Source organism: Collimonas sp., assembly GCF_035566375.1.
Lineage (GTDB): Bacteria > Pseudomonadota > Gammaproteobacteria > Burkholderiales > Burkholderiaceae_D > Collimonas.
Window position 1 is genome coordinate 1 of record NZ_DATMRK010000047.1, and the last position, 57,671, is coordinate 57,671.

Genomic DNA, 57,671 nt, shown 5'->3' on the forward strand with positions numbered 1-57,671 from the left:
GATCCACCACTTCTACCCGCGGCGCCGAATAATTGCTGGCGAAAGCATTGGCGCGCAACAGCATGGTGGCGCGGCTGACTTCTTCCGAAAACGGTTCGCCGATGCCGGCGCAATGGGCCTTGATCAGCTGGGTCTGGAACAGCTCGATATGTTCGACCTTGATGCGGGTGTCTTTCAACAAGCCGACGCCGGTGTTGAAGCTGTACATCATCGGCGCTTCGTCGTGCATCCAGGTTGCCTCGATGTAGTCGCGGCTTTCTTTCAAGGCGGCGCGTGAAGATGCGGCCAGGGCCACCGGCAGATGCGGGGCGCGGGCGACGTCGACTACTTGCTGGGCGGTCAGGTTGAAACCGTCGATGGTGATGGTTTGGGACATGAGAACTCCAAATATTTCTTAATTGAGGTCAAGCGCAGAAACCGATTGAGCGTGGCAACACGGCTCAATCAGCTTCCGGCTTTGAGAATGACGATGAGAGATCTGTTGCGCCTGACTTACTTGGCGCCAGCGGCGTACCAAGTGCCGATCAAGGCCCGTTCTTCATCAGTGATGTGGGTCATGTTCGCCAGCGGCATGGCCTTCAGTTGCACCGCTTGCTGATAGATCTTGTCGGCATGCTGACGGATCTGATCCGATGTCTGCAGTATCATGCCGGCCGGCGCCGTGGCAAATCCGGGCTGGGTCGGCTGCGCCGAGTGACAGCTGGCGCAACGCTGGCTGATGATTTCCTGGATATGCGCTATATCCGCCGTTGGCGCGGCTGCGGCTGTCGTACCTGCTGCGGCGTCAGCCTTGGCAACTGCTGCAACTGGTGCAACCGGCTGGATAGGACGCGGCGCAATCGCAATCGCCACGGCCAGCAGCAAGGCAACACCGGCAATCGGATAGCCAAGCGAAACACGGCCGGCATGGCGCAGATTGAAGAAGTGACGGATCAAAGCGCCGGCAGCAATAATCGCAGCCAGGATCAACCAGCTGTAAGCATGGTTATAAGTCATGCCGTAGTGATTGCTGATCATGATGAACAGCACCGGCAACGTGAAATAGTTGTTATGCACGCTGCGTTGCTTGGCCTTCTTGCCGTAGATAGGATCCGGCGATTTACCGGCCCGCATCGCTTCCACCAGTTTGCGTTGCCCCGGGATGATCACCATCAGCACGTTACCCACCATCATGGTGCCGATCATGGCGCCGACATGGATATAAGCAGCGCGGCCGCTCAGCAAATGCGTCAGCACATAGGCTGCGGCAACGATGAACAGATACATGATGATGCCGAGCAGGCCTTCACGTTTGCCCAGCGGCGAACGGCACAGCACGTCGTAGACAGTCCAGCCCACCACCAGCGTGCCAAGGCCGACGCCGATCGCTTGCCAGGTATTCAGATCGGCCACATCCTTGTTGATCATCATCGCCGAAGCGTTGAAATAATAGACGATGAACAACATGGCAAAGCCCGACAACCAGGTGGCGTACGCTTCCCATTTGAACCAATGCAGTTCCTCCGGCAATTCAGCCGGAGCCACCAGATATTTTTGCGGATTGTAGAAGCCGCCGCCATGCACCGCCCACAATTCTCCGGAGACACCGCGCTTAGCCAGATCGGAACCTGGCTTCGGCGGCCGGATCGAATTATCCAGCCAGACGAAATAGAAAGATGCGCCGATCCAGGCGATGCCCGTGATCAGATGCAACCAGCGGACCAGCAAATTGAGCCATTCGACCCCATACGAAACTAATAATGCATCCATGTCTTCCCCAACGATTGTCACTCGTTTGCCACTGCGGGCTCTGCAAACGATAGGGGTCATTGCCCCGGATACGGCCGCGAACTTTTTATAAACCCTGTTTTTAAACCTTGTTTTATATCAGCTCCGCTACGACCAACATGATCGGATAAAGCAAGATACTTGCCTGCCCATCCTTCATTTTCCTCTTCCTGCGTTCAAGCACACAAACGCCTCCAGATTCACGCAAGATATACGTATTGGGGAAGTAAAACATGGATATCCAGATATATTTGACATACTCATATCCATATAACAAAATGAACTTCACTATACCTATAAATAATTGTCGGAGACAACATGGCCAAGCTGCCTGACCACCTGGATATCCATCTGATACGTATCCTGTATCTGTTGCTATGCGAAAAGAATGTATCGCGCGTAGCCCTCAAACTCAACCAGCCGCAACCGTCGATCTCGGCCTCGCTGCGCAAGCTGCGCGAACTGACCGGCGATCCCTTGCTGGTGCGTGGCGCGCGCGGCATGGTGCCGACCCAGCACGGCGAGAGTCTGCTGAAACCGGCCAAGCGGATCCTGGAAGAAACCGAAAGGCTGTTCGTGCAAAAAACCGCTTTCGTGCCCCAAGCCGAAGCACGCACCTTTCATATCGCTGCGCCAGATTACATGAATACGCCGTTCTTCCTGGAAGTGGTGGCGCGCTTGCGCCGCGAATCGCCGAAGAGCCGTATCGTGATCCATGCGCTGGGGCCGGAAACCGACTATGTCCGCCTGCTGTCCGACGGCGATCTGGACCTGGTCATCGCCAACTGGGATGAACCGCCGCCGCATCTGCATCTATCGAAACTGTTCGACGATCCTATCGTCTGCCTGATGCGGGCCGACAGCGCCTATGCCAAACGTACCGGGCCGGACCAGATGACGGTGGAAGACTATCTGTCGCTGCCGCACGTGGCGCCGTGGCAAGTGCTGCCCGGCTATCACGGCATTATCGATTCCTTTCTCGACAGCCAGAACCTGAACCGCAACGTGGTGGTTGAATCCGCCTATTTCGGCATGCTGCCCTATATGGTGGCGCAGACCGACCTGGTGCTGACCACCGGCCGCCAGTTTGCCCGTTTTTACGAAAAAACCCTGGCGCTGAAAAGCTTCACCTTGCCGATCAAGTTTCCGCCCATGCGGTTTTACCAGCTATGGCATGAACGTGTGCACCAGGCGACTGAACATAAATGGCTGCGCGAGCAAATCGGGATAGCCGCAAAGGCAATGCTTGCCAAATAAAAAATAACGGCGAAAAAATAACAGCAAAAAAATAACAGTGTTTCTCCACGCCAAACAAATTTTGTCATATATCCAAATACATAAATCGACTATCAGTCGGTAAATATATTACGGAGAGCTGGGCAAAGTAGTATCGGACAGCACAAGCCCCGTCCGCACGGCGGGTGACTTGTGAGGCTGTAGCGCGCCGTCTGGCCGGCAGGAATAGCAAAACGCCGGATTGGTGTCGCTGCAAGCACTAAAATCATAATCCGCACTAGGAGACACACGATGACCAGCAGCACAGATCCGGTAGATGAAAAACTCCCCGTAGGCAAACTCGCTGCGCTCGGCATGCAGCACGTGCTGGTGATGTATGCCGGCGCAATTGCCGTACCGCTGATTATCGGCGGCGCCCTCAACCTGGCAAAAAGCGACATTGCCTTCCTGATCAGCGCCGACCTGTTTTGCTGCGGCCTGGTGACCTTGATCCAAAGCCTGGGCTTCTGGAAATTCGGTATCAAGATGCCGGTCATGATGGGCGTCACCTTTGCCGCCGTCGGCCCGATGGTGGCGATGGCCGGCAACCCGCAACTGACTATTGTCCATATCTACGGTGCGGTGATTGCCTCCGGCATATTCTGTGTCTTCGCAGCTCCTTACATGAGCCGTCTGATGCGCTTCTTCCCGCCGGTCGTGACCGGCACGGTGATCAGTGTCATCGGCATTTCACTGATGGGCGTCGGCATCAATTGGGCGGCCGGCGGCCAGCCGGTGATCGGCACCCTGGTCGACGGCGTCTTCAAAAAAATTCCTAATCCCGACTACGGCTCGCCGACCAGCCTCGGCATCGCGCTGGTGGTGCTGGTGTCTATCCTGTTGATCACCAAATACGTCAAAGGTTTTATCGCCAACATCTCGGTGTTGAGCGGCATGATCATTGGTTTCGTGATTGCCATGGCGATGGGAAAAATCAGTTTCTACGGCCTGGGCGATGCGGAATGGTTTGCCTTTATCCGGCCATTCCACTACGGCTGGCCGAAATTCGACGTGGGCTCGATTTTCAGTATGTGCCTGGTCATGATAGTGACCATGATCGAATCCACCGGGATGTTCATTGCCCTGGGTGAAATCGTCGGCAAAAAAATCGATGACAAGACCCTGGCGCGCGGTTTGCGCGTCGACGGCCTGGGCAGCGTGATCGGCGGCGTCTTCAATACCTTCCCCTACACCTCGTTCTCGCAGAACGTCGGCCTGGTGGGCGTCACCGGCGTCCGTAGCCGTTACGTCTGTGCCGCTGCCGGCGTGATCCTGATGATGTTCGGCCTGTTCCCCAAAATGGCGCACGTGGCCGCCTCGATCCCGCAATTCGTGCTGGGCGGCGCCGGCATCGTCATGTTCGGCATGGTGGCGGCAACCGGCATCAAGATCTTGTCGAATGTCGATTTCCAGCACAACCGCAATAACCTGTTCATCGTCGCCGTCAGCTTCGGCGCCGGCATGATCCCTATCGTGGCGCCGACCTTTTTCGACAAGATGCCGGTTTTCCTGTCGACCATCCTGCACAGCGGCATTTTGCTGGCTTCGACCATGGCGGTCCTGTTGAATCTGTTTTTCAATGGCAAGGGCTCCAGCGACGACAGCCGCTCGCATGCGTTGGCGGCGGCACAGAGCTCTGATCACTGAAACTGTTTTTGAAGTAAATTAAGGCATGTGGGTCCAACCCGTAATTAACAATAGAGCAGCAATAGCAGCGATTTAACCGAGGATAAAGCGGGCTGGACCCGCCGACGATACAAATGACAACTTTAGAACAATTGAATAACAGCGATGTAACCGCCTTCGTTGCAACGCTGCATGGCATTTACGAGCACTCGCCATGGATCCCCGAGCGAGCTGCCGCGCAACGGCCGTTTGCCAACATCACGGCCCTGAAACTGGCCATGCAGGCCGTCGTCAGCACGGCTACCCGGGAAGAGCAACTGGGTTTGATCCGTGCCCACCCGGAATTGGCCGGCAAGGCAGCCATCTCCGGCGAGTTGACTATCGAATCGACTGGTGAACAAGCCAAGGCCGGACTCAACAATTGCAGCCCGGAAGAATTCGCCACACTGCAAAAACTGAACGCCGATTACAACAAGAAATTCGGCTTCCCGTTTATTCTTGCGGTCAAGGGCGCCGATGGCCAGGGGTTATCGCGCCAAGCCATCATCGCTACCTTCAGCCGCCGCCTGAAGAACCAGTTCGACGACGAACTGGGCGAAGCCCTGCGCCAGATCGGCCGCATCGCAGAAATGCGCACTAACGACTTGCTCGGCTACACGCCGCAGTTGGGCAAAACCATCATGCAGTGGGCCGAACAGATCGGCGCCTGGAGCGATGACGAGAGCGGCCTCACCTGCGCCTACATGACCGATGCGCACCGCCGCACCGCGGCACAGATCGCCGGCTGGATGCGCGAAGCCGGCATGCAAGCCGAGATCGATGCGGTCGGCAACGTGGTTGGCCGCTACCTGTCCGACAATCCGGCCGCCAAAACACTCATGACCGGTTCGCATTACGACACCGTGCGCAACGGCGGCAAATACGATGGCCGCGAAGGCATCCTGCTACCGATCGCCATCGTCAAGCACTTGCATGAGCGTGGCGAAAAACTGCCCTTCCATTTCGAAATCGTCGGCTTTTCCGAAGAAGAAGGGGTGCGTTTCAAGAGCACTTTCCTCGGCAGCAATGCGATCATCGGCCAGTTCAACCTGGAGCTGCTGAACAATCTCGACCGCGACGGTATCAGCATGCGCGACGCCTTGCTGCAAGCGGGGCACGATCCGGCGGCGATTCCTGCCATCGCCCGCAATCCGGCTGATTTGCTGGGCTACGTCGAAGTGCATATCGAGCAAGGACCGGTGCTGCTGCAGCACGATCTGCCGGTCGGTATCGTCACCTCGATCGCCGGCAGCTGCCGCTATATGGTGCAGCTGAAAGGCGTTGCCAGCCACTCCGGCACCACGCCGATGTCGATGCGCAAGGACGCCGCCACCGCCGCTGCCGAAATCCTGCTGTATGTGGAACAGCGCTGCGCCCAGGACCAGCAAGCTTCGCTGGTCGGCACCGTCGGCCAGTTGCAAGTGCCTAACGGTTCAACCAATGTGATTCCCGGCGCCTGCATATTCTCGCTGGACATTCGCGCCGCCGACGACGCCATCCGCGACGCCGCGGTAGCTGATGTACTGGCCCATATCGACGCGGTTTGCGAACGCCGTTGCGTTGAAGCCAATGTCGAGAAAATGGTATCGGCGCCAGCCGCACCTTGCGCCTCGTGGCTGATGGAGCAGTTGTCCGCTGCCACCGAACGGGCTGGCGTCAAGCCGTTCAAACTCGCTTCCGGCGCTGGCCATGACGCCATGACCATCGCCAAAATAACTGACGTCGCCATGCTGTTTACGCGTTGCGGCAACGGTGGCATCAGCCACAATCCATTGGAAACAATGACTGCGGACGATGCCGAAGTATCGGCGCAAATCTTGCTGGATTTCCTACGCCGCTTTACGCCAAAGTCTTGAACCAGCGTCTTTGGATTTAACGCAATGTCTAAAACTTTATTAATAAAAAATGCGCGCGTGGTCGTCACCATGGATGACAGGCGCCGCGAAATTGCCGGCGGTGCAGTCTTCATCCGCGACAATGTGATCGAACAGGTCGGCAACAGCGCCGACCTGCCGCAAACTGCTGACGAAGTCATCGATGCCGCCAATCACGTCGTCATCCCAGGCCTGGTGAATACCCATCACCATATGTATCAAAGCCTGACGCGTGTGATTCCTGCAGCGCAAAACGGCGAGCTGTTCAACTGGCTGACCAATCTGTATCCAATCTGGGCCAACCTGACGCCTGAGATGATCCAGGTCTCGACCTTGACCGCGATGGCCGAATTGATCATGTCCGGCTGCACCACCAGCAGCGATCATCTGTACATCTATCCGAACGGCTGCAAGCTCGACCATAGCATCGAAGCGGCACAACAGATCGGCATGCGCTTCCATGCGGCGCGCGGCTCCATGAGCGTGGGCCAGTCGAAAGGCGGTTTGCCGCCGGATCGCGTGGTGGAAGATGAAAAGGCGATCCTGCAAGATACTCAACGCTTGATCGAGACCTTTCACGATAGCAGCCGCCATGCGATGCAACGCATCGTGGTCGCGCCCTGCTCACCGTTTTCGGTATCGCGCGACCTGATGCGCGAGTCGGCCAGCCTGGCGCGTCATCATGGCGTTTCCTTGCATACGCATCTGGCGGAAAACGTCAACGACATCGCCTACAGCCGCGAGAAATTCAACATGACGCCGGCCGAGTACGCTGAGGATTGCGGCTGGGTCGGGCATGACGTCTGGCACGCCCACTGCGTCCAGCTCGACGATGAGGGCATCTACATGTTCGCCCGCACCGGCACCGGCATCGCCCACTGCCCGTGCTCGAACATGCGGCTGGCTTCCGGCATCGCGCCGATCCGCAAAATGGTCGACGCCGGGGTTGCGGTGGGTATCGGTGTCGACGGTTCGGCGTCCAACGACGGCGCCCACATGCTGGGAGAAGTCCGGCAAGCGATGTTGTTGCAACGGGTCGGCTTCGGACCGGACGCCATGACAGCGCGGCAGGCGCTGGAACTGGCCACGCTGGGCGGCGCCAAGGTACTCAATCGCGACGACATCGGCGCCTTGAAACCGGGCATGTCGGCCGATCTGGTGCTGTTCGATCTGAATCAGGTCGGCTTCGCCGGTGCTTTGCACGATCCGGTATCAGCCTTGGTGTTTTGTACGCCGTCGGATGTCGCCTACAGCATCATCAACGGCCGCGTGGTGGTGCGCAACGGTCAGTTCACCACAGTCGATCTGGGCAACGTGCAGGAACGTCACAACCAGCTGGCATTGTCTCTGGCACAGGCGGCGCGCTAAGCTTTATTTGGCCATTCAGTTGCGTCATTCGGTTGCGCCATTCAGGTGCGCTCGGAAAATCAAAAACACCCCGCCCTGGTTTGACCAGACGGGGTGTTTTTTATCAGCTCGTCTTCAGCGCCTCCATCTGCTCGCGCTCCTGATCCAGATGCGCCAGCGCCTCCCTGGGGGAAATCGGGCAAGCCGGCGTAACCAGGCTGACGACGACGCCGGCCAGCAGCGCACTCGCCACTGCCGGAATGATGGGATTGCTCCAGTATTGCGTCCAGCCTTCGACCACCATCACGGTAATCGACATTAACGAACCGCCGGCCAACGCAGCCAATGCGCCCTGCCAGTTGAAACGCGGCCAGAAACGTCCCAGCAGGCCGCAGACGAACAGGCCCGACATGACCGTCGCAATCATCTTGGTGATATAGCTGATGATATCGTTGGACAGCAAAGCCAGCAGCAGCGCCAGCCCGATCACGGCGACCAGCGCCACGCGCGAATAGGTCAGCACCTTGTCGCGATCCGGCATGCGGCCGCTGCACATCAGATAAATATCGCGCAACAGGATCGAGACCCCGGCCACCGCATCCGAGCTGGCGCTGGACAGCGTAGCCGATAGGCCGGCAATCAGCACGATCATGCCAATCGCCATGGGCAACACTTCGGAAGCCAGATAAGGGAAGGCGAAACTGGCGTTCTCCAGGTTGGGATCCATGCTATGCGCGGCCATGCCGATCAGCGCCGGCAGCGCACTGAAAAACAGATACAGCACACCAGTCACCACGAACGAACGGCGCACTGAGGAGACGCTCTTCCCGGCATAAATGCGTTGCCGATAAGACGGCGTTGCCAACACTCCCACTGCAACCACTACGGCCAGCGATAGCGCGTGCACGCCGCCAAGTTTGCCGATGCCAAGCAGGGTCACGCTGGCCGGATCCATCGCATCGTAGATATGACTCAAGCCGCCGATCTGGTAAACCGAGATTGCCGCGATCAGAATGAAACCGATAAACAAGATGACAGCCTGCACGGTATCGGTCCACACCACGGCGGTATAGCCGCCGATCACCACATAAATCGCAAACCCAAGCGCCACTATCCATTTGGCAGTCGCCAGATCGATCTTCGCCATCCAGGCCAGATACATGCCGCCGCCCAGCATATGCGCTCCCAGCCAACCAATCGAGGCGATCAGCATCAGCACCCCGGAAATATTCTTGACCAGCCGGTTGGCGCCGACGTAATACGACAATTCCTCGCTCATGGTCATGAAGCGATGTTCGCGCATCGGCGCAAACCACCAGGCCAGCAGCAAAATACCGACCGCGCCGCCTAAACCGTACAAGGCGCCGGCCCAGCCATTGCTATAGGCAAAACCCACCGCGCCCATGCTGGAACCGGTGCCGACCATGGTTGCCACTGTGGTTCCCAGTGTCAAGAAAAAGGGAAACGAGCGCCCACCCAGTAAAAAATCCTCGCCACTCTTCTGCTTGCGGGAAACAAACCAGCCCAGCCAGATCATGGCCAGGATATAGACGAGAAATCCCGCCATGAACACTGTACTTTTCATCTCAATCCTCCGTTTTGAAAGGCAGCAATTGCCGCCGGACACGTTGATTGAGCATGGTGAAACCTGTCCACGCGCATCTTTCATTTAGTGAAATACGTGAGCGGATGCAGTGCTTTTGTATGCCTTGGGAACGAGAATTCTATTGCAAATAAATACACATATTTCATTGGCATCGTCTTTATGCTGAAAGACAAGACATCCCTTAAGAAATTGCGGATCTATTGGCCGGAATGGCTTTCGGCGCACTTGAAGCGTGAAATTTGCTCGCCGCCAACGCATGCTGTCGCAAAGAATGGCTAAGTTCCATCAGGCGCTGCAATGGGGAGTGGCGCCGGCCGATGCGGAGGGCAAACTGGAACTGGCGTGCAGGGAATTCACCGCTGCCATGCGGACCCTGAACAATGCGGCCGGCAACACGGCAAGAATCCGTCACGAGCTGCTGCTGGCGCAACAGCAATGGATGTTTTTTGACGGCGCACAGCACCAAAACGGGGGATCAGAGAAATCGTCAGCAAAACGCCAGCAATGTCGCCACCACCAGCGAACGCATACTTGAAGTGATGGACGACGTTACCGGCTTATACCAGCAACTTTCCTGATCCCGTTGCAAATGCGCAGATGCTCGCAGATGCTTTTTACTGCGGCCAGATTTCGGCCAGACGCAATAAATTGGTGCTGCCTGGCTGACCGAACGGCACGCCGGCGGTAATGGCGATCTGGTCGCCAACCTTGGCAAACCCTTCCTTGAAAGCGGTCTGGCAGGCCGCGGCCACCATCTCGCTTTCGTTGTGCACCTGATCGCTGATGGTCGAATGCACGCCCCACACCAGCGCCAGCCGGCGCGCCGTCGCCAGCTTGGGCGTGATGCTGAGAATCGGCGCCATCGGCCGTTCACGCGCTGCGCGCAAACTGGTGTGGCCGGAACTGGTATAGGTTACGGTGGCCTTGGCGCCGACGATGCGAGTGACATCGCGCAGGGCCGAGCAGATGGCGTCGCCGCGGGTCGGCAACGGCGACTCGTGTTGCGCATCCAGCAGGTTCTGGTACAAAGGGTCGCGCTCGACTTCGGTGATGATGCGTTCCATCATCGCCACTGCCGGAATCGGGTAAGCGCCGCTGGCCGATTCGGCCGACAGCATCACCGCATCGGCGCCGTCGTAGATGGCGCTGGCGACGTCGGATGCTTCGGCCCGGGTCGGCACCGGCGAGGTGATCATCGATTCCAGCATCTGGGTCGCAATCACGATCGGCTTGCCGTGCTGGCGGCAGACGCGCAAGATACGTTTTTGCACGCCAGGCACACGTTCAGGCGGCAACTCCACGCCAAGATCGCCGCGCGCTACCATGATGGCGTCGGACACCTGGACAATCGCATCCAGTTGGTCCAGCGCCGCCGGTTTTTCCAGTTTCGACAAGATGCTGGCGCGATCGCCGATCAAGGCGCGCGCTTCCAGTACATCCTCCGGCCGCTGCACAAACGACAGCGCAATCCAATCGACACCCAGCTCCAGCGCAAATTTCAAATCGCGCCGGTCTTTTTCCGTCAGCGCCGGAATCGGCAATACCGCATCCGGCACATTGACGCCCTTGCGATCCGACAGCGTGCCGCTGTTGACCACCCGCGTGTGGATAGCCTGGCCGTCGCATTTCAATACCTGCAAGCGCACCTTGCCGTCATCCAGCAGCAAAGCCTGGCCGCCGGCAATCACCTCGAACAATTCAGGATGCGGCAGGCACACGCGCTGATTGCTGCCCGGCGTGCTGTCGCGGTCAAGTATGAATTCCTGGCCGGCGAGCAGTTCGATCTTGCCGTCGGCGAACTGGCCGATGCGCAGTTTTGGTCCTTGCAGATCAGCCAGGATAGCGATCGGCCGGCCGACTGTTTTCTCGACTGCGCGCACGATCTCGTAGCGCTGCTGATGATCGGCGTGGCTGCCGTGGCTGAAGTTGAAACGGAAGACGTCGGCGCCGGCTTCGAACAAGGCCTGGATGGTTTTCTGGTCCGCGCTGGCGGGGCCGAGCGTGGCGACGATTTTTGCTTTACGTTGGCGGCGCATATTTAATTTTCTTTAAAAAAATCAGACGGTGGGTCAGACATGAAATGGCTTGTCAGACGTCATCCCCGCGTGCGCGAGGATGACGGCGTTTTTCCCCATTTCAAGAAAACGGCAAAAGCGGTTTTCTAGAGAATCAGGATGGCGCGGAAATCGTTGACGTTGGTACGCGTCGGCCCGCTGACGACAAGGTCGCCCAGCGCGCTGAAAAAACCGTAGCCGTCGTTGTTGTCGAGCATGGCGCGCGGCCGCAGCCCTAGTTCCGCTGCCCTACGCATCGAGTCCGGCTGGTAGATGGCGCCGGCGTTGTCTTCGGAACCGTCGATGCCGTCGGTGTCGCAGGCGATCGCATAGATATCAGGGAAACCATCCAACGCCGTCGCCAGGCTCAACAGGAATTCGGCATTGCGGCCGCCGCGCCCCTTGCCGCGCACGGTGACCGTGGTTTCGCCGCCGGAAATCACCACGCATGGCTTGCTGAACGGCTGGCCGCGCCGCGCAATCTGTCTGGCCAGCGCCGCATGCGCCAGGCCGATATCGCGCGCTTCGCCTTCCATTTCATCGGACAGGATATAGGGCGTCAAGCCGGCAGCGACAACCGTCGCTGCCGCCGCTTCCAAGGCGTCTTGCGCGGTGGCGATCACGTAATGCTGATTGCGCTCCAGGCGCGGATCACCGGGCTTGGCGGTTTCGCCAGCGCCGGATTCAAGATGCTTGCGGATCGCCTCCGGTGTTTCGATATTGTATTTGCGCAGCACTGCCAGAGCGTCGGCGCAGGTAGTCGGATCGACCAAGGTCGGGCCGCTGGCGATGATGCCGGGATCGTCGCCCGGGATATCGGAAATCATCAGCGTCACTACCCGCGCCGGGGCGCAGGCCAGCGCCAGCCGGCCACCCTTGATGGCGGACAGGTGCTTGCGCACGCAGTTCATTTCAAAAATAGTGGCGCCGCTTTTCAGCAGGGCTTTATTGATTGCTTGCTTCTGTTCGAGCGTAATGCCGTCGGCCGGCAACGCCAGCAAGGCCGAGCCGCCGCCGGAAATCAGGCACAGCACCAGGTCGTCGGCGGTCAAACCGTGGACCAGCTCCAGCATACGCGCCGCTGCCTTGCGCCCGGCTTCATCCGGCACCGGATGCGAGGCTTCCACCACTTCGATCCGTTTGCAGTCTGCGCCGTGGTCGTAACGCGTCACCACCAAACCAGAAATATCGCCCTGCCAGTGATCTTCCACTGCCTTGGCCATCGCCGCCGCGCCTTTGCCGGCGCCGATTACGAGGGTGCGGCCAGCGCCTGACGGTGCGGGAATCTTGGCCAGATATTCAGGCAGGCATTTGGCGGCGCTGACGGCGTCAACTGCAGCCTGGTACATATCGAGGAGAAGCTGGCGGGGTTTCAAGCTGGAATTGCTGTTCGCGGTAGTCATGCTGTTATACCTTGATCAATGAAGCGAAGTGTCTCGAAAATTATTCTGTCTTGTTCTTTTTATGATGCTGCCGCAGCAGCTTGAATCGGCTGCATTTATTTGTGTAAAACAATAACAGATATCGCGGGCCGGAGATTGCTGCATGCCGACCCGCGTGACCGGCTTAAGACGATATTTTACGCTTTGGCGATTTCATGGTTCGACATGATTTCAATCGCACGGCACAGCGCCGAGTGATCGAGCCCGCTCAAGCCGTTGGCGGCGCAGGAATTCATCAACTCTTGCGCTACTGCAGTGTTCGGCAACGAGACGCCGAGCGCCTTGGCGCCCTGCAAGGCCAGGTTCAAATCCTTTTGATGCAACTCGATACGGAAGCCTGGATTGAAAGTCCGTTTTACCATCCGTTCGCCATGCACTTCCAGAATCCGCGACGCGGCGAAACCGCCCATCAGCGCTTGCCGCACACGGGCTGGATCGGCGCCGGCCTTGGACGCAAACAGCAAGGCTTCAGCCACTGCCTGGATGTTCAGCGCAACGATGATCTGATTCGCTACTTTAGTAGTTTGGCCGTCGCCATTGCCACCGACCAAAGTGATGTTCTTGCCCATCAATTCGAACAAAGGTTTGGCGTCGTTGAAGGCTTCTTCCGAACCGCCCACCATGATGGTCAGCGACGCCGCCTTGGCGCCGACTTCGCCGCCGGACACCGGCGCATCCAGGTATTCGCAACCCAATGCGTTGATTTTCTTGGCGAAACCCTTGGTCGCGATGGGCGAGATCGAGCTCATGTCGATCACGATCTTGCCGGCTGTCAGGCCTTCGGCCACACCTTTTTCAGCGAACAAAACGGCTTCCACATGCGGCGTATCCGGCACCATGACGATGATGATGTCGGCACGTTTGGCAACTTCGGCGCCGGAAGTACACACGGTTGCACCGCCATCGATCAACGCTGCCGGTGGATTCTTCTGGTCATGCAGATACAGCTTGTGACCGCCGCGCTGCAGGTTTTCCGCCATAGGCGCGCCCATGATGCCGAGTCCGATAAAGCCTACTTTTGCCATGATAATTCTCCGTAATTTAATGAGTGCCTGATTCAACTACCAATCGTCAACTACAAATCCCCGATTTCAAATTGTCAGTTACAAACCGTGCGCAGCGCGCCAGCCCAGTCCCTCGACAGTGCCTGCCTTCGGCTTGTATTCACAGCCGATCCAGCCGTCGTAGCCGCATTCGTCGAGGAACTTGAACAGATAGTGATAATTGATTTCGCCGGTGCCCGGCTCGAAACGGCCCGGGTTGTCCGCCAGCTGCACATGCTTGATCTGCGACAGATTGGCTTTGATGGTGTTGGCCAGTTCGCCTTCCATGCGCTGCATGTGATAAATATCGTATTGCACAAACAGGTTGCTGGAACCAGTGGCCTTGATCAATTCCAGCGCCTGCTGCGTACCGGTCAGGAAGAAACCGGGAATATCGAAACTGTTGATCGGTTCGATCAGCAAGCGAATTCCCTCAGCCTGCAACTTGTCAGCAGCAAATTTCAGATTGCCGATCACCGTGGCACGCGCCAGTTCAGTGCTGACTCCCACAGGGACGATGCCGACCAGGCAATTCAGTTGCTTGACGCCGAGTGCTTTGGCGTAACGGATCGCATCATCGACGCCTTGCTGGAATTCGCTGACCCGGTCCGGATGGCAAGCGATACCGCGCTCACCGGCCTCCCAATTGCCCGCAGGCAGATTGTGCAAGACCAGTTCGAGACCGTTGGTCGCCAGCTTGTCGGCGATCTGTTCAGCGCGGAACGCATACGGGAACAGAAATTCGACTCCCTTGAACCCGGCCTTGGCTGCGGCGTCGAAGCGTTCCAGGAAGGGCAGCTCGGTGAACAGCATGGTCAGGTTGGCGGCTAGTTTTGTCATATCGTCTCCTCCTATAGATTTAATCGAGCAGGGAAATCGCGGTCGGCGCGTCCTTGCGGCCCTTGGCAAGTTCTTCGAACTCGTTGATGTTGTCGATCTCGGTGCCCATGGAAACATTGGTGACACGTTCCAGGATAATTTCCACCACTACCGGCACGCGGAATTCTTTCATCCAGCGTTTCGCTTGTGTGAAGGCGTCCTGGATAGCGTTCGGATCGGTGACGCGGATCGCCTTGCAACCCAGGCCCTCAACCACCGCGATGTGGTCAACGCCGTAGCCGTTGAGTTCTGGCGCGTTGATGTTTTCAAACGCCAGCTGCACGCAATAATCCATCTCGAAACCGCGTTGCGCCTGACGGATCAAACCGAGGTAGGAGTTGTTTACCACCACGTGCAGATAAGGCAGGTTGAACTGGGCGCCGACAGCCAATTCTTCGATCATGAACTGGAAATCGTAATCGCCCGAAATCGCTACCACTTCACGCTTCGGATCGGCAACGCACACGCCCAACGCCGCCGGAATGGTCCAGCCCAACGGGCCGGCCTGGCCGCAGTTGATCCAGTGGCGAGCGTGATACACGTGCAGGAATTGAGCTGCCGCGATCTGCGACAAGCCGATGGTGCTGACGTAGCAGGTATCGCGGCCGAAAGCGCGATTCATTTCTTCGTACACGCGCTGCGGCTTGACTGGCACGTTGTCGAAATGGGTGCGACGCTGCATGGTGCGCTTGCGCTCCTGGCACTCGCCCAGCCAGGCCGAGCGGTCAGGCAACTTGCCGGCTGCTTTCAATTCTTTCGCAACTTCGATGAACAAGGTCAATGCGGCCTTGGCGTCCGAGACGATGCCGTAGTCCGGACCGAACACGCGGCCGATCTGGGTCGGTTCGATGTCGACGTGGACAAACTTACGGCCCTTGGTAAACACTTCGACCGAGCCGGTATGACGATTGGCCCAACGATTGCCGATGCCGAGTACGAAGTCGGACGCCAGCATGGTGGCGTTGCCATAGCGATGGCTGGTTTGCAAACCGACCATGCCTGCCATTTGCGGATGATCGTCGGGAATCGCGCCCCAGGCCATCAAGGTCGGGATCACTGGCACGCCGGTCAATTCGGCAAATTCAACCGCCAGGTCTGCGGCGTCGGCATTGATCACGCCGCCGCCGATCGTCAGCAATGGACGTTCTGCTTCATTCAGCATGGTCAGCGCTTTTTCGATCTGCGCCCGCGATGCCGTCGGCTTATAGACTGACAACGGCTCATAGGTATCCGGATCGAATTCGATTTCAGCCATTTGCACGTCGAACGGCATGTCGATCAAGACCGGGCCTGGACGGCCGGAGCGCATGATGTGGAACGCCTGCTGGAATACGCGCGGCAGCAAGGCCGGCTCGCGTACCGTGACAGCCCATTTGGTGACTGGCTTGGCGATAGCTTCGATATCGACTGCCTGGAAATCTTCCTTGTACAAACGAGCGCGCGGCGCCTGGCCGGTAATGCACAAGATCGGGATCGAGTCGGCCTGGGCCGAATACAGGCCGGTGATCATGTCGGTGCCGGCCGGGCCGGAAGTGCCGATACAGATGCCGATATTGCCTGGATTGGCGCGGGTGTAACCCTCGGCCATGTGCGAAGCGCCTTCGACATGGCGCGCCAGCGTGTGTTGAATTCCGCCATGCCGTTTCATCGCAGAGTAGAACGGATTAATTGCCGCGCCCGGCACGCCAAAGGCTTGCGAACAACCCTCTTTCGCCAATACGTGCATTACTGCGTCTACTGCCTTCATCTTTGCCATGTTGCCTCCGGATTACTAGATATAAAGTGTTGCCAATGAGTGTTGCAAATGAGTTATTGCCAGCGGCCTGCCCTTGTCCAGCCTCGCTTTCCGTGTCATGCGCTACGAACGGGGAATGGGCTGAGGACTGCCGAGTGGATGAAGCACATCCTATAACTAAACATATTGTTTGATAAGACAACAAACAATCGCTTTATTCAATACACCAAGTATGGAATACTAGTAAAAATACGTAGAATGAATAGCTAAACAGGGGGGAGACATGGACAAACTCAAACAGATTGAAGCCTTCGTCAGCGTGGTGGAGAAAGGCAGCCTGGCTGCTGCGGCCTTAGAGCAAAACATCACTCCCGTGATGCTGGGACGACGCATAGACGCGCTGGAGAAACGGCTGGGCACCAAGCTGATGCACCGCACCACCCGCCACCTGACATTGACCGAACAAGGCACGGTATTCCTCGATCATTGCCGCAAGCTGCTGACTGAGCTGGATATTGCAGAAAAGATCATTTCGGAAGGCCGGCACAAGGCCACCGGCCATCTGGTGGTGTCGGCGCCGGCCGCGTTCGGCCGCAAACATGTGGCGCCGCATGCGCCGGCTTTCATCGCCAGCAATCCGGAAGTACAGATCTCCTTCAACCTGACCGATCGTGTGGTCGATCTGGTGCGCGAAGGCTACGACATCAGCATCCGCATCGGTGGCGCCATCGATCCGAATTTTGTTGCGGTCAAGCTGGCCAGCAACCGCCGCGTGGTATGCGCCACGCCGGAATATTTTCGTCGCCACGGCATCCCCAAGACGCTGGAAGATATCGCCAGTCACAACTGCCTGTCCTTCAACTTGCAAGGCGGCCAGCAACGCGGATGGTATTTCCAGCAAGGCGGCAAGCCGGTCATCATCAAGACCGCCGGCAACCTGGATTGCAATGACGGCGAATTGCTGCATCGCTGGGTCAGCGAAGGCCTGGGATTGGGCTGGCGCTCGACCTGGGAAATCGAATCGCAACTGGCCTCGGGTGAACTGCTGACGGTGCTGGATGAATTTGCGCTGCCGCATTACGACATCATGGCGGTCTACCCGCAACAGCGCCATCTGCCGGCCAAGGTCCGCTTCTTTATCGATCGCTTGAAATCGATTTATGCGCAGCCGGATTACTGGAGCAAGGGCTGACCAAGGGCTGACAAGTCAGGCTGGCAAACAGGACTGATTGCTGAAATGTAAGTTTCGTAACAATCCCGCTTTGCTCATGGGGCGCCGGTCAACCGGGCGGGAATGCAGACCGTTTTAGTGTGGTGAATCGCACATATGCAACAAGCGCGACGTACTACACTGAATACATCAACCAACACCATGAGGCTGCTATGACAATCCGTAAAACATCTCAACAAGCCATGCTGGCTGCAGTCATCGGCGGCACGCTGTTGCTCGGCGGCTGCGCAGTGCCGTATGGCGGACAGGGTTATGGCAACCAAGGTTACAGCAACCCACCGCCGCAAACTTACCAGCAAGGTTACCAACAGGGTTACCAACAAGACAATTACAGCAACTACGGCGTGGTTGACGCCATCGATGTCGTCAACACACCTAGCCAAGGCATAGGCGGCGCGATCGTCGGCGGCGTACTGGGCGGCGTGGTCGGCCATCAAATCGGCCACGGCACTGGCAATACCCTGGCCACTATCGCCGGTGCGGTTGGCGGTGCAGCGGTTGGTAATCAGCTTGAGGCACGCAACAGCCCCGGCTCCACCTCCTACAACGTGCGCGTGCGCATGAATAACAACAGCTACCAGACCATCAGTGTCAGCAATCCGGGCGATCTGCGGGTTGGCGATCGGGTACGCGTCGATAACGGCCAGATTTCCCGCTACTGATAAGCCGGCCCGATTATCGTGATGAAGCTTGGCGGCCGCCTTGATCTCGCAGCTGTTTCAGACCAGGCGAAGTTATGCACTTGAGCAATCCGTTTGCATCCGGCATCCCGCCGGATGCAAAAAAAACAAGGAGGCATCATGAACATAAAACTTAAACCGCTCTGGCTATCGCTGTTTATCGCCGCCAATGCTTTTGCGCTGCATACCAACGCGGCCGAAGAAAACGTAGAGCACAAGGATCCTCCGCGCTGGGGCATCGAAGACCGGACGCCGCAAGCGCGTTTCCAGAGCATGAAGAAGGAAAATACCAACGCCTATGCGCAAGCCATGAGTGATTGCCGCGCGATGCGCGGTCATGAGGCAGCCGACTGCCGCAAGGAAGCCCGCGCAAATTTTGAGCGCGACATGCAAGCTGCGCGTGAGATGACGGGTCGTCGATAGCAATCACTGAGCGCAATAAAAACTGCATCGCGAATGTAGAAAGTAGAAAGCCAAAAGGCCGCTCATGCGGCCTTTTGGCTTTCTGCGCAAATTGGCAGGCAACAATCTCCCCGGCCATCTTTACGGATGCATCATAGTATTTCATTGAAATTAACATTTTTACAATTTAATTGCGTTTTTTATAATTTAATACTTGCTATTTGGGCAATCTTAAAGCGATAATACGGCCGCAATAATTGTTTTTTAAGCATCATATACAAAGCTTAGAAATTGATGTTGTTGCACATGTACCCCACTGCAAGGCAGCAATGCCTCTGCTGGATCTTTCTCAATCTGAAGGAATAAATATGGCTATTCAGCAATTATCAACGAAAGAAATTAATGAAGTAAGCGGCGGCTGTCTCTTGTTCAAGGCCTGGGTGATCGGCAATATCATAAAAGCAATTTGTGATCATCATAAGACCCCTCCTACACCTACACCAGGCTAAAAACAGGTTTTGATACAAAACACGGCATATTCGTGTCGTGTTTTTTTGCGCCAAATAGCCTATGCCAACTCTGCTTATTAGTCGTGCGAAGTACAAATAACAGCGTTTTGATCACCCTGTTTTAATTTCACATACCGCGGCGGAGCGTCATCGCCAAGATCAAAACATATGTCTCTATTCCGCGAACAAGCGCTTGCCGCACAGCAGACCAAGTGGCTCAGCGATATCGTCCTGATCCGCCCGATTTCTTTCACACTCCTGACCACAATCGCCGTTTTGTTAGCCATGATTGTCTGCGCCTTCCTGGCCTGGGGCAGCTACACCAAGCACAGCACCGTCAGCGGCCAGCTGCTGCCCAATACCGGCCTGATCAAGGTCTATCCGCCGCAAACCGGCATCGTCATCGAGCAGCACGTCAAAGAAGGCCAGCAAGTCAAGGCTGGCGAGGTGTTGTATGTGCTGTCCAGCGAACGCCACAGCAGCACCTTGGGCGCGACCCAGGCCGCCATCAGCAGCCAGGTCGAGCAACGCCAGGTCAGCCTGCGCGACGAAATGCAAAAAACCCGGCAATTGCAGCAGGAAGAACGTGCCGGCCTGAATAATAAAATTGCCGCCCTCGGCAATGAACTGGCCAAGCTGGATAACCAGATCGCGGGCCAGCAGGACCGCGTCAAGCTGGCCCAGGAAACCTTGCAGCGTTACCAAGGCTTGCTGCAGCAAGACTACATCTCGAAAGAACAATTCCAGCAAAAGCAGGAAGACCTGCTCGATCAGAAGAATCGCCAGCAAGGCCTGGAACGCGACCGCATCAGCGTCGGCCGCGACTTGTCGGCGCAGCAGAGCGAACTGAACGGCCTGTCACTCAAACACCAGAACCAACTCGCGCAGATTGACCGCACCTTGACCAGCACCGGCCAGGAACTGACTGAAAGCGAAGCCAAGCGCCGCATCGTCATCACCGCGCCCGAAGCCGGTATCGCCACCGCGGTGATTGCCGACGTCGGCCAGTCGGTCGACGGCAACCGGCCTTTGGTGAGCATCGTGCCGGCCGGCGCCATGCTGCGCGCCGAACTGTATGCGCCGAGCCGCGCGATCGGCTTTATCCGCCCCGGTGACCAGGTCCTGATCCGCTATCAAGCCTATCCCTACCAGAAATTCGGCCATCAAAAGGGCGTAGTGGAATCGGTGGCGAAGACCGCCCTGCCCAACAATGAACTGAACACCATCGGTACTCCCGCAGGCAGCAACAACAGCGAACCCATGTATCGCATCAACGTCAGGCTGGCGTCGCAGCAAGTCACCGCCTACGGCAAGCCGCAGGCGCTGCAAGCCGGCATGCTGCTGGAAGCCGATGTCCAGCAAGAAAAACTCCATCTCTATGAATGGGTGCTGGAACCTCTCTATAGCCTGACCGGCAAGCTCTGACCATGCTCAATCGACTCTCCTTCGGCCTGCAGCCGACCCTGCCGCTGATGCTGCAAACCGAAGCAACGGAATGCGGCCTGGCCTGCCTCGGCATGCTGGCCGGCTATTACGGCTATCGCACCGATCTGGCGACGCTGCGGCGACGCTTTCCGGTGTCACTTAAGGGTTCCACCTTGCGCGACCTGATCGCGATTGCCCATCAACTGGAACTGGCGACGCGTCCGCTGAAACTGGATCTTGAGGATCTGGCACAGCTCAAGCTACCCTGCATCGTCCACTGGAATCTGAATCACTTCGTGGTACTGCAGGAAGTCGGCCCGCGCTCGGTGACCATCTACGATCCCGCCTTCGGCATCCGTAAACTGCCCATGGAGGAAGTGGCAAAAGCCTTCACCGGCGTGGCACTGGAAGTGTGGCCGAATCCTGGTTTCAAGAAAGTAGAAGAAAAGCAGACGGTGCGCCTGCGTGCTTTGTTGGGCCGCGTCACCGGCCTGTATCGCTCCTTCGGCCAGATCCTGCTGCTGTCGCTGGGGCTGGAAGTGTTTGCGGTGGTCAGCCCGTTCTTCCTGCAATGGGTGATCGACAACGTGCTGGTCTCCGCCGACCGTGACTTGCTGACTACCCTGGCGCTGGGCTTCGGCCTGCTGATGCTGATGCAGCAGGCAATTAACATCACCCGTAGCTGGGTCTTGATGTACATGAGCACGACCTTGAATGTGCAATGGCAAGCCAATGTATTTACCCATCTGCTGCGCTTGCCGGTGGCCTATTTCGAAAAACGCCATCTGGGCGATGTGGTGTCGCGCTTCGGCTCGGTCGGCACCATCCAGCACACGCTGACGACCTCCTTCCTGGAGGCGATCCTGGATGGCGTGATGACCGTCGTCACGCTGGTGCTGATGTTTATCTACAGCCCGTTGCTGGCATGGATTGCGATCGGCGCCATGACTCTCTATGGCCTGGGGCGCTGGGCCTGGTTTGCGCCCTTGCGCCACGCCACGGAAGAACAGATCATCCATGCCGCCAAGCAGCAAAGCCATTTCCTCGAAACCATCCGCGGCGTCAAGACCATCAAGCTGTTCCAGCGCCAGGACGAGCGCCGCGCCAGCTGGCTGAGCTTGCTGGTGGATCAGATCAACGCCGATCTGCGCACCCAGAAACTGAGCCTGCTCTACAAGTCGCTCAACGGCGTGCTGTTCGGCATTGAAAATATCCTGATCATCTGGCTCGGCGCTCGCATGGTCATGGACGGCAATTTCACGGTGGGCGTGCTGATGGCGTTCAATGCCTATAAAGGACAGTTCGACAGCCGCGTCAGCTCACTGATCGACAAGTTCGTCGAGGTCAAGATGCTGCAATTGCAAGGCGAACGGCTGGCCGATATCGTGCTGCAGCAGCCGGAAACCACGCATGGCCGTCTGCCCGGCGAGCAGGAGGCGCCGCTGACGCCGTCGCTGGAAGTGCGCGGCTTGCGCTTCCGCTACGCCGAACAGGAGCCATATGTGCTGGACGACGTTTCTTTCCAGATTGCCGCCGGCGAATCGGTCGCCATCGTCGGCCCCTCTGGCGGCGGCAAGACGACACTGATCAATATTTTGCTGGGGATTTTGCCGCCAACGGAGGGCGAGGTTCTGATCGGCGGCCAGAGCGTCAACCATGTCGGCCTGGATACCTTGCGCCAGATGGTCGGTACCGTGCTGCAGGACGACGTACTGTTTGCCGGATCGCTGGCGGACAACATCAGTTTCTTCGATCCGCAAGCCGATCATGCCTGGATCGCGGAATGCGCGCGGCTGGCGGCGATTCATCACGATATCGCCGCCATGCCGATGGGCTATAACACACTGGTCGGCGACATGGGCACCATTCTCTCGGGCGGCCAGAAACAACGGGTGTTGCTGGCGCGTGCGCTCTACAAGCGGCCGCAGATCCTGTTTCTCGATGAAGCCACCAGCCATCTCGATATCGAGCGCGAACACCTGGTCAACGCCGCCATCAAATCCATCGACATTACACGCGTGATCGTGGCCCATCGCCCCGAGACGATCAACAGCGCCGACCGCGCCATCGTCCTGGCGGACGGCAAAGTGATCGACGACCTGCGCTTGCCGGCGCAAGATGCCGAGGCACGGATGGAAGAAACACCGGCATGACGGAATCGGTAAAACACATCTTGCGTCTAACGATATGGGCGCTGCTGGCGCTGGCGTTTGCACCGGCATATGCCGAATCCATATGGTCCGATCCTTTGCGCAGCGCCAACGAGGTTTCCAACACACCGGCAAGCGCTGCCGTCACCGGTAACACCAGTTGTGGATTCAGCGCGCAGTTGCCCAGTCCGTTGACCCTGCTGGACGCGGTCGAGCGCGCACTATGCCGCAATCCGCAGACGCGCCAGGCCTGGGCCAATGTCAAAGTGCAAGCAGCAGCAGTGGGCGTGAACCGTGCCGCTTATTTGCCGAGCCTGACCGCCGGCGGCAGCTGGAGCAAAGCCGATAATCGCACCACCTACCCTGATTATCCGGCGGCTAATTCATCGCTCAAGACCCACAGTAGCAATCTCAACCTGAACCTGAGCTGGGTGCTGTACGACTTCGGGCTGCGCACCGCCAATCTGGAAAATGCACGGCAATTGCTGAACGCCGCCAATGCGACCCAGGACGATACCTTGCAAACAGTTTTTTTTAATGCCGTGCAAAGCTTTTACCAGGCGCAGGCGGCGCAAGCCATGCTGACGGCAACCGTGGACGCCGAACAAGCTGCACAACATAGCTTCAAGGCCAGCGAAGCCAAATATGTTGCTGGCGCCGGCACTCTGGCAGACAAATTGCAAGCCCAAACCTCCTACGCCCAGGCCAGCTTGAAACGGGCGCAAGCGGCCGGCGACCTGCAGAGCGCGCTCGGCAACCTGGCCATTGCCATGGGCTGGCGGCCCGACACGCCGCTGATACTGGCCAACCTCGATCAGCAAGCCAGCGACGCACCGTTGTTGCAGCAAGCCGTCAACGACCTGATCACCGACGCGGTACAAACCCATCCGAAGATCCTGGCGGCGCGAGCGCAATGGAAATCTGCGCAAGCGCAGATCGATGCTGCGCGCGCCGACGGACGGCCGACGCTATCGCTGTTTGCCACAGGCAACCGCAGCGACTCGCCGATCAACCAGGTATCCTCCAAACAAACCATCAGCAGCCGCAGCATCGGCCTGCAGGTCAACGTCACCTTGTTCGATGGCTTCAGCCGCAAATACAAGGTACGTGGCGCACTGGCGCAAGCCGAGGCGAAGCAAGCCGATCTGGCCAATGTTGAACAGCAGGTGATGCTGGAAGTATGGAAAAGCGATCAGGCGCTGCGTACCGAGACAGAGAATCTGAACACTACCGACATCCTGCTGCGCAGCGCCAAACAGTCCTTCGAGGTGGCGCAAGGACGCTACAAGGCCGGAGTCGGCACTATCCTGGAATTGCTGAAAGCACAAAGCGACCTGGCTTCAGCACAACAGCAGCGCATTCTTGCACTGAGCAACTGGCAGACCGCAAGACTACGGCTGGCGGCAAGCTTGGGGCGGTTGCGGGTGGATGGGATATGACGGTACAGAATGCAAAAAACAAAAAAGCCCGCTTGCGCGGGCCTTTTATTCTGGCGTCCCCAGGGGGATTCGCCTACATGCCGCAGGCCGCGGAATCGCTTGCAAGCGATTCCCTTCTCATCCCCCGCGTAAGCCGCGCAGGCGGCTTACTTGTGGCCGCCAAAACAAAAAGCCCGCTTGCGCGGGCCTTTTATTCTGGCGTCCCCAGGGGGATTCGAACCCCCGTACTCACCGTGAAAGGGTGATGTCCTAGGCCTCTAGACGATGGGGACAGTAATCTGTCCGTACTGCTGACCTTGCCTACCTTACTCATACTGTTGACAGAAACAATAAAGGCCGCATTGGGCGGCCTTATTGATTGTATCGAATACGCCTGATACCGAAAATCTGCGATCGGCTTTCTGATCGCTTACCTGTCGATACCAAGAAAATTCTGGCGTCCCCAGGGGGATTCGAACCCCCGTACTCACCGTGAAAGGGTGATGTCCTAGGCCTCTAGACGATGGGGACAATAATCTGTCCGTACTACGTTTGCTGCCTTACTACTTTTACTACTGTGTGCTGGTGGAGGTAAGCGGGATCGAACCGCTGACCTCTTGCATGCCATGCAAGCGCTCTCCCAGCTGAGCTATACCCCCGTTTGCAGAAGCGAGATTATAGCAAGCTTATTTAGAGCTTGTAAATCCCGATTTGCAGATTTATTGCAGATTTACGCCAGATACGGCTGCAAACGTCCGATCACTGTCTCGCGACCCAGCAATTCGAGCACAGCATCAATCGCCGGTGTCTGCAATTGCCCAGTCAACATCAGGCGCAATGGCATCGCGATCTGCGGCATCTTCAACTTATGCGCAGCCAGCACTTCCTTGATCATCGGCGCCAGGCTTTCCTTGTTCCACTCAACCGTTGTACAACGCTGCGCGAAATCAGCCAGCGCTGGCTTGATCGCATCGGTAAAGTGTAGTGTCAACAAAGCGCTATCCGGCGCCGGCTGGCGATAGAACAACATGGCCGCAACCGCAATTTCATTGACGGTATTAGCGCGCTCTTTCAGCAGGCCGATTACTTTTGACAATGCCGGGGCGTTGTTGAAATCAGCGCCGTTCTGCTCCATCAAAGGCTTGACCATGGCTGCCAGACGCTCATTGTCGGCCAGCTTGATGTAGTGATTGTTAATCCACGCCAATTTTTCCGGATTGAATTGCGCCGGCGATTTCGACAAATGGTCGAGATCGAACCATGTGCAAAACTGTTCCATGCTGAAAATCTCTTCGTCGCCATGGCTCCAGCCCAGGCGCGCCAGATAGTTCAGCATCGCTTCCGGCAAATAACCCTGCGCCGGATAATCCATCACACTGACCGCGCCGTGACGCTTCGACAATTTTTCGCCGTCAGCGCCCAGAATCATCGGCACGTGACCGTACAGCGGCAACTCCGCGCCCAGCGCCTTCAGGATATTGATCTGACGCGGCGTGTTGTTGACATGATCATCGCCACGAATGACGTGAGTAATCTGCATATCCCAATCGTCCACCACCACGCAGAAATTATAGGTTGGCGTACCGTCAGGGCGAGCGATCACCAGATCGTCCATTTCGCGATTCGAGATGGTGATATTGCCCTTGACCACATCGTCCCAGCTGACCTCGCCATCGAGCGGATTCTTGAAACGCACCACCGGCTGGCGATCAGCCGGCACCGGCGGCAAAGTCTTGCCTGGTTCCGGACGCCAGGTGCCGTCGTAGCGCGGCTTTTCGCCGACAGCGCGCATGCGCTCGCGCATCGCTTCGACTTCTGCCGGCGACGAGTAGCAGTGGTAGGCAGTGCCCTCTTGCAGCATTTGTGCGATCACTTCGCGATAACGGTCCATGCGCCGCATTTGGTAGAACGGACCTTCGTCGTGCTGCAGCCCCAGCCACTGCATGCCGTCGATGATGGCCTGCACCGCTTCGGGCGTCGAACGTTCCAGATCGGTATCTTCTATGCGCAGCACGAAAGTGCCGCCGAAGTGGCGTGCATACGCCCAGGAAAACAGCGCGGTACGGGCGCCGCCCAGGTGCAGATAACCGGTCGGACTAGGTGCGAAGCGAGTGCGCACCAGTTTGGATGATGAAGAAGTAGATGCTGGGGTGCTGGCAGTCATGGCAAATAAAAACGGCCTTGGATTGCCAAAGCCGTTATCAAGGAAAACTCCATTTTACCGCGTTGCATCAGCAGATGGAACCGCTGGTCGGGATTAGCTCGGGCGATCGTCTATTTGACGGTGACGTTGATGGTTTTACTCATTTCAGGACCATACGAGTGATGTGTGCCGTCGGCAAATTGCATGGTCAATTTATATTGACCTGGCGGCAGCGTCACACTGGTTTCCGTCTGTGCCTTGCCAAAATGCAAATGCTTATCGTCCATCGGAATCAACTGTCCGGCAGCCATGCTGTCTTCATTAATAAACAGATGATGGTGACCGACGCCCGGCGTCATATCGCCGGCAGGCCGGACTTCCATGCCGCTGACGCCAAACTTGACGGTGAACGGATTGCTGACTACGGCGCCGTCCACCGGTTCGATGAAGGCGACCGATGCGGCGTGGGCCATCTGCGGCAACAGGCCAGCGCTCAGCAAGGTTGCGGAAAGCAGTACAGAAAAGAGGCGTGGCTTCATCGTCTTGTCCTTTATGTAGGGAATAGATAATTTAAGGTCGGGGCAAAGCACTGAGTGCAATAATACATTGATACGCCAGCAACTCGCTGCCACAAGGAAACCACCATGCAAGCTGCCTACGGCAATTTACTGAACGAACTGCCGCTTGACGGTTCAGCGGAAGTGTTCGAACTTCTGCACCAACGCGCCGGCCTGAAAATCGAGCGCATCATTTCCAATGGCCAGGCCAGTCCGCCCGGCTTCTGGTACGACAATCCAGAGGAAGAATGGGTATTGCTGCTGAGCGGCCAAGCCGGATTGACGCTGGAAGGCACGACCGGCGAACATGTCATGCAGCCCGGCGCCTGGCTCCATATCCCGTCACATTGCCGCCACCGCATAGAATGGACCGATGCGACGCAGCCTACAATCTGGCTGGCGATACATCACGAAGTTTGCGACACGCCGCAAGAACCCCGGCATCCTCATCGCGAATAGAGGTTTGCGCCGAGGCCTTCCCTTTAGCCTTAGTCGTTCTTGATCACGATAGTAGGAAATTTGCTGCTCATATCCTTGGCTTTTTCCGCCACTTTTATAGCCACCTTGCGCGCAATCTCTTTATAGATATGCGCCACCGGGCCATCAGGTTCGGCCACCACCGTCGGCGTGCCGGAATCGGTCTGCTGGCGGATCGACATGGTCAGCGGCAAGGCGCCGAGAAATTCAACGCCGTACTCGCCACACATCCTGGCGCCGCCACCTTCGCCGAAGACGGCTTCGGCATGGCCGCAATTAGAGCAGATATGGGTGCTCATGTTCTCGACCACGCCAAGAATCGGAATGCCGACCTTCTCGAACATTTTCAAACCCTTGCGTGCATCCAGCAACGCGATGTCTTGCGGCGTAGTGACGATGACGGCGCCGGTTACCGGCACTTTTTGCGACAAGGTCAGCTGGATATCGCCGGTGCCCGGCGGCATGTCGACGATCAGGTAATCCAGATCGCGCCAGTTGGTCTGGTCCAGCAACTGCTGCAGAGCCTGGGTCACGATCGGGCCGCGCCACACCATCGGCTCGTCGGGATCGACCATGAAACCGATGCTGGATACTTGCAGACCGTGATTTTCCAGCGGCTCCATGGTTTTGCCATCCTTGGTTTCCGGACGGCCGCTGATGCCCATCATCATCGGCTGCGAAGGGCCGTAGATGTCGGCGTCAAGAATCCCGACCTGAGCGCCTTCCGCCGCCAGCGCCAGCGCCAGGTTGACCGCGGTGGTCGATTTGCCGACGCCGCCCTTGCCGGACGCTACCGCAATGATGTTCTTGATGTTGGACATCAGCTTGATGCCGCGCTGTACTGCGTGCGACTGTATTTTCGAATAGACATGGGGGCTGACCTTGCCAACCCCGTCCAGCGCACCGACTGCCGCTGCTGCTGCGTCCCCGATCAGTGCAAACTGGCTCTTGGCCGGATAATCCAGCTCGACGTCAAACAATACGTCGGAACCTTCCAGCCTGATATTTCTGGCCGACTTGCTGCTGATCAGATCCTTACCGGTATTCGGGTCGATCACACCGGATAACGCTGCCTTGACTGCTTCAATCGTGACGCTCATTACTTTTCCTCTGCACGTTCTTTATAAGATGCGCCAAGTCTAAACCAAATCGCCGGATTTCCGCTGCCGTCGCCCAGGCTCAAAGCAGGGTTGGCGCAAGGATTAGAGCAAGGACCGGCCCGTCACTGCTAAAATCACTCTTTTATTCCAATCAGCAGCGCTTGACGTTGCAAATTCATTGCCAAATGAGCATCATTTTGACTTCAACTCCCCGCCAATTATTCGTCACTACCGCCCTGCCTTACGCCAACGCAGCGTTTCACATCGGCCACATCATGGAATATATCCAGGCCGACATCTGGGTGCGGTTCCAGCGAATGCAGGGCCATGAAGTCAATTTCGTCGGCGCCGACGACGCCCACGGCGCGCCGATCATGATCGCCGCCGAAAAAGCCGGTATCACGCCGCAGGAATTCGTGGCGCAGATCGCTGCCGGCCGCAAGCAATACCTGGACGGTTTCCACATCGCCTTCGATAATTGGCATTCGACCGACGGCCCGGAAAACCACGAGCTGTCGCGCGATATCTATCGCAAGCTGAAAGCGGCCGGCTTCATTTCGACCAAGACCATCGAGCAATTCTTCGACCCGGTCAAGAACATGTTCCTGCCGGATCGCTACATCAAGGGCGAATGTCCGAAATGCGGCGCCAAGGACCAGTACGGCGATTCCTGCGAAGTCTGCAGCTCGGTGTATGCGCCTACCGACCTGAAAAACCCCTACTCGACGCTGACCGGCGCGACGCCGGTGATGAAATCGTCGGAACACTTTTTCTTCAAGCTGTCCGACCCGCAATGCGTGGAATTCCTGCGCGGCTGGGCCTTGGGTAATGCCGACGGCAAACCACGGCTGCAATCGGAAGTCGCCAACAAGGCCAAGGAATGGCTGGAAAGCGACGGCGGCATGGGCGATTGGGATATCAGCCGCGATGCGCCTTATTTCGGCATCGAGATCCCGGATGAACCGGGTAAATATTTCTATGTCTGGCTGGATGCTCCGGTCGGTTACCTGGCTTCGCTGAAAAACTATTTCGGCAAAATCGGGCGCGACTACGACGCCTTCATGGCCGATCCGAAGACCGAGCAATATCATTTCATCGGCAAAGACATCACCTATTTCCACACCCTGTTCTGGCCGGCCATGCTGCATTTCTCTGGCCAGAAAGTCCCGAACAATGTGTTCGTGCATGGCTTCCTGACCGTCTCCGGCGAAAAAATGTCGAAATCGCGCGGCACCGGCATTTCGCCGCTGCGTTACCTGGAACTCGGCATGAATCCGGAATGGATGCGTTACTACATCGCGGCCAAGCTGAGCGCCAAGGTAGAAGACATCGATTTCAATCCGGAAGATTTTGTGGCCCGCGTGAATTCCGACCTGATCGGCAAGTACATCAACATCGCCAGCCGCGCCGCCGGTTTCATCGCCAAGAAATTCGATGGCAAGCTCAGCACCGCCTGGGCTACCGATAGCGATCCGTTCCTGGCTAAGCTGCGTGCGGTTGCCGCCGACATTCAAGCGTTGTACGACGGCCGCGAATACGGCAAGGCACTACGCGCAGTGATGGAACAGGCCGATGTCATCAACGCTTACGTCGACGCCAACAAGCCGTGGGAACTGGCCAAGGATCCAAGCAAGGAAGCCGCCCTGCACGAAGTTTGCAGCCGCTTGCTGGAAGCGTTCCGGATCCTGACCATTTATCTGAAACCTGTGTTGCCGGCACTAGCGGCCGAGGTCGAAAATTTCTTGCAAATCGAGCCGCTGGTATGGGCCGACGTCGCCCGCCCACTGGCCGACGGCCATCGCATCAATACCTACTCGCACCTGATGACGCGGGTCGATCCGAAGATGCTGGACGCCTTGTTCGATGCACCGGCAGCAGTGGCGGCAACCAGCGAAGTTGCCGACACAGACAGCGCCGACACCGCCGCCAGCGCAATCGAACCGTTGGCTGCCGAAATCAAGATCGACGATTTCGTGAAAGTCGATTTGCGCATCGCCAGGATCGTCAATTGCGAACATGTGGACGGTTCCGACAAACTGTTGCGGCTGACCCTGGATGTGGGCGAAGGCCGCTTGCGCAATGTGTTCTCCGGCATCAAGTCTTCTTATCAACCGGAGGAACTGGTCGGCAAGCTGACGGTGGTGGTGGCTAACCTGGCGCCGCGCAAGATGAAATTCGGCATCTCGGAAGGCATGGTGCTGGCCGCCTCGGCCGCCGACGGCAAAACCAATCCAGGCATCTATGTGCTCAACCCGTGGCCAGGCGCCGAACCTGGCATGCGCGTCAGCTAAGAGGCGCGCTGGATGAGTCTGCAGGTCCGTGAAGCCGGCGCCGGCGATGCAGTACTGATCGCCGACCTGACGCGTGCCTGCTGGGCCGAGCGGGTCGCCGCCAGCTCCAGCGGCCATCGCGAAAACACCGAACGGGTACAGCAGGATCTGCAACGCGGCGGCGGCTTTGTTTTGTTGCTGGATGAGCAGCCCATCGGCTCGGTGCGCTGGCTGCCGTCAGACACCGAAACCGAAGTCTGGGAAATCCTGCGCATGGGCGTGTTGCCGGCGTATCGCGGCCAAGGTTTATCGCAGCATCTGATGGAAGCGGTGATCCATCGCGCCCGCAGCGCCGACGTCAATGAACTGCGGCTGGCGGTGCGCGCCGATCAGACCAGGGTGGTCGATTTGTATGCCGTATTTGAATTCGAACTGGCGCCGGAACTTGAATACACCCGCGCCAATCCGCTGGAAGAACCGCCGATCGTGATGCGGCGCTGGTTGAAACGTTAGTTTCACTGTTAATCAAAACGACGTCATTCAGTCAATATCCCTATCTGTTTCTGTATTCAGAAACAGAACCCGCGCAGCGCTACGCCCTACCCTCAGCTCAATGGCAATCCGCCCCCTCGGTATCAACAATCGCCGCAAAGTAATCCAGGCGAGCAGGTTTAAGCAAATTCTTGAATACCGAATTTCTCATGGATGAACCAACCAACCACACATTTTCTAAAGTAAGCTCATTTTCAATGGGCCGGCGCAAAACATGCTCAGCGACAGCTGAAGAAGTGTTCCCGCCATCGCGTCAAATGTAATTCCGTCTGAATGGGACGGCCTTCACAGCTGTCGCTGTTCAGCAACCCTGCATTCCCGCCCCTGTTACCAAGAAGATCGCGAACAACTTAGTAGAAAGCTACTCTCAACCTAAGGAACGACAATGAAAAAAAGAATCGTGGTGATTGGTGCTGGTCACATGGGAACCGCAATTATTCTAGGCCTCTTACAGAAATATCGTGTTGATCTATATGTTGTAGATCCAAATGAGTCGCGCCGCAAAACTCTTAAGGAGCGGCACGATCTGAACGTCGCCGCATCGCTCGAAATTATCGGAGATGACGATATATTGGTGTTAGCTATGCCGCCACAGGCATTCTCCAAATTCGCAAAAGACACACAGCTCAGATCTGACCGAACGGGCCCCGTGATATCGGTAATGGCTGGAATTACCGTCGCAACAATCTCAAAATTACTTGCCGTAACTCAGGTTATCCGCTCGATTCCAAATACGCCATCCGAAATATTTCAAGGGATGACCGTCTTCTGTGCTTCCTCAAATACCAATGCAAAGAATCTAGCCACGGCGGAGGAAGTGCTTCAATCTTTTGGGAAAATATTACGTGTCTCGGACGAGTCTCTTATCGATCATGCTACGGCTCTTTGCGGCGGCGGACCGGCATTTGTCGCTTATTTCGCAAACGCTATGCAAGATTTCGCGATGCAGTCCGGCTTTAATAATGCAGATTCGGCACTAATGGTTGCACAAGTATTGAGAGGGACTGCAGACCTACTCGATGCAACTGGAAAATCGGCAATGCAAATCTGCAACGAAGTAATGACTCCTCAAGGAACCACGGAAAGAGGGCTATTTCATTTCAAGGAAAACAATCTAGAGCTCATCATTAGATCTGGCCTCGCAAAGTCTTCAGCTCGATCCAGGGAGCTTGGTCAATTTCTTCACATGCAAACGTAGAGGACGATATGCTAGGTTTAAATGATAAAAGCTGGTTAGTTGAAAAATTTTATGAAACACATTATTCGAAATTTTCAGACCGGCACCAGGACAACCGTGAAAAGCTGAGTACATATGATACTTATTTTGGCATGGGGCATAGCATCAGATTAATTGATGAGCCTGGTGTTTTTAAAATCAGTCCAGCGGGATTGGCATTGGGTAACTACATGTTAAAAACGCTGCGTGACGATGAATTGAAGGGCGGCTGTCTTGATATCGGTACGGGAGGCGGTGTACTAGCCATACTATTACGGGACATGGGAGCAGAAGATATCGTCGGCACAGATATTTCGGCAGCTGCAGTTGACCTTGCCATACGAAACGAAATGTTGAACTTTGGAGACAATAAAATTTCCTTCGCGGTTAGTGATCTCTTCTATGATTTACCAAATAAATTACGAAAATTCGGCACGGTGATCTTCAACCCTCCAGGATGGCGAACGCCATCAGATGATTTATTGAAACATTTGACAGCGATCGACAATACTGAGGAACTTGCCCCCTCAGCAATGTTTTATGGCGATAGATTACTACTAGATTTTCTTCAGGAATTACCGTCCTATCTTCAAGAGAACGGGCGGGCGATTATTGGTTTGAATTCATTAGTGGGCATCAAGGATGTTTTAATGCGATATCGCAATAAGCAATGTGGCGCCTGTCCTCTTCAATTTCGTCTGCTAGAGCGCTATACATTTCCGCTGCTATTTTATTCAGAACATTGGAAAAAAATTGCCTCCCGGCTACGGGAGGAATTTTCTCAATGGCAAGAGCGACATCAGGCGGCCTATAGTTTGGACAGCAAGGGAAATCTGTATTGGTCATACGAACTTGTCGAATGCATCTGGAACAGAAACCGGATGGGTCGCATACATGGCTAACGGCGCATCAAGCAATGGCAGTGCTGCTGCCGTCATCATTACGGCAGCGGTAGCCGGAATTACAGCAAATGTTATTCTCGGTGCCTCATCATTATTTTGGCGTGAGCTCTCCATAATTTCATCTGAAACACTGCTTTGCTATCGAATTGTTGTGTCATTGGGCACCTTGATTCTTGCAATGAGCATTCTCGGTAAATACAGAAAATTAATCATTGTCATTTCTCCGAAAATAATCTCGCATCATGCAATGGCAGCCTTGCTTGTTGCAATCAACTGGGGAACGTTCATTTGGGCCTCAATCAATGGGCATGTTCTGGAAAGCGGGATAGGGTATCTCATCGCACCTTTTGTCGCGATTGGGGTGGGTGCTTTGGCATTTGGAGAGCGGGTCAGCAATATTCGTCGATTCGCGATCGCGGTAATCGTTGTGGGCATATTGCTCCTGTTATTTCGGAGTGGAGAACTTAATCCAGCGGTGTACCTCGTTATTGGTGCCACGTGGGGAGGATATGCGTACTTCAAAAAAATAACGCCGTTAGATCCATTCTCCGGGCTATTCATAGAAACTGCGGTTCTTTCGCTTCTTCTTTGTTTTCTTATCCCTATATCGAGTCTTTCTTTCCAGCTGCCGCATTCCTTACCTATCACAACCGTATTATTGCTCGCTGCAACTGGGCTGGTATCCATCATTCCTTTATGGATGTTTTCCTTCGCAGCCCAAAAACTTGCGTTGTCTGCGATGGGATTTTTTCAATTTATCCTTCCAACGACACAGCTCTTTGTCGCTTTGGTCTTTTATCATCAACCTTTATCCAGCAATACGTTGATTTGCTTTTCTCTCATTTGGGCAGCGTTGTTGCTCATTGTGGGTGAATCTTTTCTTAGAAGTGATCAACTAGGAATAATCAAACTTCGTCGGAGGAAGCAGAAATGAAAGACTACGATGTGGTTGTCGTAGGATTGGGCGTCATGGGCTCGTCAACAATTTTTCATTTAGCTCGCTCCGGAGCGAGTGTGTTAGGTATTGAGAGTTTTGGACCCACACATCAGTTTGGCTCATCTCATGGAGAAACCAGGATTCTCCGTCGCGCATATTGGGAAGGTGAAAAATATCTCCCACTGTTAAACCGAGCTCATGAGCTATGGACAGAATTACAGGCGACAAGCAACGAGAAATTAATAGTACCTACTGGCGGCATCTTTATGGGCCATCCATCTACCGGAATAGTTAAAGGAAGCAGAAATACTGCGGAAGCTGGCGCAATCGCCTATGAGGTACTAGACACGGCACAAATTCGAAGACGGTTTCCAGCATTTCGTGTTCCGGATGACATGGAGGCAATATACGAACCTGGCGCCTATATCATCATGGCAAACAAAGTACGCTTGCAGATGATCGATCTAGCCATTCAAAGTGGGGCCGAAACCCGTTTCGGGCGAACGGTTCAGAAAATAGAAAAATGCGGCGAATCAATTTTGTTAACCATGACCAATAATGACGAAAAATTTCGAGCACGCTCTGTGGTCATCACGACCGGGCCCTGGATGGCACACGATCTTTTACCAGAGTTGAGTAATCATCTTTCGTCAAACAGAGTTCCGATCTACTGGTTTGATAGCCTGGATAAACGCAGGAAAGAATTTACCAGCGACAACTTCCCTGCTTTTTTATACGATCACCCAGATGGGCATTTAATTTACGGTATTCCGGCCGGAGTAAGTTCGGAGCGAGGGGTCAAAATCGGCTTCCATAATCGACAGCATGTTCCTTGTAAGCCAGACGGCCTCAAACAAAGCGTCTCGACGCAACATATTGGTGAAATATCGCGATATATAAAACAGCTTCTTCCTGGGCTCAATCCAAATCCGATCGCTTCCAGTTCTTGTTTTTACACCATGAGTACGGATGAAAATTTCTTAATTGGGGCTTCGGAAAAGTATTCAAACGTTTTTTTTGCGTCTGCCTGTTCAGGCCATGGATTCAAATTTGGATCCGCAATTGGTGAGTCTCTGGCCCTATTGGCTCAAGGTAAGAAGCCACCAACCGACCTATCCGTTTTTGCGGTCTCACGCTTTAGTTTTTGATGGGAAATAGATTGCGCTTGTTTACATCGATGCAAACTTTAACGTTAGTGCCCGCCAATATCCGATCTTGAAGTGCCTGTTACCACCCCGCTAGTGATATCCATGTGCACATTGAAGAATGCTTGGCTGGCGTCGCTGGGGACGTAGCGCCAGTCCCACACTTCCTCGTTCTTGCGCGCAAACTGCACCACGCTGCCCGGCCTGCCCAGCATCCTGCGTACCTCTTCCTTATTCATGCCGACTTTGATCCTGGCAAAATTCTCTTCGGTCAGAACTTGTTTGTAATCGCTCAGCTTGCCGTCCTTGCCGATATAGAAAATCCAGGTACGCGCACCGGCCGGCCCTTTCGGATATTCCAGCGAGCGTTCGCCGCTTTCCGCTTCCCAGACCGTATCCGGCTGGCCCATGGCGTTGCGCACATCGGCTTCCGACGATACCCCGCGACTAAGTTTTTCCAATCCAGGCTCCTGTGTGAAATTGCCGTTCTGATCACAAGCCGCGACAAGAAACGGGACAATCAATATCAAAATGCTGCGTACCCATGGTTTCATGCCGTTTCCTCTGTCTGATGATGGTTCTAGTCCTGGCGTCAAGTATATCGCCCCTCAATTGTCTGATGGACACTGAGCCCAACGACAAAGCGGTCGGGCGGCTGCGAAATAGCATAAAATAGCGCCTATTCCCATCGGATTATCAAAGCAACCATGAAATTCTCCAAGCAAATCACTGGCTACCAATCGGACATCACGAAGTTCGTTGAAGAACTCAAGCAAAACAATCCAAAACTGGAAGAGCAGCAACTCGCCGGCCGCGCCCTGCTGTGGGACAAAACCCCGATTGACCTGGACAGCCAGCTGCGCACCCAGGAATCGCGCGTTCAGCAACAACCCTACGTGTACCAGAACAACCACTAAGTTCCTCCCCGGATCGATCAGATGAGCCAGAATTTGTCGGATGCCGCTGAACTGACGCTGGAGGGCCAACCCGATTCGACACCGAATGTGATCGACGGCGTGGCTTTTGCGCGTCTATACGGCGAGCCGCTGTTCCGCATGCCGACCGATCTCTACATTCCGCCGGATGCGCTGGAAATCTTCCTGGAAGCATTCGAAGGCCCGCTCGATCTGCTGCTGTACCTGATCCGCAAACAGAATTTCAATATCCTCGACATCCCGATGGCGCAAGTCACCTTGCAATATCTGGAATACGTCGACCAGATCCGCATCACCAATCTGGAGCTGGCGGCCGAATATCTGCTGATGGCGGCGATGCTGATCGAGATCAAATCGCGCATGCTGCTGCCGGTCCGCAAGACCGACAACGAAGAAGCCGAAGATCCGCGCGCGGAACTGGTGCGGCGCCTGCTGGAATACGAGCAGATGAAACTGGCGGCACGCGAGATCGACGCTTTGCCGCAACTCGGGCGCGATTATGTCCGCACCCAGATCTACATCGAACAAAGCATTGTCACGCGCTGGCCGGACGTCAACCTGGACGATCTGCAGGCAGCCTGGGCCGATGTCATCAAACGCGCCAAGCTGACCGCTCACCACACCATCAGCCGCGAAGAACTGTCGGTGCGCGAACACATGACCGGGATTTTGCGGCGTCTGCAATCGTCGCGTTTTGTCGAGTTCGCCGAATTATTCGATCCGGCGCGCGGCGTGCCAGTGCTGGTGGTGAATTTCATCGCCATGCTGGAGCTGGCCAAGGAAACCCTGATTGAAATCACCCAGGCCGAACCGTTCGCGCCTATCTACGTAAGGCTGGCCTACTCGCCGACTTATGCGCCGGCATAAGTCGACATAAGCGTCGGTTTGCTTCTACACCAGCAATACGCCGCATCCCGATATAAAAATAACTTACCTCCGATTCAGACATGAAAATCATTTCCTCGATTGAAGAGCTACGCGACCAACTGCGCGGCCAACTGCGTACCGCCTTCGTGCCGACCATGGGCAATCTGCATGAGGGCCATCTGTCGCTAATGCGGCTGGCCAAGAGACATGGCGACCCGGTGGTCGCCTCGATCTTTGTCAATCGCCTACAGTTCGGCCCCAACGAGGATTTCGACAAATATCCGCGCACCTTTGCCGCTGACGTCGCCAAGCTGGAAAAGGAAGGTGTCTACGTCTTGTTTGCGCCTACCGAAAAAGACCTGTATCCGGAACCCCAGGAATTCCGCGTGCGCCCGCCGGACGGTCTTGGCAATATGCTGGAAGGTGAATTCCGCCCGGGCTTTTTTACCGGCGTCACTACCGTTGTTCTCAAGCTGTTTTCCTGCGTCCAGCCACGGGTTGCGGTATTCGGCAAGAAGGATTACCAGCAGCTGATGATCGTGCGCAATATGTCCAAGCAATTCGCCTTGCCGACTGAAATCATCGCCGCCGAAACCTGGCGCGCCGACGACGGCCTGGCGCTGTCTTCGCGCAATATGTATTTGTCCGCCGACGAACGCGCGGAAGCGCCGAATCTGTTCAAGACGCTTAACCAGGTGGCCGACGAAGTACGCGCCGGCCACCTCGATATCTTCGAACTGGAAAAACAGGCGATGGCGCAACTTGGCAGCCGCGGCTGGCAGCCGGATTACATCTCGATCCGCAAGCGCAGCGATCTGCAGCCGCCAGCTGCGGGCGATCTGGCGCAGGGCGAAAAGCTGGTGGTGCTGGCCGCCGCCAAGCTGGGCGGCACGCGCCTGATCGACAACCTGGAAATTTGAAGCTGGCCCCGACCTTGCAGCGGCTGCTCCGCAACAGACGAGCATGCATCTGGCTGACCGCGGCCGGAGCAGCTGTTGCGGCGTCGCTCGCCACTGCTGCCAACGCACAGGTCATCACCGTGCAAGACGATGCGCAACACAGCGTCGTCCTGCCCCATCCCGCGCATCGCATCGTCAGCCTGGCGCCGCACGCTACCGAGCTGCTGTTTGCCGCCGGCGCTGGCGCCTATGTGATCGGTGTCAGCGACTATAGCGATTACCCGCCGGCCGCAAAAAAAATACCGTCGATGGGTAGCAGCAGCGCACTCGATATCGAACGGATTGTTGCTCTCAAACCGGATTTGGTAGTGGCCTGGAGCAGCGGCAATTCAACCAGCCAGATTGCCAGGTTACGCGCTATCGGCATTCCTGTATTCGAAAGCGAACCGCGCCAGCTGGACAGCATCGGCTCGTCGCTGCTACGGTTGTCGCAACTGGCCGGTACCGAAGCGAGCGGCGCTGCGGCCGCCGCCGCTTTCAAGACGCGCCTGGCGCAACTTGATACGACTTATCGGCAACGGCCACCGGTGCGGGTGTTTTATCAGATCTGGCAAAAGCCGTTGATGACGCTCAACGACAGCCATATGGTGTCGAGCGTGATTGCTTTATGCGGCGGCGAAAATGTATTCGGCAAACTGCCGCAACTGGCGCCGACGGTCAGCACCGAAGCGGTGTTGCAAGCCAATCCGGAAGTGATTTTTGCCGCCGATGGCGGCGCCTCGCCCGATACAGGCTGGCGGCGCTTTCCGAAACTCACCGCTGTGGTAAGCAATAATCTGTTTGCCTTAACGCCGAACTGGATGAGCCGCCCCGGGCCGCGCATACTGGATGGCGCTGCAGAGTTATGTCAGAAACTGGATCTGGCGCGCAGCCGGCGCCGGTGATTTTTTTTGTGAGCTAAGACGCAACCGGCATAAACAAACGCCGTGAACCGTTTTCCACCACTTCAAACGAACAAGAAAATGCAGCCTGCAAGACCTCCGGCTGCAGCACGCTGTCGCTGCTGCCTTGCCACACCCGGCCATCTCCCAGCAACAACACGTGGCTGGCGTAATGCGCCACCAGATTGATGTCATGGCAGGCGGCGATCACCGCTTTTTGCGGCGGCAAACGGCGCAGTAATTCCATCACCACGATTTGCGCCGCAGCGTCTTGATGTGCGGTCGGCTCATCCAGCATGAATAACAGCGGGTCCTGCGTCAGCAAGGTTGCCAAGCCCACCCGCTGCCGCTCGCCGCCCGACAGGCGCATCACATCGTGGCTGCTGAAGGCGGCCATCCTGACCTGCTCCAGCGCCTGCATTGCCGACGCCCGGTCATCTTCCATATCCCAGCCGAAGCCGAATTGATAGGGATGGCGGCCAGCGACCACCGCCGCCAGCACGCTGCTGGAAAACGCATCGGCCTGTTGCTGCGCTAGCAAGCCGCGCAGACGCGCCAGCTGCTGTGCCGATGTGGTTTGTATATCACGGCCCTGGATCAGCACGCGGCCGCCAGCCGGCCGCTTCAGACCAGCCAAGGTATGCAATAAAGTGGTTTTGCCGATACCGTTACGGCCCAGCACACACCAGAACTGGCCCGGCGCGACTTGCCAGTCCAGCCCGCTGCACAAGACTTTGTGGCCAACGCTCACGCTCAGTTGTTCGGTGCAAAGCAAAGGATTTGTGGATGCGCTCATGGCCTGCCTCTCATGCCTTGCTGCGCGAGAGCAGCCACAGGAATACAGGCACCCCGACCAGGGCGGTGATCACCCCTACCGGCAATTGCGTCGGCGCGACTGCGGTACGCGCCGCCAGGTCTGCCAGCGCGAGCGCAGCGCCGCCGGTCAGCACGCTGGCAGGCAACAGGATGCGCTGATCGTTGCCGACCAGCAGACGGATCGCATGCGGCACCACCAGACCGATAAAACCGATCGTGCCGGCCACTATGACCGCAGCAGCGGTCGCCAGCGAGGCCGCACACAGAGTCAGCAAGCGCAGGCGCAATACCGGCACTCCCAGCAATTGCGCGAAACCCTCGCCGCGCGCCAGCAGATTCAGCTGCCGTGCATTCAATCCGCTCCATAGCAAAATCAGCAACAGCAGCACTGCCGCTGGCAACAACAGGCGCCCGTCTTCCAGGTCGCCCATCAGCCAGAACAGCATGCCGCGCAACTGGCCGTCAGGCGCCAGCGTCAACACCAGGGTCACGATCGCGCCAAAACCGGCAGCGATCATCACGCCAGTCAGTATCAAGCGATGACCGCTATGCTGGCCAACATCGGGCAGACGGCGCAAAGCCTGGCGCGCCAGGCCGAACAGCAACGCTACCGCCAGCCCCGCCCCCAGCGCTGCGCCCAACGCTGCAGCAACATCACCCATGCCGCCAAAATGACTAGCCACCAGCAAGGCCGATAAAGCACCGGCGGCAGAACCGCCGGACAAACCCAGTACATAAGGATCGGCCAGGGGATTGCGCAGCAAGACCTGCATCAACGCCCCGGCCAGCGCCAGCAAACCGCCGACCACGAACGCAGTCAGCGCACGCGGCAGGCGCAAGGACAAATAGATTTGATCGGCCGCCAGCCCACAACCACTGCTGCCACAAGAAACCGCGAGCGCTAGCGCCAATGCTGCGAATACTGCCAGGCAGCACAGGATGGCGATGGCGCGGCGTAATGTGGTGATGCTAGTCAATGGTGTGAGCGATGAGCTGGTTAGTCGGCCGATTATCTGATTACTGCTGCCAATTTACACCTACAAACAAACCTCGTGAGGGCTGATTGTAGCCATAAGCTGTCTGATAATCGCGATTGAACAGATTATCGATACGGCCGAACAAAGACACTTCCTTATTCAACTGATAGCGCGCATTGGCGTTAGTCAGCCAATAGGGAGCCAGCTTAGGATTGCCGGGAATATCGGTGCGGCTGTCGGTGTATTGCACATCGGCGCCGAGACGCCAGGCGCCGAAGCTCTTTGCCGCTCCCAAAGAGCCCAAAGTCTTGGCGCGTCGCACCAGGACTTTATTGCTGCTCTCATCCTTCGGATCTTGCAAAGTCAGGCTGGCGCGCCAGTCGATGGCCGCCAGAACGGTGCTGGCGCTCAGCTCCAAGCCCTGGTTCTTGGCACGCGCAATATTGATGGTTTGGAAGGTCAGCGGATCGAAGCCGAACTGGTCGTGAGTGCGGGTATCGAACAGCGTGGCGCGCAAGATGGTCGCGCCGGCGGCGTATTGCGCACCTATTTCATACGACTTCGAGCGTTCAGCCTTGAGGTTGCGGTTGCCGTAAATCGGCTGGAACAGCTGTGCCGGGGTCGGCGCATTGAATGCTGTGGATGCATTGGCGATCAGCTTGACGCTGTCGGTCAAGGCAAAGCCATAACCCAGGTAACCGGTATTGTCGGAGCCGGAACCGCCGGCATAGTCGTGCCGCAGGTTCAATTGCAACTGATGCGGGCCGATCTTGCCTAGCGCGCCGGCATATACGCTGGAGGTCGAGCGCGAGAAGCTGTCGCTGGAATTGCCAAAGCTGCTGTTCGAGCTGATGTCCGCCTTTTCGCGGCCGGCGTCGACACCGGCAGTGGCTGTCCACAGCGGCGACAAACGCAATTCATTCGCCCACTGCAACAGGTTTTGCGTACTCTTGTAGGCATTGCTGCTATTGCCGAAAGTACTCTGGCCGTCGAGATTGTCGCGGTTGACGTTTTGCGACAAAGTCAGGGTCGAGGTCCAGTCCTGGGTAAAGCGATTCTTGCTGAACACTGCCAGCGACTGGCTCTTCGAGTGGCCGTTGTTTTGATCGGTAGGCGTGCCAAAGGCGTCGTCGTAAGTATATTTTGCATCGTTGGCATAAACCCGCACGCCGATTTCATTGCCAGTGCGCCATTCCTGCGATACCGAGCCCGAGACGCTGGTATTACCGTCGCCATTGCGGTCTGGATTGACGTTCGGGTTCTGCAAAGGATTTTGCGCCGAGAAGCCATTGGTCTTGAAGCGTGTCAGCGATAAGGCATAACGGGTATCGCCGCTCTTGCCGTTGACCCCCACATTGCCTTCATAGGTGCCGCGCGAGCCGGCTTCCACCGAGGTGTTGAACTTTGCTGCGCCATCGCCGCGTTTGGTGAAAATCTGCACCACGCCGCCGATCGCGCCGGAACCGTAAATCGCCGAGACATTGCCGCGCACGATTTCGATGTGGTCGATCTGATCCGGCAAGATATTTTCAAGCGCCGGCAAACCGAACGAAGCCTGGCGCCGGATCGGTACGCCGTCGATCAAGATCAGGGTTTCCGAGGAATTGGCGCCGCGCATGAACAAGGACGCCTGCTGGCCGGGACCGCCGGTGCGGGTAATCTGCAAACCTGCCTGGCGTTCCAGCAGTGCCGGCAGATCCGGCGCTTGTGAATTGCGGATGTCTTCGGCGCTGATCACGGTAGTGTGCGGCAAGGCGTCGGTTTGCGGCTGTTCGACCCGGGCTGCGGTGACTACCACCTGCAACTGGTCCGGAGTGGGGGTGATTTGGGCCGATACTGTCGCGGCAGAAAGAAGGGCTGAAGCCAGCGCGAGCGGCTTCAAGGTCGCGCCGCAGCGGCGTGATAAAGATGATGTCATGGTTGATTACAATAAGAGTCCCCAGCCTGCCTCCCCGCAAGCCCGGTTAACGGTAGTAGCCAATAAACAGCTTGCTGGCTGTCTATTCTTTACTCCACCTGCTTTGGCCGGTATCCGGGCTAACAAGTCGGAGCGCATAACCTTCCCATGCCAAGCCAGCACACAGTGGTAGTAGATGCGTTCTGTCGGCGCGGTCAGCATCCAGCGATGGATTGCTTACCGGCGACGCTTGTTTTACCGTTGCGGGGGCAGCACACGTTGGCCGGTGCTCTTGGCGAGCACATGACGCCGTGTTTCCCGTTTAACTGCGGACATGGACATGTCCGCGTGCACCAAAACCCCGCCATTGTACGGCCCGCGCCGGTTTGCAGCAATTGCAGGATGAGGCAAATGCTTCAGGGTGTGGTTAAATTCGCATTCCCGCGATACAGAGCCGCCACCATGTCGGACTGCGTCACCATGCCGACCAGGCGCCGCTGGTCATCCACAATCGGGATGTGGTGTATGCCGGAATCGGACAAGGGTTGCACCAGTTCGACGATATGGGCGTCGGCCGCTGCACTCTGAACAGCGCTGGTCATGATCTGGCCGACCACTTCCGGCTTGTCGGAATGGCTATTGGTGGTGCGCCGGATGAACTGTTTCAGTTTCTGGTCGAAACCGGTGTACACCTGCAAATTCACCTGCCGCATGAAATCGGTCTGGGTGATGATGCCGATCAGGCGCTTGGCAGAATTGATGACTGGCAAAGCCTTGATCTTATGCTTTAGCAACAGCCCCCAGGCATCTTCCAGCGAAGTGCCGAACTCGACGCTGATGACATCGCGCGACATGATATCGGCGCAGGTAATCGCGCCGAAGCGGCGCTGGTAGGCATGCAGCTCGGTTTGCAGGATCAGGCTTTCCAGATCGTCGCGGCTGACATCGAGCACCTGATTATATTGATGCAATACATAATCCAGGTCTTCCTGCGTGAAGCCGATACGTCTGCCGCTGGGCTGGTCTTTGGTCTGATGCAATTTGCCCGGATCGGCGTGCGCCACATGCGGATAGCGGCGGCGGGTCGCGTTATTGAACAGCAGCGCCACCAGCAACAGCAAAAAAGAATTCAGCAACACCGGCGTCAGCACGAAATGAAAACCCTGGCTGGTCACGGCCGGCCCGCCCAGCACTGCCGTCAGCGCCACTGCCCCGCTGGGCGGATGCAGGCAGCGCAAGAAAAACATGGCGCCGATCGCAGCAGACACCGCAACGGCCGGGGCCAACACCGGATCGGGAATCCAACGCGCGCAGCTGACGCCGATCAACGCCGCAACCAGGTTGCCGCCGACGATAGACCAGGGCTGCGCCAGGGGACTGCCCGGCACCCCGAACAACAATACCGCGGAGGCGCCCATCGGCGCGATCAGCAACGGCAGCGCCGCCGTCGAACCCAGCGCCCAGTGGCTCACCAGCCCGGTCAGCAAAATTCCCAACAAGGCGCCGCAACAGGCACGCATGCGCTCGGTAGCGTTGACCATCACCGGCGCCGGGACAAAACCGCGCACCCACAAGCCAAACAGCTTCATCTTCTTTTGCTTTCTTTTTTTTTTCGCTTAGCCGCCGTAAGCGTAGGTAAATTTATTGTTCACGATCCGCCCCATCACGCGCGAGCGCTGGTCCAGCCCCACGTGATCCTTGGGATTCATGTTGACCACGCCCTGCGGAATAGTCAGGTCATGGGTGTTTTCCAACGCACTCCGCAGCGCCGTGCGGAATTGCTTGCTGCCAGGCTGGCCGGATTTCAACGCTTGCGGCACCGCGTTGGCGATCAGCATGTAAGCGCCCCAGGCGTCGGCGGCGAATTGCGTCATAGTGTCAACGCCGTAGGCAGCTTCATAGCGGCGGGTGAAATCCAGTGCCGTTTTCTTGACCGGATTCGAGTCTGGCAATTGCTTGGCCACCACCGCCGGTCCGGTCGGGAAAAAAGTGCCTTCGACATCCTTGCCGCCGACTTTCAGGAAATCCGCGGTAGCGATGCCGTGCGTCTGGTAGATGCGGCCTTTGTAGCCGCGCTCGACCAAGGTCTTTTGCGGCAGGACAGCCGGCGTCGCCGATCCGGCGATCAGCACCGCATCCGGCCGCGCCGACATGATCTTGAGGATTTGCCCGGTGACGCTGGTGTCATTGCGGTTATAGCGCTCGCTGGCGACAATCTTGATTTTCCTGAGCTCGGCCAGGTGCGAAAACTCGCGCCACCAGCTGTCGCCGTAGGCGTCGGCAAACCCGATGAAAGCTGCGGTCTTGATACCGTTGTCCGCCATGTGCTGGGTCAGGATGGTCGTCATGTGGGAATCGTTTTGCGGCAGCTTGAAGACCCAGGCGCGCTTGGCGTCCTGCGGTTCGACGATAGAAGCCGACGCCGCCAGCGCCACCATCGGCGTTTCTGCCTCGGCCACCACATCCAGCATGGCCAAGGCCGCCGGCGTGGTATTCGGGCCGACGATCAGGTCGACTTTTTCTTCTGTGATCAGTTTGCGCGCATTGCGCACTGCGTTGGTCGGATCGGAGGCGTCGTCCAGGATGATGTACTCGACCTTTTGTCCGGCAATCACTTTCGGCCATAGCAAGATGGCGTTTTTGGTCGGCGCGCCAATTGCCGCAGCCGGGCCGGTGACGGCGATATCCACGCCAATCCGGATTTGCGCCGAGGCCGCAGCGCTCCATATGGACAGCAGAACAACAGACGAAATCAGATAAGCGCGTGTGATTTTGTTCATCGAATTTCTCATCGAATTTCTCATCAACTATCAATCCTGACGTATGACATGGGAATATTTCTACAAGGACAGGATTCTAACTCCTGTTGCGTCAATCCCGCGAACGCGAGAATCCATCTTGGTTGCAATCTTGGTTGCAATATTAATCACTAACTTGGATCCCCGCATACGCAGGGATGACAGCCCGTCTTTGAAACAAATCTTGATTTTTCCAATAATTCGTATGATGATATGGTCACATTACGATAAAAATATGCCGCTGGAAGAGACAAAATGTTCAATAAACTGAATGCCAATCGGACTTCTTTGAGCGATACCGTCGCCCAGGAATTGCTGAAAAAGATAGAAACCGGCGAGTTTGGCCCGGGTGCAAAATTGCCTACCGAACCGGCCCTGTCCGAGCAATTCGGCGTCAGCCGCACGGTGGTGCGCGAAGCGATTTCCCGTTTGAAGAATGAAGGTGCGGTCGAGCCGCGCCAGGGCAGCGGCGTCTATGTCAGCGAACAAGGCCATGTGCGGCCGTTGCGGATCCAGTTCGACCAGGCCTCGTCGGCCGATGCGGTGCTGCAGATTGTCGAGCTGCGGCGCGCCATCGATGCCGAAGTCGCGGCACTGGCCGCTACCCGCCGTACGCCGCGCCAGTTGAAAGCCATCGAAACCGCGCTGAAAGGCATCGCCGCCGATGTCAACGCCGGCGGCGACGGCGTGCCGGCCGATGTCATGTTCCATCGCAGCATCGCCGAAGCCACCGGCAATCCCTTCCTGTTGCAAACGCTGGCCTTCCTCAGCCAGTACCTGGAAGCCGCCACCGCCGTTACCCGCAGCAACGAAGCCAGGCGCGATGACTTCATGCGCCAGGTCTATGAAGAACACGCCGCCATTGCTGCTGCGATTGCAGCCGGCGATGCGCTGGCGGCGCGCAACGCGGCGCAAAACCATATGTTCAATGCGGCACGCCGCATGGCGCAAGGCGCCGCCGATACCAAGGCCGCTCAGGAAAGCAAGAGCGCCAAGAGCACTCCGAAATCTCGTTAATCCCGCTAACTATTAACTCGCTTATCAGGTTCAGCAATGACTATCAATGTAGGTGTAATCGGCCTTGGCGCCATGGGTTTGGGCGTTGCCCGTTCTTTGTTACGCGCCGGCTTGCGCACGCATGCTTGCGATGTCCGCGCCGAAGTATTGCAGCAGTTTGCCAGCGAAGGCGGCATCGTCTGCAACAGTCCGGCCGAACTCGGTGCGTCATGCGAGGTGGTGATTACGGTGGTAGTCAACGCCGCGCAAACCGAGCAGGTGCTGTTCGGCGAGCAAGGCGCTGCGGCCGCCATGCGCCCCGGCAGCCTGGTGATTGCCAGCGCTACCGTGGCGCCGGAATACGCCGTCAAGCTTGGCGAGCGGCTGGCTGCACTGCAATTGCTGTTCCTCGATGCGCCGTTGTCAGGCGGCGCTGCGCGTGCAGCTTCCGGTGAAATGACCATGATGACTTCCGGCCCGGCCGCCGCTTACGCCAAGGGCGAAGCGGTGCTGGCAGCGATCGCCGGCAAGGTCTACCGGCTGGGTGAGGCGCATGGCGTCGGCTCCAAAGTCAAAATCATCAACCAGTTGCTGGCCGGCGTGCATATTGCGGCGGCGGCGGAGGCGATGGCTTTGGGCATGCGCGAAGGCGTCGATGCCGATGCCCTGTACGAAGTGATTACCAATAGCGCCGGCAATTCGTGGATGTTTGAAAATCGCGTGCCGCACATTTTGAAGGCCGATTACACACCATTGTCTGCGGTCGATATTTTCGTCAAGGACCTGGGCCTGGTGCTGGATACCGCACGCGCCAGCAAATTCCCGCTGCCGCTGTCGGCTGCTGCGCACCAGATGTTCATGATGGCGTCCACCGCCGGCCACGGCGCCGAAGACGATTCCGCCGTGATCAAGATTTTCCCAGGCATCACGCTACCGACAGCGCAGGAGTAACCGATGTCAGCACAACAGAACGCCGCAACAAAACCACTGCTCGGCTGCATCGCCGATGATTTTACCGGCGCTACCGATCTCGCCAACATGCTGGTGCGCGAGGGTATGCGCACCGTACAGACCATAGGCGTGCCGGACAGCGCACCACAAGAGGTGGACGCCATCGTGGTGGCGCTCAAATCACGCACCGTGCCTGCCGCGGAAGCTGTTGCCGACTCCCTGGCCGCGCTGCGCTGGCTGCAGCAGCAAGGCTGCCGTCAGTTTTTCTTCAAATACTGTTCCACTTTCGACTCGACGCCGCAAGGCAATATCGGCCCTGTCACCGACGCCCTGCTGCAGGCGCTGGGAAGCGACTTCACCATCGCCTGCCCGGTGTTCCCGGAAACCGGCCGCACCCTGTATCGCGGCCATCTGTTTATCCAGGATCAGCTGCTCAACGAATCGGGCATGCAAAATCATCCCTTGACGCCGATGACCGATCCTAATCTGGTGCGCGTGCTGCAGCAGCAAACGCCGTCCAAAGTCGGATTGATCGGCTATCCGGCGGTTTCCCAAGGGGTGGATGCGATCCGCGCCGGAATGGATGCGCTGCGTCAGCAAGGCGTGCGGATGGCGATTGTCGACGCCCTGGAGAATCAGGACCTGTACGCCATCGGCGCTGCCTGCGCCGACTTGCCGCTGGTCACCGGCGGCTCTGGCGTCGCACTCGGACTGCCCGCTAATTTCGTGCGCGCCGGTTTGCTCAATCCGCAGCAAGGCGCCAAGGCGAGTGAATTGCCTGCGATCGACGGCTTGTCGGTCGTCCTGGCCGGCAGCGCATCGAAAGCCACCAATGCCCAGGTCGACGCATGGAAAGAGAAACGCCCGGCATTCCGCATCGATCCGCTGGCGCTGGCTGGCGGCGAGCCGGTAGTGGCGCAGGCCTTGGCCTTCGCCCAGCAGCATCTCGATAAGGATAAGCAGCCGGTACTGATCTACGCCACCACCACACCAGAACAAGTGAAGCAAGTGCAGGCAAAACTCGGCGTCGAACGCGCCGGCCTGCTGATCGAACAAGCTCTGGCCGACATCGCCGCCGCCTTGCTGGCGCGCGGGGTGCGGCGCTTTGTGATTGCCGGCGGCGAGACCTCCGGTGCAGTAGTCAAGGCGCTCGGCGTGCATGCCTTGCGCATCGGCGCGCAAATCGATCCGGGCGTGCCGGCGACGGCGTCGATCGGTGCGACACCGTTGGCGCTAGCGCTGAAATCCGGCAACTTCGGCAGCATCGATTTTTTTGAAAAGGCGCTGCTTCATTTGGGTGAAAATCAGTTGGGTGAAAATCAGTTGGGTGAAAATCGACTCGGTGAGACACGTCTATGACCATTCCAAAAAATCCGGCAAGCGCTAGCACTACGCTTAAGGAACAGGCGCTGCGCGAAGAAATCTGCGAGATCGGCGCTAGCCTGTATCAACGCAATTACACGGTGGGCACGGCCGGCAATATCAGCGCCCGCCTGGATGACGGCTGGCTGATCACGCCGACCGACGCCTGCCTCGGCAGACTGGCGCCGGCGCAGATCGCCAAGGTCGATCTGAATGGCCAGTGGGTCAGCGGCGACAAACCTTCAAAGACCCTGACCTTGCATCGCGCGGTCTACGATAACAACCCGCTGATGCAAGCGGTGGTGCATACCCATTCGAGCAATCTGGTAGCGCTCACGCTAGCCGGAGTCTGGCATGACAGCGCCGTGCTGCCGCCGATCACGCCGTATCAGGTGATGAAGGTCGGGCGGATTCCCCTGATCCCGTATTGCCGCCCTGGCGATTCGCAGGTGGCAGAGCAAGTCAAATTGCTGGCAACCAGCGTGCGCGGCGTATTGCTGGAGCGCCTGGGGCCGGTGCTGTGGCATGAAAGTATTTCGCAAGCAGCGTTCGCACTGGAAGAGCTGGAAGAAACAGCGCGTTTGTGGCTGATGGTGCGGGATAAACCTGAGCCGCTGAGTGCGGAGGCTTTGGATGAGTTGTATCGGGTATTTGGTGCAAGTTGGTGAGTTGGTAAGTTGGTAAGTTGGTAAGTTTCAAATAATAGAAACGGCCAGTTAATTTCAAAACTTTTTAGATGGGTGGAGACGAGATGTCAGCAACAATCACGCAGGCTAATATCAGCCTGCCGGCCGAACAAGCCGAAAATCTGTACAAGAAAGTATTCTGGCGCTTTGTGCCATTCATCATGCTGTGTTACGTGGTGGCCTATCTGGACCGCGTCAACGTCGGCTTTGCCAAGCTGCAGATGTCGCAGGACCTGGGCTTCAGCGAAACCATTTTCGGCCTCGGCGCCGGTATCTTTTTCCTCGGCTACTTCCTGTTTGAACTGCCCAGCAACCTGATCATGAACCGCGTCGGCGCCAAGTTGTGGATCGCCCGCATCATGATTACCTGGGGCATTCTGTCTGCGTGTTTTGCCTGGGTCCAGACCCCGACCCAGTTCTACGTCCTGCGCTTCTTGCTGGGGCTGGCCGAAGCCGGCTTCTATCCCGGCATCATCCTCTACCTGACTTACTGGTTCCCCTCGCATCGGCGGGCCAAGGTGGTCGCCACTTTCATGGCGGCGATTCCCGTCTCCGGCATTTTCGGCAATCCACTGTCGGGCTGGATCATGCAATCCTTCCACGGCTCCAGCGGCTGGCACGGCTGGCAATGGATGTTCATGATCGAAGCGATACCGGCCATCCTGGTCGGCATCGCGGTGTTCTTCGTGATGGACAACAGCATCCGCAAAGCCAAGTGGCTGACCGAAGCCGAAAAGGATTACCTGGAAGCCGAAATCCGCGCCGACCAGAAGGACAAGGAAAGCCCGAAGTCGACCGCCGGCGTGTTCAAGGACATCCGCATCTGGCATATGTGCCTGATTTATTTCTGTATCGTCATGGGCCAGTACGGCCTGACATTCTGGCTGCCGACACTGGTCAAAGCCTCCGGCGTGGTCGGCGATTTCAAGATCGGCCTGATCAGCGCGATTCCCTTCGTCTGTGCAGTGTTCGCCATGATCCTGATCGGCCGCCGTTCCGACCGCTTGCGTGAACGGCGCTGGCATCTGATCGTGCCGGCCTTGCTGGGTGCGGTAGGTTTTGTGATCTCCGCCATCGCCGCCGACAATACCGTGATTGCGATTGCCTTCCTGTCGCTAGCGGCGATGGGGGTGCTGACCTGCTCGCCGCTGTTCTGGTCGCTGCCGACGGCTTTCCTGTCCGGCACCGGCGCCGCTGCCGGCATCGCGGTGATCAACTCAGTCGGCAACCTGGCCGGCTTCGTCAGCCCGTTCCTGGTCGGCTGGTTGAAAGATACTACGCACAACAATCAAACCGGCATGTTCATGCTGGCGGCCATGCTGGTGATTGGAGCGATTGCGATCCTGAAAACACCGGCGAAGATGGTCAACCGCTAAGATATTTTTAATGCAGTTTTTTACCGGCGCGCGCAGAACACATCGGGCGCGCCGGTTTTCAGTTCAGGAGTTTTGTGATGCCACGTTTTGCCGCCAATCTGACCATGATGTACAACGAGCACGCTTTTCTGGACCGTTTTTCGGCTGCGGCCAGGGACGGTTTCAAGGGCGTCGAGTTTCTGTTTCCGTATGAGTACGCCGCTGCTGAACTGCAGAAAAGATTGCAGGACAACGGCTTGACGCAGGCACTCTTCAACGCCCCTCCGGGTGACTGGGCAGCCGGTGAGCGCGGTATTGCCTCCTTGCCTGGTCGGCAAGATGAATTCAAGCGCAGCGTGGCGACCGGCCTGGAATATGCGCAGGTGCTCGGCAATAACAAATTGCATGTAATGGCCGGCCTGATTCAGCCGCAGCAGGACCGCGCCCGCCACCGCGCCGTGTACCTGGAGAACCTGGCTTATGCCGCTGCTGAAGCCGCCGCGCATGGCGTCACCATCGTGATCGAACCGATCAATACTCGCGACATCCCTGGTTTTTTCCTGAATCGCCAGGACGATGCGCAGGCTATCTGTGCCGAAGTCGGCGCCCCTAATCTGCAAGTGCAGTTCGATCTGTATCACTGCCAGATCGTCGAGGGCGACCTGGCAGTCAAGCTCAAGCGCGACATGCTGCGGCCGCAGGCCGGCATCGGCCATATCCAGATTGCCGGCGTGCCGGAGCGGCATGAACCGGATATCGGTGAGATCAATTATCCGTATCTGTTCGAACTGATCGACAGTCTCGGCTACCAGGGTTGGATCGGTTGCGAATACCGGCCGCGCGGCGCCACTTCCGACGGACTGGGCTGGCTCAAGCCGTGGTTGTGAGCGGCACCCGGACAACACGCGGCCAGCACTCAACCAGCAACTTCAATAAGGAATCATCATGCAAGTAGTCATCACCGGCGGCGCCGGATTTTTGGGCCAGCGCCTGGCCCGCAGCCTGCTCAAGCAAGGCAGCCTGCCAGACAGCAACGGCCAGTTGCAAACCATCAGCAAAATTACTCTGGTCGATGTGGTCGCCGCCACCGGTTTCGACGATGCGCGCATCGAACAAGTCACCGGCGACATCACCGACAGCGCTTTGCTGGAACGCGTGATCACGCCGCAAACGGCAGCGATCTTTCACCTGGCGGCAATCGTCAGCGGCCAGGCCGAAGCGGATTTCGATCTCGGCATGCGCATCAACCTGGATGCATCGCGCCTGTTGCTGGAACGCTGCCGCGCCTGCGCGCATGTGCCGCGCGTGATCTTCACCAGTTCGGTGGCGGTATTCGGCGGCGTGCTGCCGGCTGTAGTGCAAGACGACACTGCACTCAATCCGCAATCTTCCTACGGCACGCAAAAGGCGATTGCCGAATTGCTGCTTAACGATTTCAGCCGCAAAGGTTTTGTCGATGGCCGCGTATTGCGCCTGCCGACCATCAGCGTCCGTCCCGGTAAACCCAATCAAGCTGCTTCGTCTTTTGCCAGCGGCATCATCCGCGAGCCGCTCAACGGCCAGTCCGCGATCTGCCCGGTTGCGCCAGACGTGCGTTTGTGGCTGCTGTCGCCGCGCAAGGTGATCGCCAGCCTGATCCACGGTTATACATTGTCCGCCGAGGCATTGGGCAAGAGCCGCACCATCAATCTGCCGGGGATCTCGGTCACCGTGGGCGAGATGGTCGCAGCACTTGAGCGAGTCGCTGGCAAACGGGTCGCGGCACGGGTTGAATGGACTCACGATCCGGTGATCGACCGCATCATCTCAAGCTGGCCGGGCGCCTGGGACGCCAGCCGCGCCACCGCGCTGGGTTTCGTCGGCGACGTTGATTTCGACGACATTATCCGCACCTATATCGAAGACGATTTGCCTGCGGCCTGAACCTGCAGCCGCTAAATGCGATGCGCCGGCGAGCCTTTGAATGTTTTTTTGACATGCGCCGGCAAGGACTTTTCTTGTGAAAGATACGACAGCGGTACGGTAAGATTGTCACTTTATGACTTTTGCCAAGCCGACATGAAGACCAGTTTTTTTCAGCCCACAGCGCATTTGCTGACAGGCTTGCTTATGGGCTTGCTGTTTTGCTTGCTTTTGGCTAGCGGCACTTCGGCTTACGCGGCAGCGGCGGCTGCAAGCACCGCCGCCAGCAGCGCCAGCACCCCGCCGGCTCCTGCGTCGGCGCCTTCTGCGCTGGATTCCCTATCCAAGGTTCTGCAAAGCAATCCCGCCGCCGGCAGCCTGGTGGCCACCCTGATCCAGGCGGAGCAACAGAACAGCAAGACGTCACCGGCGCAAAAGGGCTTTATCGGCCTGATTTCCACTAGCCTCGACACATTCCAGGCACATCTGCATCAGGTAGTCACACCGGAAAAATACTGGAAGCAGCAATTTTCTCTGGCTTGGCAAGACTTGTCGACGATACTCGAGCGCCAGGATTCAGAGAGCGGACTGCAGGTGCTGGCCAATTTCCTCGAAATGCTGGCCCTGTTCAGCGTGGTCGCCATGACGCTTTACTATGTCGGCAGGCGCGTGCACCAGCATTTCAAAGTCGACACCAAACTGCCGCCCGACCCCAGCATCAAGGAATTGCTGCTGTATATCCTGCGCCATATTGCACCGATACTGCTGGCGCTGGTGCTGGAAATCTCGGTAGCGGTCAGCCTCGACTCTTCGCAAGGACCGTCGCTGGGACGGACGCTGGCCACCGTGCTGCTGTATACCCTGATCGGCGCGCGTTTGTTTCAGGCGGTATGCGCCATCATTTTTTCGTTGTGGCATGGCGGCCACCGCAGGGTCGCCGTGCAGATCCTGTATCAACGCGCCTTTGGCTTGCTGTATGTGATCGGCTGCGCCGGCTGGCTCGGCGACGCGCTGGATAATCCGCAAGTCAACCAGATCATCGGCGTCCATCTGTCAGACGTGGCGGCAACCCTGGCTAGCCTGATTGCAGCGCTGCTGGGCGGCTGGTTCGCTTTGCGGTTCCGGCGGCCGGTGGCGCATATCATCCGTAACCGGCCGCTGGCGGTGCGTCGTGATCATCCGGCACGGATGGAAACGCTGGAGGTGATCGCCGCCTTCTGGTATGTGCCGGTGCTGCTGTTGAGCCTGAGCGTCAGCGTTGCCACCATCCTTGCTCTGTCGAGCAACAATTCGGCGCTCAATCATGCCTTGGGCAGCGCCGCCTTGCTGATCGCGATGTTTTTTATCAGCGCGCTGCTGCGCCGTGTACGCAGCCGCAAATCGACTGCCGTGGCGGTACGCCGGCAATCTCCTTATATCCTGCGTCTCAGTAGCGTCGGTTTCAGCTTGCTGCAATTTTCCCTATGGGTAGGCTTCTTCGAACTGCTGACCAGGATCTGGGAACACTCTCTGCTGGATTTTGCCAACGCCACCCTGATCGGCCAGATGATCGTCGCCGCTCTCGGCAAGATCGGCGTCACGCTGGTGGTTGCCTGGCTGGTCTGGATCATGCTCGATACCTTCATCCAGGAAGCCATCAACCCGACCCGCAACAGCCGTTATGCGCGCAAGAATCCGAGCACACGCATGCGCACTATCCTGCCCTTGCTGCGCAATGCATTGATGCTACTGATCCTGACCATCACCATCATCACCACGCTGGCCAACCTCGGCATCAATGTGACGCCGCTGCTGGCCTCGGCCGGGGTGGTCGGGCTGGCGTTCGGTTTTGGTTCGCAGTCGCTGGTCAAGGATCTGATCACCGGGGTTTTCATCCTGATGGAGGATTCAATGTCGGTCGGCGACTGGGTCGACGTCGGCAACGGCCATGCCGGCACGGTGGAAAACCTGACCATCCGCACGGTGCGTCTGCGCGATAGCAACGGCTCGGTGCATAGCGTGCCGTTTTCGCAGATCACGGCGATCAAGAACGATTCTCGCGAATACACTTACGCCTCGCTCAAGCTGAGCATCAGCCACGATTCAGATGTCGACCAGGCGCTGCGCCTGATGCGCGAAACCGGCGCCGAGATGCTGGAAGACAGGCGTTTGCGGCGGCTGTTGCTGCAGCCTATCGAGATTTACGGAGTCAACGGTTTCGATTTGAACGGCGTGGCGCTGCTGGCCGGGATCCGCACTAAACCGCAAACCCAGAATGAAGTCGCGCGCGGCTTCAATCTGCGCATCAAGAAAAAGGTGGATGACGATCCGAAGGTGCACTTCGCCACGGAATGGGCGAATTTCCCGCTGACCGCGGTGGATACGGCCAGCGGCACTACAACATTAGCAGCGCCGGAAGCGCCAGCAGCCGACGCCAAGAGCTAACCCTGCCTTATTTGATGCGGCAGCTTAGCAACCAGTAATATTCAAGCCGCAAGATGCGCAGTTCGCGCGTGATGGGCGCGAGCTTCTTGCGCAGGCCGCTGTCGGTCGGGAAATTCTTCATGACTTCGTAACGCTCGCCGTTGGGTAAGGTGCGGAACTGGTAAGTATTGCCGTGCACATCGGTACGGGCGATGGGCGTGCTGTTTTCTTCGACGTAACCGTTGTCGATCATTACCAGCAAAATATCCTTGCCCAGTTTTTCACGCAGCTGGGCGATGAAACGCACCTGATCCTGACGCCCTACATGCGACCACCAGAAACCCAGGAAGCAGGCGGTAAACTTCTGCTCCGGCTGGAAGGTGTTGATATCCTGCACCGCAAAAGTCGCTTTGCCGGCCGGCAGTTTCTTAGCGTTTGCCAGAGCAATCATTTCCGGATTGATATCGGTGGCGAATACCGATTTCGCCGAAGCGGCGATTTGCTCGGTCCAGAAACCGGTGCCACAAGCTAGCTCCAGCACATCGTGGCCTTCCATCAATTCCTGCACCCGCACTTGCAGGGTCAGCAAATCATCCTGGCGCTCCGGGCGCTGGTAAATCTCTTCATAAGTCGAAGCACGTTTGGCGTAGTAAGCCACCATATCTGTATTAATCATTTTCCCAACTCATTTTCTAATTGCTTAACTTCTGTTTGCTTAACTTCTGTTTTTTTAAATTGACAAGCGCTGCGCTGGCAGCGACCCGATAACGTTCTGACAGCGCGTCGTACAGCGGCGGCGCAAAAAACCGCGAGACCCGGCTGGCAATCAGGGCCGTCGCCATCAGCGAGATCACCAGGGCATGGCCATTAATCATTTCCATTACGATCACGAACGCGGTAATCGGCGATTGGGTGACAGCCGCCAGGTAACCCACCATCGCCAGCGCGATCAGCATCGGCAACGAGGTGTGATCGAACAACTGGTGCAGCAAATTGCCGAAGCCGGCGCCGATCGACAACGATGGTGCAAAAATGCCGCCGGGGATGCCGGGCAGATACGACGACACCATCGACGCCATTTTCAAGAACGGATAAAACACCGACAAGTGCTGCTGCCCTTCCAGCACACCCTTGGCCTCGACATAACCGCTGCCGAAAGTGGCGCCGCCGGCGATCACGCCGATCAACGCCACCAGCAAGCCGCACAAAGCGCCAAAGGCGATCGGGCGGTTGCTGCGTAAATGCTGGATCCGGGCCGGGATCCAGCGTTTGGTATTCAGCAGCAGCCAGCAAAACATGCCGCCGGCGACGCCGGTAAGGATCCCTGTAACCAATACCGCCAGCGCCAGCATGTCGGTCAGTGCGCTGTCGATTTGAATCGTGCCGAAATAGGTGTAGTTGCCGTTCAAGCCCAGCGCCACCGCACCGGCAAAAATAATCACGGTAATCACGACGCCGCTGGCGCGATGTTCGAAGCTGCGCGTCAGTTCTTCAATCGCAAACACAATCCCGGCCAGCGGCGTGTTGAACGCCGCCGACAAACCAGCCGCCGCTCCCGCTAATATCAAGCGCCGCTCCAATGCCGCGCTGGCGCGCGGATAGAGGCGCCGCAAGTTGAACATCAAGGCAGCGCCGACCTGCACCGTAGGGCCTTCACGGCCGATGGTGAAACCGCCCAGGATGCCGATGAAGGAAACGCCGATCTTGCCTGCCAATATTTTCAGCGACAACAGCGCTTCGCCGCGTTTGCTGGTGTCTTCTTCCAGCGTCGCAATCACTTGTGGAATACCGCTGCCTTCAGCGCCTGGAAAATAACGCCGCGTGGCCCACACGCACAGTGCGCCGACAGCCGGCGTAACAAACAGCGGCAACCAGAAATGCGATTGCTGCATCGAGCGGAACATGCCAAAACCAATATCCATCAGCCAGGCATAGAGCACCGCGATCAAGCCTACCAGTATCGCACCAAGCCATAAAATGCCATATCTGCGCCAAGCGCGCCGCGCCTGACGCAGCGTCTGATCGGAAAAACTGAGAGGCAGCGGATTCATCGAATTTGGGCGCAAAGACATGATTATAAATTAT

50 protein-coding genes, 3 tRNA genes and 1 riboswitch are annotated in these 57,671 nt (G+C 57.3%); of the genes, 31 read left to right on the plus strand and 22 right to left on the minus strand.

Annotated features, from left to right (window positions below; translation table 11 throughout):
* Window positions 1-376, minus strand: a 376-nt coding sequence (locus tag VNZ60_RS14855) for an aromatic amino acid lyase (protein WP_325660411.1), incomplete at its 3' end; no start/stop codon positions are given.
* Window positions 377-492: 116 nt separating this feature from the next.
* Complete coding sequence (locus VNZ60_RS14860) at window positions 493-1,749, minus strand: urate hydroxylase PuuD (protein ID WP_325660413.1); 1,257 nt, start codon at window positions 1,747-1,749, stop codon at window positions 493-495.
* 336 nt (window positions 1,750-2,085) lie between these two features.
* On the opposite strand from VNZ60_RS14860, the gene VNZ60_RS14865 reads away from it, so the two are divergent.
* The 4 genes from VNZ60_RS14865 to VNZ60_RS14880 all read left to right on the plus strand — a co-directional run bounded on the left by VNZ60_RS14865 (window position 2,086) and on the right by VNZ60_RS14880 (window position 7,949).
* Window positions 2,086-3,024, plus strand: coding sequence for a LysR substrate-binding domain-containing protein (locus tag VNZ60_RS14865; RefSeq protein WP_325660415.1), 939 nt, complete (start codon window positions 2,086-2,088; stop codon window positions 3,022-3,024).
* Window positions 3,025-3,294: 270 nt separating this feature from the next.
* Window positions 3,295-4,689, plus strand: coding sequence for a nucleobase:cation symporter-2 family protein (locus VNZ60_RS14870; protein ID WP_325660417.1), 1,395 nt, complete (start codon window positions 3,295-3,297; stop codon window positions 4,687-4,689).
* Between the two features lie 113 nt (window positions 4,690-4,802).
* Complete coding sequence (locus tag VNZ60_RS14875) at window positions 4,803-6,563, plus strand: allantoate amidohydrolase (RefSeq protein WP_325660419.1); 1,761 nt, start codon at window positions 4,803-4,805, stop codon at window positions 6,561-6,563.
* A 24-nt stretch (window positions 6,564-6,587) separates the two neighbouring features.
* Window positions 6,588-7,949, plus strand: a complete 1,362-nt coding sequence (locus VNZ60_RS14880; protein WP_325660420.1) for an 8-oxoguanine deaminase — start codon at window positions 6,588-6,590, stop codon at window positions 7,947-7,949.
* A 103-nt stretch (window positions 7,950-8,052) separates the two neighbouring features.
* Here VNZ60_RS14880 and VNZ60_RS14885 read toward each other — a convergent pair whose 3' ends face one another.
* Complete coding sequence (locus tag VNZ60_RS14885; protein ID WP_325660421.1) at window positions 8,053-9,513, minus strand: sodium:solute symporter family protein; 1,461 nt, start codon at window positions 9,511-9,513, stop codon at window positions 8,053-8,055.
* A 253-nt stretch (window positions 9,514-9,766) separates the two neighbouring features.
* Between VNZ60_RS14885 and VNZ60_RS14890 the strand changes: the two genes are divergently transcribed.
* A complete protein-coding gene (locus VNZ60_RS14890; RefSeq protein WP_325660422.1) occupies window positions 9,767-10,069 on the plus strand; it encodes a hypothetical protein in 303 nt (100 codons plus the stop codon).
* Window positions 10,070-10,148: 79 nt separating this feature from the next.
* On the opposite strand, the gene pyk is transcribed toward VNZ60_RS14890, so the two are convergent.
* The 5 genes from pyk to gcl all read right to left on the minus strand — a co-directional run bounded on the left by pyk (window position 10,149) and on the right by gcl (window position 16,708).
* Entirely contained in the window at window positions 10,149-11,570 is a 1,422-nt protein-coding gene (pyk, locus tag VNZ60_RS14895) for a pyruvate kinase (RefSeq protein WP_325660424.1), read from the minus strand.
* Between the two features lie 125 nt (window positions 11,571-11,695).
* Entirely contained in the window at window positions 11,696-12,991 is a 1,296-nt protein-coding gene (locus tag VNZ60_RS14900; RefSeq protein ID WP_325660426.1) for a glycerate kinase type-2 family protein, read from the minus strand.
* Window positions 12,992-13,167: 176 nt separating this feature from the next.
* A complete protein-coding gene (gene glxR, locus VNZ60_RS14905) occupies window positions 13,168-14,055 on the minus strand; it encodes a 2-hydroxy-3-oxopropionate reductase (RefSeq protein WP_325660428.1) in 888 nt (295 codons plus the stop codon).
* A gap of 78 nt (window positions 14,056-14,133) precedes the next feature.
* On the minus strand, window positions 14,134-14,913 hold the full coding sequence (gene hyi, locus VNZ60_RS14910) for a hydroxypyruvate isomerase (protein WP_325660430.1): 780 nt from the start codon (window positions 14,911-14,913) through the stop codon (window positions 14,134-14,136).
* Window positions 14,914-14,932: 19 nt separating this feature from the next.
* Window positions 14,933-16,708, minus strand: coding sequence for a glyoxylate carboligase (gene gcl, locus VNZ60_RS14915; RefSeq protein ID WP_325660432.1), 1,776 nt, complete (start codon window positions 16,706-16,708; stop codon window positions 14,933-14,935).
* A gap of 262 nt (window positions 16,709-16,970) precedes the next feature.
* On the opposite strand from gcl, the gene VNZ60_RS14920 reads away from it, so the two are divergent.
* The 7 genes from VNZ60_RS14920 to VNZ60_RS14950 all read left to right on the plus strand — a co-directional run bounded on the left by VNZ60_RS14920 (window position 16,971) and on the right by VNZ60_RS14950 (window position 24,523).
* Entirely contained in the window at window positions 16,971-17,879 is a 909-nt protein-coding gene (locus tag VNZ60_RS14920) for a LysR family transcriptional regulator (protein ID WP_325660433.1), read from the plus strand.
* Between the two features lie 191 nt (window positions 17,880-18,070).
* Complete coding sequence (locus VNZ60_RS14925; RefSeq protein WP_325660435.1) at window positions 18,071-18,580, plus strand: glycine zipper 2TM domain-containing protein; 510 nt, start codon at window positions 18,071-18,073, stop codon at window positions 18,578-18,580.
* A 138-nt stretch (window positions 18,581-18,718) separates the two neighbouring features.
* Window positions 18,719-19,021: a hypothetical protein gene (locus VNZ60_RS14930; protein ID WP_325660436.1), complete on the plus strand. Its 303-nt coding sequence runs from the start codon at window positions 18,719-18,721 to the stop codon at window positions 19,019-19,021.
* Between the two features lie 347 nt (window positions 19,022-19,368).
* Entirely contained in the window at window positions 19,369-19,509 is a 141-nt protein-coding gene (locus tag VNZ60_RS14935) for a hypothetical protein (RefSeq protein WP_325660438.1), read from the plus strand.
* Between the two features lie 168 nt (window positions 19,510-19,677).
* Window positions 19,678-20,934, plus strand: a complete 1,257-nt coding sequence (locus tag VNZ60_RS14940; RefSeq protein WP_325660439.1) for an HlyD family secretion protein — start codon at window positions 19,678-19,680, stop codon at window positions 20,932-20,934.
* Window positions 20,931-23,087 (plus strand): peptidase domain-containing ABC transporter, encoded by a 2,157-nt coding sequence (locus VNZ60_RS14945; protein ID WP_325660846.1) that lies wholly within the window; start codon window positions 20,931-20,933, stop codon window positions 23,085-23,087. The genes VNZ60_RS14940 and VNZ60_RS14945 overlap by 4 nt, the downstream gene beginning before the upstream one ends.
* On the plus strand, window positions 23,084-24,523 hold the full coding sequence (locus VNZ60_RS14950) for a TolC family protein (RefSeq protein WP_325660441.1): 1,440 nt from the start codon (window positions 23,084-23,086) through the stop codon (window positions 24,521-24,523). The genes VNZ60_RS14945 and VNZ60_RS14950 overlap by 4 nt, the downstream gene beginning before the upstream one ends.
* Window positions 24,524-24,719: 196 nt before the next feature.
* On the opposite strand, the gene VNZ60_RS14955 is transcribed toward VNZ60_RS14950, so the two are convergent.
* The 5 genes from VNZ60_RS14955 to VNZ60_RS14975 form a co-directional block, all read right to left on the minus strand.
* Window positions 24,720-24,795 (minus strand) — tRNA-Glu (locus tag VNZ60_RS14955).
* Between the two features lie 162 nt (window positions 24,796-24,957).
* Window positions 24,958-25,033, minus strand: a tRNA-Glu gene (locus tag VNZ60_RS14960).
* A 52-nt stretch (window positions 25,034-25,085) separates the two neighbouring features.
* A tRNA-Ala gene (locus tag VNZ60_RS14965) sits at window positions 25,086-25,161 on the minus strand.
* A gap of 71 nt (window positions 25,162-25,232) precedes the next feature.
* Entirely contained in the window at window positions 25,233-26,666 is a 1,434-nt protein-coding gene (gltX, locus tag VNZ60_RS14970; protein ID WP_325660443.1) for a glutamate--tRNA ligase, read from the minus strand.
* Between the two features lie 110 nt (window positions 26,667-26,776).
* On the minus strand, window positions 26,777-27,184 hold the full coding sequence (locus tag VNZ60_RS14975) for a DUF4399 domain-containing protein (RefSeq protein ID WP_325660445.1): 408 nt from the start codon (window positions 27,182-27,184) through the stop codon (window positions 26,777-26,779).
* Between the two features lie 105 nt (window positions 27,185-27,289).
* Here VNZ60_RS14975 and VNZ60_RS14980 point away from each other — a divergent pair, with 105 nt between their 5' ends.
* Entirely contained in the window at window positions 27,290-27,661 is a 372-nt protein-coding gene (locus tag VNZ60_RS14980; RefSeq protein ID WP_325660447.1) for a cupin domain-containing protein, read from the plus strand.
* A 29-nt stretch (window positions 27,662-27,690) separates the two neighbouring features.
* Here VNZ60_RS14980 and apbC read toward each other — a convergent pair whose 3' ends face one another.
* Entirely contained in the window at window positions 27,691-28,779 is a 1,089-nt protein-coding gene (apbC, locus tag VNZ60_RS14985) for an iron-sulfur cluster carrier protein ApbC (RefSeq protein ID WP_325660449.1), read from the minus strand.
* 185 nt (window positions 28,780-28,964) lie between these two features.
* Here apbC and metG point away from each other — a divergent pair, with 185 nt between their 5' ends.
* The 6 genes from metG (at window position 28,965) to solA (ending at window position 35,804) form a co-directional block, all read left to right on the plus strand.
* Entirely contained in the window at window positions 28,965-31,070 is a 2,106-nt protein-coding gene (gene metG, locus VNZ60_RS14990) for a methionine--tRNA ligase (RefSeq protein ID WP_325660451.1), read from the plus strand.
* A gap of 12 nt (window positions 31,071-31,082) precedes the next feature.
* Window positions 31,083-31,562: a GNAT family N-acetyltransferase gene (locus VNZ60_RS14995; protein WP_325660453.1), complete on the plus strand. Its 480-nt coding sequence runs from the start codon at window positions 31,083-31,085 to the stop codon at window positions 31,560-31,562.
* A gap of 424 nt (window positions 31,563-31,986) precedes the next feature.
* On the plus strand, window positions 31,987-32,799 hold the full coding sequence (gene proC / locus VNZ60_RS15000) for a pyrroline-5-carboxylate reductase (protein ID WP_325393003.1): 813 nt from the start codon (window positions 31,987-31,989) through the stop codon (window positions 32,797-32,799).
* A gap of 8 nt (window positions 32,800-32,807) precedes the next feature.
* Entirely contained in the window at window positions 32,808-33,719 is a 912-nt protein-coding gene (locus VNZ60_RS15005; RefSeq protein ID WP_325393001.1) for a methyltransferase, read from the plus strand.
* Window positions 33,712-34,653 carry an EamA family transporter gene (locus VNZ60_RS15010; RefSeq protein ID WP_325392999.1) on the plus strand — a complete coding sequence of 314 codons (942 nt, stop codon included), beginning with the start codon at window positions 33,712-33,714 and terminating at the stop codon, window positions 34,651-34,653. Before VNZ60_RS15005 ends, VNZ60_RS15010 begins: the two co-directional genes overlap by 8 nt.
* On the plus strand, window positions 34,650-35,804 hold the full coding sequence (solA, locus tag VNZ60_RS15015) for an N-methyl-L-tryptophan oxidase (protein ID WP_325660455.1): 1,155 nt from the start codon (window positions 34,650-34,652) through the stop codon (window positions 35,802-35,804). Before VNZ60_RS15010 ends, solA begins: the two co-directional genes overlap by 4 nt.
* 44 nt (window positions 35,805-35,848) lie before the next feature.
* On the opposite strand, the gene bamE is transcribed toward solA, so the two are convergent.
* Complete coding sequence (gene bamE / locus VNZ60_RS15020; RefSeq protein WP_325392995.1) at window positions 35,849-36,355, minus strand: outer membrane protein assembly factor BamE domain-containing protein; 507 nt, start codon at window positions 36,353-36,355, stop codon at window positions 35,849-35,851.
* A gap of 153 nt (window positions 36,356-36,508) precedes the next feature.
* On the opposite strand from bamE, the gene VNZ60_RS15025 reads away from it, so the two are divergent.
* The 4 genes from VNZ60_RS15025 to VNZ60_RS15040 all read left to right on the plus strand — a co-directional run bounded on the left by VNZ60_RS15025 (window position 36,509) and on the right by VNZ60_RS15040 (window position 39,446).
* Window positions 36,509-36,718, plus strand: coding sequence for a DUF3460 family protein (locus VNZ60_RS15025; protein ID WP_211461138.1), 210 nt, complete (start codon window positions 36,509-36,511; stop codon window positions 36,716-36,718).
* A 21-nt stretch (window positions 36,719-36,739) separates the two neighbouring features.
* Window positions 36,740-37,603 (plus strand): segregation and condensation protein A, encoded by an 864-nt coding sequence (locus VNZ60_RS15030; protein ID WP_325392991.1) that lies wholly within the window; start codon window positions 36,740-36,742, stop codon window positions 37,601-37,603.
* Window positions 37,604-37,683: 80 nt separating this feature from the next.
* Complete coding sequence (panC, locus tag VNZ60_RS15035; RefSeq protein WP_325392989.1) at window positions 37,684-38,523, plus strand: pantoate--beta-alanine ligase; 840 nt, start codon at window positions 37,684-37,686, stop codon at window positions 38,521-38,523.
* 2 nt (window positions 38,524-38,525) lie between these two features.
* Complete coding sequence (locus VNZ60_RS15040) at window positions 38,526-39,446, plus strand: cobalamin-binding protein (protein ID WP_414648860.1); 921 nt, start codon at window positions 38,526-38,528, stop codon at window positions 39,444-39,446.
* A 13-nt stretch (window positions 39,447-39,459) separates the two neighbouring features.
* On the opposite strand, the gene VNZ60_RS15045 is transcribed toward VNZ60_RS15040, so the two are convergent.
* From VNZ60_RS15045 to VNZ60_RS15065, 5 genes are all read right to left on the minus strand, one after another.
* The gene (locus VNZ60_RS15045) at window positions 39,460-40,239 is read right to left on the minus strand and encodes an ABC transporter ATP-binding protein (RefSeq protein ID WP_325660460.1); all 780 of its coding nucleotides are present in this window, start codon (window positions 40,237-40,239) and stop codon (window positions 39,460-39,462) included.
* Between the two features lie 10 nt (window positions 40,240-40,249).
* Entirely contained in the window at window positions 40,250-41,236 is a 987-nt protein-coding gene (locus VNZ60_RS15050; RefSeq protein WP_325660462.1) for a FecCD family ABC transporter permease, read from the minus strand.
* Window positions 41,237-41,276: 40 nt separating this feature from the next.
* Window positions 41,277-43,154: a TonB-dependent receptor plug domain-containing protein gene (locus VNZ60_RS15055; protein ID WP_325660464.1), complete on the minus strand. Its 1,878-nt coding sequence runs from the start codon at window positions 43,152-43,154 to the stop codon at window positions 41,277-41,279.
* 88 nt (window positions 43,155-43,242) lie between these two features.
* Window positions 43,243-43,506: riboswitch (cobalamin riboswitch) on the minus strand.
* A gap of 43 nt (window positions 43,507-43,549) precedes the next feature.
* Entirely contained in the window at window positions 43,550-44,722 is a 1,173-nt protein-coding gene (locus VNZ60_RS15060) for an HPP family protein (protein ID WP_325660466.1), read from the minus strand.
* 27 nt (window positions 44,723-44,749) lie between these two features.
* Window positions 44,750-45,913, minus strand: coding sequence for an ABC transporter substrate-binding protein (locus VNZ60_RS15065; RefSeq protein ID WP_325660468.1), 1,164 nt, complete (start codon window positions 45,911-45,913; stop codon window positions 44,750-44,752).
* Window positions 45,914-46,186: 273 nt separating this feature from the next.
* Between VNZ60_RS15065 and VNZ60_RS15070 the strand changes: the two genes are divergently transcribed.
* From VNZ60_RS15070 to VNZ60_RS15105, 8 genes are all read left to right on the plus strand, one after another.
* Window positions 46,187-46,948, plus strand: coding sequence for a FadR/GntR family transcriptional regulator (locus VNZ60_RS15070; protein WP_325660469.1), 762 nt, complete (start codon window positions 46,187-46,189; stop codon window positions 46,946-46,948).
* A 36-nt stretch (window positions 46,949-46,984) separates the two neighbouring features.
* Window positions 46,985-47,878 (plus strand): L-threonate dehydrogenase, encoded by an 894-nt coding sequence (ltnD, locus tag VNZ60_RS15075; RefSeq protein WP_325660471.1) that lies wholly within the window; start codon window positions 46,985-46,987, stop codon window positions 47,876-47,878.
* Between the two features lie 3 nt (window positions 47,879-47,881).
* The gene (gene otnK / locus VNZ60_RS15080) at window positions 47,882-49,237 is read left to right on the plus strand and encodes a 3-oxo-tetronate kinase (protein ID WP_325660473.1); all 1,356 of its coding nucleotides are present in this window, start codon (window positions 47,882-47,884) and stop codon (window positions 49,235-49,237) included.
* A complete protein-coding gene (otnC, locus tag VNZ60_RS15085; RefSeq protein ID WP_325660475.1) occupies window positions 49,234-49,908 on the plus strand; it encodes a 3-oxo-tetronate 4-phosphate decarboxylase in 675 nt (224 codons plus the stop codon). Before otnK ends, otnC begins: the two co-directional genes overlap by 4 nt.
* 83 nt (window positions 49,909-49,991) lie before the next feature.
* The gene (locus VNZ60_RS15090) at window positions 49,992-51,302 is read left to right on the plus strand and encodes an MFS transporter (RefSeq protein WP_414648852.1); all 1,311 of its coding nucleotides are present in this window, start codon (window positions 49,992-49,994) and stop codon (window positions 51,300-51,302) included.
* 77 nt (window positions 51,303-51,379) lie between these two features.
* Window positions 51,380-52,168, plus strand: coding sequence for a 2-oxo-tetronate isomerase (gene otnI, locus VNZ60_RS15095; RefSeq protein WP_325660479.1), 789 nt, complete (start codon window positions 51,380-51,382; stop codon window positions 52,166-52,168).
* Window positions 52,169-52,226: 58 nt separating this feature from the next.
* Entirely contained in the window at window positions 52,227-53,204 is a 978-nt protein-coding gene (gene denD, locus VNZ60_RS15100; RefSeq protein ID WP_325660481.1) for a D-erythronate dehydrogenase, read from the plus strand.
* A 135-nt stretch (window positions 53,205-53,339) separates the two neighbouring features.
* Window positions 53,340-55,607 carry a mechanosensitive ion channel family protein gene (locus VNZ60_RS15105; protein WP_325660483.1) on the plus strand — a complete coding sequence of 756 codons (2,268 nt, stop codon included), beginning with the start codon at window positions 53,340-53,342 and terminating at the stop codon, window positions 55,605-55,607.
* A gap of 7 nt (window positions 55,608-55,614) precedes the next feature.
* On the opposite strand, the gene VNZ60_RS15110 is transcribed toward VNZ60_RS15105, so the two are convergent.
* Together VNZ60_RS15110 and VNZ60_RS15115 are read right to left on the minus strand one after the other, a co-directional pair.
* The gene (locus VNZ60_RS15110) at window positions 55,615-56,262 is read right to left on the minus strand and encodes a class I SAM-dependent methyltransferase (RefSeq protein ID WP_325660485.1); all 648 of its coding nucleotides are present in this window, start codon (window positions 56,260-56,262) and stop codon (window positions 55,615-55,617) included.
* Between the two features lie 16 nt (window positions 56,263-56,278).
* Window positions 56,279-57,637: a chloride channel protein gene (locus VNZ60_RS15115; protein WP_414648861.1), complete on the minus strand. Its 1,359-nt coding sequence runs from the start codon at window positions 57,635-57,637 to the stop codon at window positions 56,279-56,281.
* Between the last annotated feature and the right edge of the window lie 34 nt (window positions 57,638-57,671).

Coding starts and splice junctions, on each gene's coding strand:
- VNZ60_RS14860 (WP_325660413.1), bottom strand. CDS start 1,749: ATGGATGCATTATTAGTTTCGTATGGGGTCGAATGGCTCAATTTGCTG.
- VNZ60_RS14865 (WP_325660415.1), top strand. CDS start 2,086: ATGGCCAAGCTGCCTGACCACCTGGATATCCATCTGATACGTATCCTG.
- VNZ60_RS14870 (WP_325660417.1), top strand. CDS start 3,295: ATGACCAGCAGCACAGATCCGGTAGATGAAAAACTCCCCGTAGGCAAA.
- VNZ60_RS14875 (WP_325660419.1), top strand. CDS start 4,803: ATGACAACTTTAGAACAATTGAATAACAGCGATGTAACCGCCTTCGTT.
- VNZ60_RS14880 (WP_325660420.1), top strand. CDS start 6,588: ATGTCTAAAACTTTATTAATAAAAAATGCGCGCGTGGTCGTCACCATG.
- VNZ60_RS14885 (WP_325660421.1), bottom strand. CDS start 9,513: ATGAAAAGTACAGTGTTCATGGCGGGATTTCTCGTCTATATCCTGGCC.
- pyk (WP_325660424.1), bottom strand. CDS start 11,570: ATGCGCCGCCAACGTAAAGCAAAAATCGTCGCCACGCTCGGCCCCGCC.
- VNZ60_RS14900 (WP_325660426.1), bottom strand. CDS start 12,991: ATGACTACCGCGAACAGCAATTCCAGCTTGAAACCCCGCCAGCTTCTC.
- glxR (WP_325660428.1), bottom strand. CDS start 14,055: ATGGCAAAAGTAGGCTTTATCGGACTCGGCATCATGGGCGCGCCTATG.
- hyi (WP_325660430.1), bottom strand. CDS start 14,913: ATGACAAAACTAGCCGCCAACCTGACCATGCTGTTCACCGAGCTGCCC.
- gcl (WP_325660432.1), bottom strand. CDS start 16,708: ATGGCAAAGATGAAGGCAGTAGACGCAGTAATGCACGTATTGGCGAAA.
- VNZ60_RS14920 (WP_325660433.1), top strand. CDS start 16,971: ATGGACAAACTCAAACAGATTGAAGCCTTCGTCAGCGTGGTGGAGAAA.
- VNZ60_RS14925 (WP_325660435.1), top strand. CDS start 18,071: ATGACAATCCGTAAAACATCTCAACAAGCCATGCTGGCTGCAGTCATC.
- VNZ60_RS14930 (WP_325660436.1), top strand. CDS start 18,719: ATGAACATAAAACTTAAACCGCTCTGGCTATCGCTGTTTATCGCCGCC.
- VNZ60_RS14935 (WP_325660438.1), top strand. CDS start 19,369: ATGGCTATTCAGCAATTATCAACGAAAGAAATTAATGAAGTAAGCGGC.
- VNZ60_RS14940 (WP_325660439.1), top strand. CDS start 19,678: ATGTCTCTATTCCGCGAACAAGCGCTTGCCGCACAGCAGACCAAGTGG.
- VNZ60_RS14950 (WP_325660441.1), top strand. CDS start 23,084: ATGACGGAATCGGTAAAACACATCTTGCGTCTAACGATATGGGCGCTG.
- gltX (WP_325660443.1), bottom strand. CDS start 26,666: ATGACTGCCAGCACCCCAGCATCTACTTCTTCATCATCCAAACTGGTG.
- VNZ60_RS14975 (WP_325660445.1), bottom strand. CDS start 27,184: ATGAAGCCACGCCTCTTTTCTGTACTGCTTTCCGCAACCTTGCTGAGC.
- VNZ60_RS14980 (WP_325660447.1), top strand. CDS start 27,290: ATGCAAGCTGCCTACGGCAATTTACTGAACGAACTGCCGCTTGACGGT.
- apbC (WP_325660449.1), bottom strand. CDS start 28,779: ATGAGCGTCACGATTGAAGCAGTCAAGGCAGCGTTATCCGGTGTGATC.
- metG (WP_325660451.1), top strand. CDS start 28,965: ATGAGCATCATTTTGACTTCAACTCCCCGCCAATTATTCGTCACTACC.
- VNZ60_RS14995 (WP_325660453.1), top strand. CDS start 31,083: ATGAGTCTGCAGGTCCGTGAAGCCGGCGCCGGCGATGCAGTACTGATC.
- proC (WP_325393003.1), top strand. CDS start 31,987: ATGAAAAAAAGAATCGTGGTGATTGGTGCTGGTCACATGGGAACCGCA.
- VNZ60_RS15005 (WP_325393001.1), top strand. CDS start 32,808: ATGCTAGGTTTAAATGATAAAAGCTGGTTAGTTGAAAAATTTTATGAA.
- VNZ60_RS15010 (WP_325392999.1), top strand. CDS start 33,712: ATGGCTAACGGCGCATCAAGCAATGGCAGTGCTGCTGCCGTCATCATT.
- solA (WP_325660455.1), top strand. CDS start 34,650: ATGAAAGACTACGATGTGGTTGTCGTAGGATTGGGCGTCATGGGCTCG.
- bamE (WP_325392995.1), bottom strand. CDS start 36,355: ATGAAACCATGGGTACGCAGCATTTTGATATTGATTGTCCCGTTTCTT.
- VNZ60_RS15025 (WP_211461138.1), top strand. CDS start 36,509: ATGAAATTCTCCAAGCAAATCACTGGCTACCAATCGGACATCACGAAG.
- VNZ60_RS15030 (WP_325392991.1), top strand. CDS start 36,740: ATGAGCCAGAATTTGTCGGATGCCGCTGAACTGACGCTGGAGGGCCAA.
- panC (WP_325392989.1), top strand. CDS start 37,684: ATGAAAATCATTTCCTCGATTGAAGAGCTACGCGACCAACTGCGCGGC.
- VNZ60_RS15045 (WP_325660460.1), bottom strand. CDS start 40,239: ATGAGCGCATCCACAAATCCTTTGCTTTGCACCGAACAACTGAGCGTG.
- VNZ60_RS15055 (WP_325660464.1), bottom strand. CDS start 43,154: ATGACATCATCTTTATCACGCCGCTGCGGCGCGACCTTGAAGCCGCTC.
- VNZ60_RS15060 (WP_325660466.1), bottom strand. CDS start 44,722: ATGAAGCTGTTTGGCTTGTGGGTGCGCGGTTTTGTCCCGGCGCCGGTG.
- VNZ60_RS15065 (WP_325660468.1), bottom strand. CDS start 45,913: ATGAACAAAATCACACGCGCTTATCTGATTTCGTCTGTTGTTCTGCTG.
- VNZ60_RS15070 (WP_325660469.1), top strand. CDS start 46,187: ATGTTCAATAAACTGAATGCCAATCGGACTTCTTTGAGCGATACCGTC.
- ltnD (WP_325660471.1), top strand. CDS start 46,985: ATGACTATCAATGTAGGTGTAATCGGCCTTGGCGCCATGGGTTTGGGC.
- otnK (WP_325660473.1), top strand. CDS start 47,882: ATGTCAGCACAACAGAACGCCGCAACAAAACCACTGCTCGGCTGCATC.
- otnC (WP_325660475.1), top strand. CDS start 49,234: ATGACCATTCCAAAAAATCCGGCAAGCGCTAGCACTACGCTTAAGGAA.
- VNZ60_RS15090 (WP_414648852.1), top strand. CDS start 49,992: ATGTCAGCAACAATCACGCAGGCTAATATCAGCCTGCCGGCCGAACAA.
- otnI (WP_325660479.1), top strand. CDS start 51,380: ATGCCACGTTTTGCCGCCAATCTGACCATGATGTACAACGAGCACGCT.
- denD (WP_325660481.1), top strand. CDS start 52,227: ATGCAAGTAGTCATCACCGGCGGCGCCGGATTTTTGGGCCAGCGCCTG.
- VNZ60_RS15105 (WP_325660483.1), top strand. CDS start 53,340: ATGAAGACCAGTTTTTTTCAGCCCACAGCGCATTTGCTGACAGGCTTG.
- VNZ60_RS15110 (WP_325660485.1), bottom strand. CDS start 56,262: ATGATTAATACAGATATGGTGGCTTACTACGCCAAACGTGCTTCGACT.
- VNZ60_RS15115 (WP_414648861.1), bottom strand. CDS start 57,637: ATGAATCCGCTGCCTCTCAGTTTTTCCGATCAGACGCTGCGTCAGGCG.